Origin of the sequence: Erysipelothrix aquatica, assembly GCF_009828775.2 — a bacterium.
Taxonomy (GTDB): Bacteria; Bacillota_I; Bacilli_A; order Erysipelotrichales; family Erysipelotrichaceae; genus Erysipelothrix; species Erysipelothrix aquatica.
In genome coordinates this window covers 1-57,671 of the sequence record NZ_WTSY02000012.1, presented here as the reverse complement: position 1 = coordinate 57,671, position 57,671 = coordinate 1, and the positions used below count along the sequence as shown (strand labels likewise).

The following is a 57,671-nucleotide window of genomic DNA, read 5'->3' as shown; positions in this document are numbered from 1 at the left end:
ACTGTTCAAAACGGTTCCGTCCAACAACAATATACAGAGCAACAACTCCCTGGGGCTAACGTTCGATTCGTTACAGCGCTAGAAGATGGGGCATTAGAACTAAAAGCTGGCAAGACAGACGCTGTCGCAGTAAGCTGTAAATCCGGTGAAGGATTCCTTGCCAACAATCCAGAACTTAAACTTAGTGATACACTCTTCGCGGTCAGTGATGCTATCGGAACAATGGTTATTATGCCATTGGGTGAGCCAGAATTACTTGAGGCCGTCAATACAAGTATTATCGCAGTAAAAGATGCTGGTTTATATACACAATGGTTAAGTGATGCGAAAGCATTATCTGCACAGGTTGGTGAACTGGGTGCTGCAAAACCAAATGTCTTTACATTATTAGGTGCCTATGGAAATGTCTTCTGGCAAGGAACTTTGGGAACAATTTGGTTATCCTTAATCGTTGTTTTCTTTGGGACAATTGGTGGTGCATTACTTGCCCTCTCTAAAATGTCGAAATTTAAACCGTTACAATGGTTTGCGACCGCCTATATCGAACTGGTCCGTGGAACACCAATTCTCTTACAACTCTACTTATTCGTATTTGGAGGGGCACAGTTCTTCCCTAATGGAATCAGTGATCAAATGTGGGTCATCTTTGCCTTAATCTTCAACTCCAGTGCTTACGTTGCAGAAATCTTCCGTGCTGGAATCCAAGCTGTTGACAAAGGACAATTCGAAGCTGCGAAGAGTTTGGGTCTGTCTGATCGCAACATGATGATTAAAGTAATCATGCCACAAGCTGTAAAAAACATCTTACCCGCACTTGGTAACGAGTTTATCACCATGATCAAAGAAACATCATTGGCATCTATCTTCTTTATTAACAGTTTAATGACATCACAATCCATTGTTTCAGCTGCAACACACATGAAACTTGAAGCATTAATGATTGTTGGGGTTATCTACTTTATTCTGACATTCTCACTTTCAAAAGTTGTTCAATACTTTGAAAAGAAAGGACAAACAAACCATGACTAACGAACTCATCAAAATAAAAAATCTTAAAAAGAACTATGGTAGTCTCGAAGTCCTCAAAGGCATCGACTTCACCATCAATAAGGGTCAAGTTATTTCAATTATCGGACCTTCTGGATCGGGTAAATCAACATTCCTAAGATGCTTGAATCTTCTCGAAGTTCCAACAGATGGAACGATTGAATTTAAAGGACAAGTTTTAAGTGCTAAAGGGAAATCACTGGACAAGATTCGTCAAGAAATTGGAATGGTCTTCCAACACTTCAACGTCTTCCCCAATTTGACGGTACTTGAGAACATAACATTAGCTCCTACACTTGAGAAAGGTATTTCTAAGGCAGATGCTAAAGCACAAGCATTAGAACTCCTAGAGCGCGTTGGATTGGCTGACAAGGCCGATACCTTCCCAACGAAACTATCAGGTGGTCAAAAACAACGGTTAGCGATTGTGCGTGCCTTAGCGATGAATCCTGATGTCATGCTCTTTGACGAACCAACCAGTGCACTTGACCCTGAAATGGTAAAAGATGTTTTGGATGTTATCAATCAATTAGCAGATTCGGGAATGACGATTGTGATCGTGACACACGAAATGAACTTTGCGAAACACATCAGTGATACCGTATTATTCATGGACGACGGTATTATTGAAGAAGCAGGAACACCTTCACAAATTTTCGATAATCCAACAAGTCCTCGTACTCAAGAATTCCTCAGTAAAGTTTTATAGATTCATTAATATTAAGAAAGCAACACATCGACATGTGTTGCTTTTTTTAACATTTAAACGACAGTATCCTTACCATAAACAATGTATAATGGTACTTTCATATAAAGAGACATACAAAAAGGCCGTGCGGCCTTTGTCTGTATTATGTTATTTTATTGAACCAAATACTTGTTGGGTTGGTACAGGATGACTTAAGGCATCTTGCCCATCCAATGTGTAGTCATTTAGATTTACGCGAACGATTTGTGAGTTGTTGTACATCTTAAAGTAATACGTACGAGTATTTGTCATCATACATGTTGTGTATTGCGTATAGTCTAAGGAGTTTCGTTGTGTCACAACGGATCCTTTCATAATATCAACACCACTAAGAATATGGTATGCACTGTTGACGAGATCTTCCTCGCCATAGTTTGGCACGCGTGTTAATTTCGCAAAGAGCGTACGAATGAATCGTGAAGGTGGACTGTAGTCGCCAGGTAAACCAAAGGTACCCGATCCTTGACCAAATGGTTTAAAGGTTTCTTCAAAGAGTTCAACGGGTTCTACTTGTTTTGGATTAACGCCTATGTAGTTACGAATATTGGTTTTATGCCAGTCGTAATCCGGACTGTTAGCCATAACACCCAGTTTGTTTTCATGAATTTTAAGCCCATCTTTTAGCGGTTCTACGATAATGCTGCGTCCTGTTGCATCGGTAAACACCCAGTGCAATGGCGACGCAATCCCTAACATCGGATTGGCATCATTGGTAATATTAATGCGACCAAAAGCATCTATTACTTCTTCAATCGAAGTATACGATGCAAGAATCCAGTTTACAATTTCATGGGACATAAGGTTGAGTGCACCATCTTTTTGATTATTGTAGTGAGCATACCCTTCAAAATACAATACTGCAGCTGCTAGTCCATGCTCATTCAATCCGTCTGCCATAATATGATCACCGATATTTTTTGATAAACCTAAGAATGCGAAATGATTGGTCAATGGTTGATCAAGCAAACCAAATTTCAGTGGATAATCTCGCTGAATTATTGTCATCTCTGGTGAGAGATCATAGGAAAAGTCCATGGTTCGTGCAAGTAAATGCAAATCATCACGACTCTTTAATGAAACGCTTGTACACATAAATAAAGCCCCCTTTTTTAATATTATATAGTTTATGCGAGGAATAATAAAGACCTACAGGTGTAGGTCTTTTAAGGAGATTGTATGTTTTTATTCAACAACTCTATCAAACGCTGATACAAGCGTTGCTAGAAATTGAAAGGCATCAGTGAGGTCGGTATTTAAATCGAGTTTCCATTCCCAGTTAGGAGACCCAATCGTTCCTGGTTCATTGATTCGTGCTTCATTATCAAGTCCCATAAGATCTTGAATCGGCAGTATCGCCCAGTTCGCATTTAGTGAGAGTGTATACGATGCGACTTGTTGCCATAACGACGGGTAATCGTGGCCGAGATCTTTAAGATTTTTGGTAATTTCTTTGTATTTTTTGATGGTGAGTTCGTCTGTCCAACCTGCCATGGTTTGATTATCATGCGTTCCTGTGTAAACAAGAATATTCGAATCAACAAGGGCGTTGGCTTCAAGTTCATGCGGATTGAGATTGAATTGAATTATCTTCATACCCATGAGATCGTAGTCATCACGAAGTTCAAGGACTTCTGGTCGTAAATCACCCAAATCCTCAACCACAAGTTCCAAATTTTCAATTTGACGGTACATAGCATCGAAGAAGTGATTGCGTGGACCAATTTTCCATTCACCAATACGTGCCGTTTCACTTTCTCCCGGAATGATCCAATAGGTATCAAAAGCACGGAAGTGGTCAATTCGAATCACATCAAACATTTCTTGATTCCATCGCAAACGATCTGCCCAAAGCGCATAGTCATTACGCGCCATCGCTTTCCAATCATAAATAGGATTTCCCCACAACTGCCCTTCAGTACTGAAATAGTCCGGCGGGACACCTGCAACCCAAGCTGGTGTCCCATCGCGGTTCAGTAAGAACTGATCACGATGATGATACACCTCAGCAGAGTCATGACCTAAGTAAATCGGAATATCACCAACGACACGAATACCTAAGTCATTCGCATACTTTTTAAGTTCCATCCACTGCATGTAGAATACATATTGAACAAAACGTTCGTATTCGAGCTCAGACTCTGAAACTTCCATGACTTTCCATTCTGTCCATGACGCATTATCGTTCAATTTTTTTAGAGCAATAAACATCACATACTCATCAAGCCACGTTGCCGCTACTTCAAGAAAGTCATTATAAGATGCGTCTTTCTTAAAATGTTGGAATGCATTACGAAGGTATGCTGTTTTCAAAGTGCGAACAGCTCCAAAATTGACGCGCTTGCCAAAAACAGGTTCTTGGTCAAACTCGAGATGCAAAGTTGCATATAACTTCTCGATCGATATATAAATTTCATCGCCTGCAAACGATGAATACGTTTGGTATGGACTGTTTCCATATCCGACAGGATTGAGTGGCAATATTTGCCAAATAGTTGCGTTTGTTTTTGCGAGATTTTGAATCCAAGTATAAGCACTTGATCCAAAGTCACCGATGCCTAGTGTCCCTTCAAAACTGGACACTGGCATCAGGACACCAGCACGTCTTGTCTGTGTCATACTATACCTTCCAAATATCACGATTGTATTCCGAAATCGTACGGTCGCTTGAGAAGAAACCTGCGCGTGCAATATTAATTAATGTCTTCTTAGCCCAGGTCATGCGGTCTTCATAGTCCGCAATCATGGTGTTCTTAGTTGCAATGTAAGCTTCAATGTCAATCAAAGTCATGAACCAGTCTTTACTAATTAGTTCGTGATGCAAGCGATCAAGATTTTCTTTTGTTCCACTTGCAAGCATTAATGGTCCATTGATAAAATCAACAGCCTGTTTAATTTGAGGACTCTTTTCATAATATTCTCTTGATACATAATCAGCTTTCGCATAGTGTTCGATAATTGTATCACTGGATTCACCAAAGATGTAAATATTTTCATCGCCTACAAGCTCGCTGATTTCAACGTTAGCACCATCCATAGTTCCCAGTGTTAAAGCACCATTCAGCATAAATTTCATATTTCCTGTTCCACTTGCTTCTTTAGATGCGAGCGAAATTTGCTCAGAGATATCGCATGCAGGAATCAACATTTCGGCTTTTGATACATTGTAGTTTTCCACAAAGACAATTTGTAAGTATTGACTTACGAGTTCGTCATCCGCAATCACTTTGGATAAAGTGAGTAGTGCATGAATAATATCCTTAGCGATAGTATAGGCAGGTGCGGCTTTCGAACCAAAGAACATTGTAAGTGGACGTGTTGGAACATATCCTGCTTTAATTTCATGGTACATGTGAATTGCGTAGAGTAAATTCATTTGTTGGCGTTTGTATTCATGAAGACGTTTAATTTGAATATCGAAGATAGCATCCGCATTAACGCTAATACCTTCCGTTTTTTCGATATATGCAGCAAGGTCTTCTTTCTTCGTATGTTTGATCGCTAATAATTCTTGAAGGCTTGCTTCATCATCCACAAAACGCTCTAACTTCAGTAATTCCATAGCATCTTGTTTAAATCCATCACCAATACGTGTTTCGATAAATTCAGTTAGTGGTCGGTTGGTATGTTGGAGCCAACGACGGAATGTAATCCCATTAGTCTTATTATTAAAACGGTCAGGATACATATCATAGAATGGTTTAAGTTCACTGTTTTTTAAGATTTCTGTATGTAGGGCTGCAACGCCATTCGTTGATTTACTGAAATGGATTGCGAGTGATGCCATATGTACACGTCCTTCGTGATCAATTACTGCAGTGCGAGCATCATTGCTTCGAGCTGCCGCAAGATCTTGAAGTTGATGTAATAATGGCACTAAACTTGCGTCAACTGCTTCAAAGTATGCGAGTGGCCATTTTTCAAGCGCTTCTGCCAAGATTGTATGGTTGGTGTATGCACAGGTGTTTGAAATAATTTCAACGGCACGATCAAATGCAATACCATCTGCCAACAAGGCTTTTAAAAGTAATACGATGACCATCGATGGGTGTGTATCGTTAATTTGAATGGTTGCATAAGAATCTAAACGGTCAAGATGGTCCTTGTGTTCTTCTAAAATCCACGCAAGTCCCCCTGAAACCATAAAATACTGTTGTGCAAAGCGAAGACGTAAGCCTTCTTCGGTTGAGTCATCTGGATATAAGAATAACGTTAAGTTTTTGTCGACAGCACGCTCATCAAAACGAATTCCTTCGGTAATGATTGAATCATCAATTGACTCAAGATCGAATAAACGAAGCGGTGCTTTTTCACCGTTGTATCCGAGTACGTCAATTTCATACATACGACCCGTTACTGCGACATCGCCAATTTGAACGGGCACTGTAAAATCAGTCTTACGTAACCAACCTGGTTTGTCCAACCATGTATCTTTTTCTTCCGCTTGAAGTCGATTCCGGAACACTTGTCGGAACAGACCGTAGTGGTAGACTAAACCGAGCCCTTGGCCATTTAGTCCTAATGTTGCGATTGAATCCATAAAGCAAGCTGCAAGTCGTCCTAATCCACCATTTCCTAGTGATGGTTCTGGTTCATAATCTTCAACTTCAGAAATATTGCGACCATTCGCTGCTAACACATCGCGAACTTCATCATAGATGCCTAAATTCATTAAGTTATTGGATAATAGTTTTCCAATTAGAAACTCTGCCGACATGTAGTAAACGCTGCGTTCGCCCGTCACAGCTGGTACTTTAGCAATACGATTTTGTGCAATTTCTAGCACAGCTTCATATAATTTATCGACCGACACAGTACGCATATCCGTATCTAATATATGTTCTAATTCTTGTTTTATCATAGGTTTCCTCCGAAAACGTTTTCTAAAAGATGTTAATAATTAGGGCTTTCGCCCTAGTTATTACATGATGACATCATCGTATGATATCGTAGTCAGTTCATAGTCCATTAAGATTTCCTCAGATGGGTTTCCTTGGAGTAAGCGGCTCACTGCATTCATCGCATTTACCGATACCTGGTAGAAATCTTGACGTACTGTATCAATTTTATAGTTAATATACCCTAATAGTGTAATCCCGTCAAATCCGCAAACTGGGCGGAATTCTTCAATTTCCTTCAGACCGTGTACAGCCCCAATGGCAGTAAGGTCTGAAGCACAGATCACAAGATCTGATTTTAGTGCGTGTTGTTTCACTAATTCACGTGCCCGTTTCTCACTAAAGTTTGCATACTGCGCATTCATGGTGACGCCCAATTCATCGCAAGCATTCACAACACCTTGCATCCTTAAGTCTGTAACATAACCATCACGACGTCCAGCCAAATACAAAATACGTGTCGCTTTATGACGTTTGATCATTTTGACTGCAATATCGTATTGGGCCTTTTCATGATCAACCATGACATAACTGGTTCGGGGACCAATGATTGGTGCATCAACCACAACGCTTGGGAACACATCCATGTCTATCAATTCTTTGTACGAGACAGCTTCTTTCGATAATCCATAGTAGATAACTGCGCTCACTCGAAGTGAATTAAAATGCTGAAGAATTTCTTTCGCATTCTTTCCTTCTAGAAGATTAGAAAAGACAGGTATGACTTCAATTTTAAGTTCTTTGGAATGATTCATCGCCCCAAAGAGATACTGCATATTAATTTCATCAATTGCTTGGCGGTGGTTATTGATGAAGATGACCAACGCCACCCTTTTGCCTTGCTTGGATGATAAAGCAGATGCAATGGAGTTTGGCACATAGTTGAGTTCTTCAACTGCTGCAAGTACTTTTGCACGTGTTGCATCACTAATATTATTGTAGTTGTTTAAAACTTTAGAAACAGTTGAAACCCCTACGCCTGCTTTTTTAGCGACATCATTTATACTGGCCATGTGTTGCCTCCCTTACACTGCTTAATTATAGCATTCTAACTGCAAATACGTAGAAAATCACGCTTTTTTCAGCAAGTATCACATATCTTTTGTTTTATTTGTCTCTAACGATAATACTACTCATGCCTTCGATTTGCAATCCATCTGATGATGCTTTTGCAGCTCCTTGAATGGTATCTAGGACGGAATACGATCCTGGCAATATTTGTGATTCCTGCGATAAATTATGAATAACAGTAATGTCGTCATGTTTCATGACGTATAATGTTGCACTGGATGTCACCGCAGTGGGTGAGCTCGTAACCAGTTGTGGATACTTGTTTCGAATTTTAATTGCGTGCGCATAATGATTAAGTAACGATGCTTTGTCCTTTTCTTGATCAGCAACTGACGAATCAAAAGGTACTGTGTAGTCCGCATTTTGTGGTGCTTTCGTTTGACCCGTTGCATCTTTTTGAGACCAGACCATAGGCAAGCGTTTGTTTTCATCAACACCGCTTCCCTTCATCCCAATCTCTTCTCCGTAGTAAACAAACGGATTTCCCGGCATCATCAGGTATAATGATGCAGCCATTTTTTGCTGATCGACATCATTAAAGTATGTTGCTGATCGACCCTGATCATGATTCGATATAAAGGGTGCATCTAAGGCATTTTCATTATTTGCTTTAATTGCTTGATTATATTCTGCAACAAACTGTGCAAGGGATTGACCGTCACCTTTTTTCACACTCTTTGCAATCATACCGTTTGCTTGACTGAGTCCAAAATTAAAGAATGAGTCAATATTTGATGCATACATATCCGTTACAATAGCATTCGGAATCCATGCTTCCGCAACGATGTATGCGTCTTTTGTATGTGTTTTCACTTCAGTATTGAGCCAATCTAAAAATTCATTGTTACGGGCTACATCATCAGCATAGTAATGACTGGTTGCATCGAGACGAAAGCCTTTTATACCCATGTCGAGCCAAAATGCTACGATTTCCGAGATCTCCCGTCGTACTTCTGAACTATCCAAATTTAAATCTGGCATATGCTCAGAGAATACAGATTCATACCAGATACCCGGTGCATATTCACGGTACCCCGTTTGCCACGTATCACTGAAATTATAGTAATCACAGTATTTGTTTGTATCACATGTGTTGGTCTGTTTCGCAGCAACTGCCTGGGTAAACCATGGATGCTCAATAGATGTATGATTGAGTACCAAATCGAGAATCAAGGTCATATTTCGAGATTCCATTGCGGTTAACAAATTCTTCATTGATTCCATATCCCCATACTGAGGATCAATTGTCTTATAATCGGTGACATCATACTTATGATATGACGGTGATGGCATAACTGGCATGAACCATACATTTGAAATCCCCAATGTCTCTTGGATATATGGAAGTTTCTCACGAACACCATCAAGATCACCCATACCGTCACCATTACTGTCATAATACGATGCGACAAATATTTCGTAATAGACTGACGGTACTTCAGGATGAACATACGATGTCTGTGACGATGCACATCCTGAAATCAATAAGACTAAGATTAGAAGTAAACTCAATTTTTTCATTATCCTTTAACAGAGCCTCCGGTAACACCTGTTACATAGTATTTTTGCATAAAGATAAAGAGAATTGTAATTGGAATCGCAATCAATACCGCTGCCGCACAGAAGCGCGTAAAGTATTGATAGATATTCTCACGTTTCAACATCTCAAAGAGTCCAAGAGCAACTGTATAGTTATTGTAGTTATCACGCATGATAAAACTTACAAAGATAAAATCGACCCATGGTGCTAAGAATGATGTTAAGACTGTATAGACAATAATTGGTTTGGAAAGTGGTAATGTAATTTTCCAGAAAATATCGTTACGGGTAGCACCATCAATAATCGCTGATTCATCGATGGCCTTTGGAATCGTATCAAAGAATCCTTTTGAGATATAGTATCCCATCGCTGCTCCACCTGAATAAACAAGTACAAGTGCTGCTAGTGATTGATCCAACCCAATTGCTTTAATAAGATAATAAATTGCGATCATCGCCATAAAGCCAGGGAACATCCCAATAACTAATACCACATTCATCATGGGTTTACGCAATTTGAAGCGTAATCGGGAAAATGCATACGATGTTGCGAGCGTAATAACCGTCGAAATCGCACAGGTAAAGATCGCAACAATCAATGTGTTCATAAACCAACGTGGAAAGTTAAATAATGTCGTATCTGTAAACAGACGTGTATAGTTATCGAATGTCCATGTTTTCGGAATAATATAACTTGTAAATGCTCCGCCTTCTCCACGGAACGATGTCATGACAACCCACGCTACTGGTAGTAACCAGATAAAACTTAGGATTGTTAGGACAGTATGGCCTGCTGCACTTGTTGCACGGCGTTTTGCTTTAATACCTCGGATCATTGGAAATCACTCTCCTTCGATGTAACCCTTCTAAAGACTACTAATGATAAGACTGCACTGATAATGAAGATAATAATACCGACCGTTGATGCAAGAGCGTAGTTTTTGTCTGTAAGCGTTAGCTTATAGAGCCACGTTACTAAGAGGTCAGTTTCACCAGCTTGGTAGTAGTTCAAGGATAATGGACCACCACCTGTTAATAGATAAATTAAGTTGAAGTTATTGAGGTTACCAATGAACTGTGTAATAAGATAGGGTGTCGTAACACTTAACATGTATGGTAACGTAATACTAAAGAATTGGCGGACCGGTCCGGCACCATCAATTCGCGCACTTTCGTACATATCTTGTGGAATGTTCATTAGGATTCCAGATGTGATTAACATTGTATAAGGAACCCCAACCCATAAGTTAACAACAATAACCGTTATCTTGGCCAGCGTACCGTTCGTTAAGAAACGAATCGGCTCGTTGATGATACCCCAGTTCTGAAGCAAGACATTAACAGGACCAAGATCATGTAAAAGTTGACTCATTATCATTAAACTTACAAATTGCGGAATCGCAATCGAAACAATGAAAATTGTTCGCCAGAATTTTTTAATTTTAATGCCTTTGGCGTTGATAAGCATCGCTAACAACATTCCAAAGATATAGTTCAAGAATGTTGCAAAGATTGCCCAAATAAAGGTCCATTTCAATAATGCAAAGAATGTTCCAGAAATGATTTTATTATTATAGAGCATATCCGTAAAGTTTTTGATTCCAACCCATCCGAAGATATTACCTGGTGGTTGGTGATTTTTATCAAAGTTGGTAAATGCAATTAAAATCATAAAAATTAACGGTGCAATTGTGAATGCAAAGGTCAAAATCGTTGGTAACGCTAATATTGTAATGTGGAAGCGTTCGTTCAGAAGTGTTTTAAGTTCTTCTTTGAATGTTGGTAAAGGGTGCCCTTCTTCAATCATTTTTTGATTGTTAATTGCACCTTTAACACTAATAAAGTAAATCAGTAAAAATCCTAAAATGATAAAGATACAAAATACTCCAAATAGAAGCATAAGCATCGAGTTATCACCCTCAGTATAAATATAAATCCCCAATGCTTCGTCAAAGACTTTTCCTTGGACATTAGTTCCTAATGTCACGAGTCCTGCGAGCTGGTTTACACCAAATCGTAGCATATACAACACAAATAAGATTTGTGCCGATAGGTACAGGTATCCTTTTATAAATTGCTTTCTTAAGAAGGCCCCCGAACCCATGATTAAGTATGCGCATCGTGTGGCTGTATCACCCTTAACAAATCCGTTGATATACCTTTTAAACGGTAGAGTTAGTTTCTCCATTTCACGTTCTCCTTAATAAATAAAGGGGCTTACGCCCCTAATTGTTACTCTATTACACCTTCTTGAATTTGTTTGACCATTTGATCTAAGAGTTCTTGCATAGGTGCAGGATTCTTATCTTCAAGTGCAAGGCCGAATGCTTCAGATGGTGTCCAGTAGTTTGAAAGGACACTCTTTTGACTGTGTGCAAATTGTGCTTGTTCTGCTAAAGCGCTTAATGCAACGTTAGCTTGAACTGCTTCACTTTCTGCAGCTTTAATATTTGATGGTCCAAGTTTCAATGTGTTGAAACGTTCTAATTGGCTTTCTTCATTTGTTAAGAAGTCTGCTAAAGCCATTGCTTCAACTGGATGTTTTGTTTTTGTTTTAACACCCATGAGTTTGTAGCCACCGAAGCTTGCCATTTGAACATCTTCACCACCAATGTTGAATGTTGGAAGTTTTGTCGCAGCATAGTTATCACCCAATGTTTTTTCCATTGATTCTGCAACCCATGTTCCAGATACACCAGCAGCAATTGTATCGCCCATACCTGCTTGTAAGACTGTATCATCACCTGTTAAGAATGCTGGTGAAGCTGTGAATGAGCGCATATATTCTCCGACTTGAAGTCCGCGTGCGTTGTTGAAGTCTGTGACTTGTTTGCCATTTTCAACAGCAAGTTTTCCACCAGCTCCTAAGAAGAATGATGCATTATACCAGCCGTTTGAAACGTCCATGAAGATTTTCTTGTTTTTCGCTTCAGCAACTTTGATCATTGAATCTAATGACTTAACATCTTCTTCTGTAAAGACATTTTTGTCATAGTACATGAAGTATCCATTATCTGCAGTCATTGGGTAAGCGTAAAGTTTACCATCGATTGTTGCTGCATCAACTGATCCCGGAACATTGTCTTTAACAATACGTTCTTTATCTTTAGTGATTTCATATAATGCACCTGCTTCAACCAAGTCTGTGATTTGGTCGTTAGCAAATGCGAAGACATCTGCAGCTGCTTCGATATCTTGTGTTACATAATCACGCGCGTCAGGTTCCCCAACAACACCTAATTCAATATTGTATGTCTTGTCCGGATTTAGTTCTTTGAATTTCTCAATGCGTTTTGATAGGAACTCTTGAGAATCTTGGGAACCCCATACTTTCAGATTAATTGTTTCGGATGCTGGCTTGCCTGATGAACATCCTGCTAGTGCTAGTGATACCATAAGTACCGTCATAACTTTAACAAATCGTTTCACTACTTCTTCCTCCTCACGATTTAGGAAATCGTTTTCTTAAACCTATTATAGCAAGACTTTTGCATTTGTAAAGAGGGAAATGTATACGTTTACATTATTCATCTTGGAAGATAACATTATTGGGTGTCACAGATATCGCTCCATGAGTACCTTTGAACACAATTTCATCGCCTACAAAATCTATAGAATAATTTTTGTTTTTTGTTCTAAATTCAATGAATCGCTTCACATTTTCATGATAATCGCGATATGTCTTCACAAATGACCAATCAATCTGATTGACCGCATCTGGTAAATTATAGGAGTTATGATTTCGGTGTTTATTTCGGAAGAAACTTTGACCAATTTGCATGAAAGGAACACCCTTCGATAAAATCACCAATGCATTTAAAACATCGATTGCCTCAACCTGTTTATGATTTAAAACGACTTTATCCGCAAGTGCATAATTATCGTGACATTCAATGTAATTAATACTTAAAGCAGCCTCAGCGAAAAGATTACGACTCCCCAGAATACTTTCTTTGATAAGCGGCGTTAGCCCTGTATCTACATACCCTAAATTACGAGCATCAGTATCGCCTCCTACAAGATTACGGAATTGATCATTAAAATGTCCGATACCTGGCAAGCTCGCAGTATTTTCCATACTCGCTTTAAGACTATCAGGGAGTCCCGATGCCATATGCCAACCTTCTCCGTATAACGTTGTATTCGGAATGGCTTCTTGAATTGCTAGCATGGTGTCAATGTCCATTATGCCCATCAAATCAAAACGGTAACCATCAATTCTAAATGTCTCGACATAGTAGCGACATGCATCGACGATCATTTTTCGAACCATAGGACGCTCTGAGGCAAGCTCATTTCCGCAGAATGTTCCATGATAATGTTCGAAGACATTGTCATAACGGAAGTAATAGTATGGGACCGTTTGATGAAATGCTGATGGTGCGACTTCATAGACATGATTAAAAACAACGTCAACATTAACTCCTATGCCGTGTTTGTGATAACCATTCACCAATGTGGAAAACTCCGAAATGGCACGAAGTGGGTCATTAGGATCAGTACTGTATGATCCTTCCAATGCCATGTACTGCATTGGGTCATAGCCCCAGTTATAGTTTTCCAAGGGATTGAGTTCGTCAACACTTCCGAAATCATTGATAGGCATCAACTGAATATGGCTAACTCCCATATCGAGGATATGTTGCATCCCATAGTCGCCATGAGATTCCAACATGCCAAGGAACTTACCACGATACTTAAATCCAACATTCGGATCCATTGAAAAATCACGCACCTGCGTTTCCAAAATGACCCCAGAGCGAGACTCAATTGGATTCGTTTCAAGATGCATTTGATTGAAATCAACTACCACACTGGCAGAACCATTCGGCATTGAGGCTTTTGCGTAAATATCAGTCGTGATATTGACGTCCCCATTTACATGAACTTCATAGTTATAAATTGTCCCATGAAGATTTTGTGCAATCGTGTGCGTATAAACACCGTTATCTTTGCGGTGCATTAAAATACGGGCATTATCGATGCGTAAGTATACTGCAATTGCCGTTGGAGCAAAAACACTAAAAGTCGTTTCATCTGCTTCAACGGAACTGCCTAAGCGCTCATGCGTTGCATCAAAGGTAGCATCAAACCAAGACGTATGCACAATACCACGGTAGATGATTGGATAAACTGTTCCAAATTGATCCGTCACAACATGGTCAATGCCCAACTCTAAATTTGGTACGATTCCATTTTCAATGAGAACACCTTGATAATATAAATTTATAGGTTCACGCCATGTTAATTTTCCAAGTGTATCATAGAATACTTTCATGATAATTCTCCTTTGTTATATAGACGCTGCATACTTTAGCAGCAACCGGGAACAAGCCAATTCCCTTCTCATTGATCGTAACCACACCTTCAGTGTGTTCCATTAAATCAACAAATTCTTTTCCTGCATGTTGTTTTCCAACGTACATTTTTTTAATACTATTGTAGCGGTTGCTCATGACGACCGCCCCAGGATAGTCGCCATCAAAACTCCAGCCAATAACATGAGTGTCATCAATCATATCGAACTGTTTACCATTAAGTCGATGCGATACGCGCATCATGCGTGCCAATTTGGGAAGATGCGTTTTATAATCAGGATAAAATACACACGGTACACCTTCTGTACGCAGTAGAATCAATGCATACGCATGATAACGAAACCAATGTTTGACATACGACTCTAGCGATTGGCCGACTTGTGTATCGTGATTGTCCACAAACGTCACTGCATACTCGGGTTGTGTTGCAACAAGTGTGCCATTGAATATTTTTCGTAAATCATAGTTATCCCCAAGAAAACTTGCAATATGAAAGTTAAAGTGTAACGGGACATCAAACAATGACATACTGTACTGTGTTTCTTGAAGATAGTTATGAAGTGCTCGCAAATCAGGACTCCAATATTCACCGACGGCATACTTCGGTGCTTCAGACTGCATTTCCTGAAGCCACTCATCATAAAAGTCAAAATCAATATGCTTAACTGCATCAATTCGATAGCCATCCAAACCAAAACGTTTGGTATACCAGTGACCCCAATCTTTTAAATGTTGGCGCACTTCAGGATTCGACACATCAATATCTGCACCCATAAGGTAGTCATAATTTCCAAGCTCAACATCGATGTTCTCTGACCATGATTTACCATCAAAAAGATAAATTTCGGATGTCTTCGAACGATGATCAAAGTCAACTGCTTTGAAATGATGCTTGTTCCATTTAAAATCCGAATACATATTATTACGATTATCGAAATTAAAAACTGTCCATGCTTCAATCTCTGTTTGGTGCTTCATATTTAAGCGATTCGTTGCATGTGATACCGTTGCATTCACACGCTCAACACCATCAGCACCCATTTTATGATTTAAGACAATATCTGCATAGACTTTAATCTCCTGCGCCTGAAGCGCTTTAATTGCTTGCTCATATTCTGAACATGTTCCATACTTGGTCCGAACCGTGTTCTTTTGATTAAACTCACCAAGATCGTATAAATCATAGACTCCATAGCCAACATCATTGATTCCATTTTTAGCTTTATATGCTGGCGGCAACCAAGATTCTGTAATGCCATCTTGCGCATACTGATAAGCATCACATGCAATTTCTGCCCATAGATTTGTTTCTGGTTTCATATACCACTCAAAATTTTGTAATAAAATACGTTTCATGCAAACCTCCGAGAAAACGTTTTCCTCATGTTCATTATATACAACGCGTGTAAAATTGCAACCAAGAAGCCGTTGAATAAATAGACAATAGCATTACCGATTCCCTTTGTGCCATTAGATTGAAAAAAAAGGTCATTCTTTGACCTTTTTCATTAAATACTCGCGTGCTTCAGAAATAAAATAAAGAGAACCCGTTACAATGATGCTCCCTGTCCCTTGATTCTCAAGGGCCGTATCAATCGCTTGTGTATAGGGTGTCATTGTTTGGACATTTTGATTTTCTGCAAGTTCTTGTGCTCGAGCAGCACGGAAAAAATCAAACTCTGTAACAATCACTGTATCAAATGCTTCCGTAAGTTGATGCACCATATTCCCATATTCTTTATCCTTAAGTGCTGCGAAAACAGCAACATGTGGACGTGGTAAAATTTCAGCACTTTGAACCAAACGTTCAATTCCCATTTCATTGTGTGCACCATCAACGTAAACATTGGGCAATACTTCTTCAAAACGTCCTGCCCATGATGCAAGGCGAACACCGCGTTGAAAGACATCAGCCGCTAACTCCGGAATTATGAACCGCGCGATTGACGCCGCTAAGGCAGCATTGCCGACTTGATAACTACCCTGATTCTTAAGTGTATACGTGACATTTTCATGTTCAAAATAATAGGACTTGTCCACGCGCTTGTAGCGAGGAATGCATAACTGTTTCAGTTTTCCATGGTGGTCGTGCACCGTATTAATCATCACATCCAAAGCTTCTCGATCTTGGATTGTTGTGACAAGCTGCACTCCCTCTTTGATAATACCCGCCTTTTCATGTGCAATTGCTGCAATTGTGTCGCCTAATATTCCTTGGTGATCTAAACCAATGTTCGTAATAGCACATATCTCTGGATTGATTACATTGGTTGCATCCAAACGACCGCCTAAACCTACTTCATAGATAACATAATCGACACCTGCATCTAAAAAATAGAGAATTGAAATCAACATATCAATTTCAAACATGCTTAGGTGATGTTCGTCCCATAGTGGATATGTTTGATTGATATAGTTTAAAAAGATATCATCCGCAATTGGTACATTATTGATGCGAATTCGATCATTGTGAACAATGAGATGCGGCGATGTAAATGTTCCCACACGAAACCCTGCTTCTTGCAAGATTGAGCGTGTGTAGTTTGTAGTTGAACCTTTCCCATTGGTTCCTCCAATATGAATGGTCTGCAGCTGATCTTGAGGATTGCCCATACTTTTTAAAAGTTTTCTAAAATGATCGATGCCGTATGTTTGGTTTTTACGTTGCATCAATGCATCTAAAGCTATATGAATATCGTTATACATTGAGACTCCAATCAATTGGCGTTTCGCCAAGTTCTTCTAAATGATGATTTATGGTTGAGAAAGGGCGCGATCCATTAAATCCGCGATAGGCACCCAACGGTGAAGGATGACTGCTTTCAACAAAAATATGATGCTTTTTTATTAGTGCTTTTTTCTCTTGTGCCTTTTTACCCCACAAGACGAAAACAATTGGTTTATCTTGATTTCCAAGCGTTGCGATAACTGTATCCGTAAATGTCTCCCAGCCTTTTTTTTGATGAGATAACGGTTGACTTTCCTCCACCGTCAAAATTGTATTAAGCATGAAAACACCTTGTTTTGCCCACGAGGATAAATCACCGTGCGTGTTAACGATTCCTAAATCTCGTTCTAATTCTTTATACATATTGATGAGACTTTTCGGAAGTGGGATATCTTTATGTACTGAAAAACTAAGACCCATCGCCTGCCCTGGTTGATGGTACGGGTCTTGTCCCAAAATCACAACCTTTACGTCATCACGCGGGGTATCGTCAAATGCAGCAAAAACATCTTGTTCAGGCGGATAGACTGGGACTTTCAGGCGGCGCTCACGAACAAATTGCGCCAGTGAAATAAAGTAAGGTTTTTCAAATTCTTCTTGAAGTAGTTCTTGCCAAGTACTCATAGATACCTCCATTAAAAAAAGAAGCTTACGCTTCTTTTAGTATATCATTTTTCGCAATCCATTCGTCAGCAAGCTTTTGAATTTCTTCTTGAGCTTTTTTGACATCTATTTTTCCATTATAAAGATCACGCAAAGGTTGCATAATATCGACCTCTGAGTACAACGTACGTGCGAGCACATTAGGATTGTTATCCAATGCCATGACAGGCGGAGTATCGCTAGTATTGTAAGCAAAAATTCGTTCTTTCGTATGTCTATCTTCAATCTTCAATTCATCAATATATGTTTTATGATAGACTGGAATTTTTCCTGTGGATGCATTGTGAATTGAGACAGCTTCTGGCGAACGCAGAATTCGAATGACTTCTGCTGTAGCTGAAGGATACTGTACATCTTTTGAAACGACATAACCATCTGTCTCTGCCATCGGTGATAAACGGTGATCTTGATAGGATGGGAATGGTGCATAGACATATTTTTGTCCTGTGCTTTCCTCATATTGTGCAGCCATGTCAAAATCGTTAATAATTGTGAAAAGAGCTCGGTTTTCATAGAACGCTTTTTCATACTGCCATGTTAACTCTTCAGCAACATTCCGTTTAACTGTAGGAACTACTGGTGTTTTCACATCAGAATCTCCATCTGTTGTTGTAGCCTGGTCTGTGTTTGTTTCGGTCGTGTTTTCAGAATCACTTGGTTTATCTGTAGTGGTGCTTGGTTTTTGAGCATCCGCTTCGCCATCTTTTGCATTTGCATGATTATCTTGTTTTGTTTCTGTTGGAATTGGCGCATTGGGATCCGGGAAATCTTTAGCAACTGTTCGATCCCAGACGATATCTCCCATCGCATCAATGAGTTCTAGCCCTTCTCGGAACTCACGTGTATTAAATCCAGGATTGGATCCTTTTTTAGTGAAATTCAATGTCCAACGACCCGCCGTTAACATTGGATAAAAACTTTGTTGATCGGTGAAAGTCAAAGGAAAAATAACATCTACTTGTTCATTCAATGTTTTACTTTGATTCATGATTTTTGTCCATGAATCAAAAACATCCGGGAGTCCTGATGTATCACTGTCTTCGATATTATAGCCAAGTGATTTCATTAAGGTCTCATTGTATGCAAAAGTCGGACCAGAGATACTATTTTGAATAAAATAATAGCCCGTCAAGTTAATGGTATCTTGTATTTGAACAGGGATTTTCGATCCAACGATCGAGTCGAGTTTCCCACCCATATCATGAAATTTATCAAGGAAGTACGCTGCATCATTCTGCTTTGTTACCAAAATATCTGTTTGAAATGGTTCATTCAATTGCTTTGCAGTTAGTGGGGCTGCAACTTCGTACGTGATGGCATCAATATGATTAGGATGTGCCTCATTCCATGTCGCAACGACATATTCACCCAATGCTTCACTTTCGACTTGAATCTTTAATGTTGCATTCTCTTCGATCAAGAAGCGTTCTGTTTCTTTGTCATAACAAACCGATTGTCCATCTAAAGTACATCGGTTCGCAATCACAAAGTACGATGTTGCAAATAAAGCCACAACTAAAACAAGGACAATCCCTATTATTGTGGGTTTATTTTGTTTCATCGTACATCACCAATCTCTCTAATAGTTGTATTTTACGTTTACGCAATGCTGTTAAGTCTGAAGCGCCAATCAGCACCATGAGTTTCCTTAAATCCTCAAGGAAAAGTTCGACTTCATCAAACATTGCATCTGTTTCTAAGTGTGCTGCTTTGAGGAAGTATCCTGAAATACCAACACCATGCGCTCCCAATCGGAGCAGTTTCATGACATCCAAGGGATTCGTTACACCACCTGAGGCTAACATCTGTGCTTGATGGTGATAAGGCTGCGTCATAAGTAAGGATTCAACCGGTGTTAAACCCCAATCCGCAAGATAATCATAACGTTTTCGTTCAGAACGAGCATTTTCAATCATGATGAAATTGGTACCACCGCGACCACTTACATCAACATAGCGTACGCCGCGATCAAGCAATTGACGGACTGTTTCATCACTCATGCCAAAGCCTACTTCTTTAACGATTACAGGAACATCAACACTGCGAATAATTGCCTCAATATGATCCAACCAGTGTGCAAAGTCACGGTCACCTTCATCCATTGTAATTTCTTGCGCAATATTAATGTGGATACCCAAAGCATCTGCTTTAATCATTTGAATCGCACGGATTGCATCGTCGACCGATGCATTCGCATTAATATTACCAATAATAAATCCATCTGGGTTTGTTTCACGAACAATTGAAAAGCTTGGAATTTGTGATGCGTCGTCCAGGGCAACATGCTGCGAACCAACGGCCATTGCAAGACCAAAATGCTTCGCAATCATTGCGAGTTTTTGATTAATTTCGCGTGTTTTATCACTACCACCCGTCATCGCATTAATATAAACCGGATACTCAAAAGCATGGCCAAAATAATGGCTGCTTAAGTCAACATCCGAAAAATTCATATTCGGTAAACTATTGTGGATAAAACGCACTAACTCAAAATCGTTTTTGAAACCGTTTTGTTCCAATGCATGTGCGACGTGATCGTCTTTTCGTTGGGATCGTATACTACTCATAATGTCTAAATACCTCTACATCTAATGATACAATATCATTTTTTTTCCATTCCATGTCTAATTTGATAATTTTTTCATAATTATGGGACTCATAAATTGCGATTCCGCAGTCGCCACCACCAGATCCAGAGATTTTCGCACCTAAGTTTAAGATTTCTGCTTTTTCAATAAGAGCTGTTAGTGCTACCGTTTCAATATCAAGTTGAGTCCATGACGCAACTGCTTGCATCCATTTACGGTAATGATGCATTGATGATCGAATACCTTCATAACTATTTTCTTGCCAAGCATTAATAAATGTATCTACGCACGATTTAGATCCTAACAATAATGCTCGGTACGTCAAAGGATCCTCATCTGCACGTCGATAGTACGTTTTAAGATATGAGACCGTTCTATTGACGGACTGTGTCCAGCCAACATGAATTTTAAAATTATCATCTTGCAACGGTTCAATCTTAAGAAGGGGCCATTCTAGATGGAGAATTTCTGATGAAGACTGATGAGTTTTCAGCCACTGGACATCATAGCGTTCATAGATAATCAGACCACCAAAGACCGCAGCCGCCAAATCACCACCAGAACTCAATTCATGCATCTCAAGTTGTGCTAGTACCGCCATCTTAAATAGTTCTATTTTTGATATCGAAATTTGGTAAAAATCAAGGATCGATGCAATTACCGCAACTATCACAACTCCTGATGAACCAAATCCATACTTCTGATGATTGACTGATTCTAGTTCGCTTTCAATAGTGAGGTGAAACGGTTCTTGAAGTGGATAAAAACGATTGACAGTACGCAATGCTGTAGACACATAACGCATACCTTCAGTATCAGTTAAGAGCGTCTTACCTGATAACTGACCATACTGGCTCACGATTGTAAATTCATCAGCCGCGTAAATTTCCGTAATAATTGTTTTATCAACAGCCATTACAACTGATGGAAATCCTGGTTCCATCACTGCATATTCGCCCATTAAGAACAATTTTCCAGGGAATTTCATAAAACAATTAGACCTGATCCTGACTTACAAACAACTGTTGTAACTGTTGGTGGCAGTGATTCTAAAATTGAATCTACATGAGCTGCAGTTGTCATAATTTTGACGTTTGGTCCTGCGTCCATTGTAAAGTATGCTGGAATTGATTTTTGGAGTTGACGGACCCGATTCATAATTTCTACCGTCATTGGTTCAAAATACCACATATTCACCGCCATTAAAGAGGCATGCATTTTCAATGCATTGGTCTGTGCAATTTCACCGACACGGTCGATATCATGATTTTTGACAGCTTCTTCAAGTTGCACAAGATCTGCTTCTGTTGATGCAACCCATGATTCATAATATGGTGAATCTGCCACGGTTGTGTTCATGGCATCCGTACTCGAAAAAGGTTTTATCTGATCATTTAAGATACAAACAATCATTCTAAAATCAGACCAGGGTTCCATGGCTATTGGTTCGGCAAAACTGTCTTCATCAGAAGTCCCACGATTCCATCGTACGAAATCCCCGTAGACCGATCGTGACGCACTTCCCGATCCCAAACGAGCAAGTCTTGATATTTCCCTATCGTCGAGATTTAAGTCTAAAGTCGCAGCTTTAGCGAGCGCAGCAAAAGCTGACGCACTTGATGCGAGTCCTGCTTCTTTCGGTACATGATTTTCCGATATGATGCGGGCATACTCTTGAATACCGTATCGTTCACGAATTCGGTCCATAAACCAATAAACGCGTTGACTGGTTTTATCATCAACCCATTCTCCATCCAACATGAATTGGTCTTGTCTTAATGAAGCATCGTATTCAACCCGTGTTTCAGTATAAAATTGATCGAGTGTCAATGACAAACTTGAATTATGTGGAATTTTTAACGCATTGTCTTTTTTGCCCCAATACTTAATCAGCGCAATGTTTGTATGTGCACGAACTGTTTTCATATTACACCATTTCCCTTAAGTGATATTGCCATGTCTGAACTGCTCCATGACCTGTTAAGACTGCTGAGATTTCCGAGGCAACTGTTAAATTAGGAGCAAGTGCAATCATGCATCCACCTTGACCACTACCCGTCAATTTAGCACCGACTGCACCAGCACGACGCGCTGCATTAACTAAAGTATCCAAAGTCGGTTCAGACACACCAAAGAGGCGCAATATCTCATGTGCACGGTTCATTGCTTCACCTACACTCGCAATATCATTGAGTTCAAGGCCACGGACAGTTTTCATTGCTAGTTGTGTAAACTCATCCAAATAAGGTTTCATTTTTTCAGGTTCACATTCCAGTTGAGTTCCAAAAGTAGCAACTGCTTCTTTTGTATTTCCTAATACACCTGTATCTGCAACAACCAAGTAACCATCCATGTTCATCGCGATTGAGTCCATGAGTTTATCGCGTTCAAATAACGTTGGTACACCACGTGTAATTGTGTTTGCATCCAAGCCACTTGGATTAAGATGGTGAATTGACTCCGCCACCAAAACAAGTTCTTTCATAATATCTTCTGTAATTTTAATCTCAAAAGCATCGAACAATGCACGGACAATCGATACAGATACTGCCGCACTGGACCCGAGTCCTCGTGAAGCTGGAAGCATTGAATTGATGTTGATATCAATATTCACATTTTCTTTATTTAAATATTTTAAAACAGCATGAATTAAGGCAGTTATTCCTTCTATCGATTCTGGTGCTGTGTTCAATTTGCCTGTATAAAAGACACAATCTATGGTTGATTCAGATTGAGTTATTGTTACTGTTGTTTCAATTTTCGCAGCATAAAAAGGTAAAGCAATTGCTGGTTTACCATAAACAACAGCATGCTCACCAATCAAGATTATTTTTCCTGTTGCGATTCCGATTCCAATTTGATTCATATTTACCATCCGTATCTATTATACATCATTTTATTTACAAATAATCGCTTCACATAAATTCATGAAATTACATAAAGAAAACTCTCTAGCCTAGATGGTTAGAGAGTTAGTGTTAGATACGTTCAATATCTGTGTATGAAATTTCAGTAGGTGTTTCACGTCCAAAGAGAATTGTAAGAACCATCGCTGACTGTGAATCATCATTCATACTGTCAACTGTACCTTCGATTCCGGCAAACGGTCCGGATAAAATTCGAACTGTATCTCCAATTTCGAAATCTACGATAAGTTTTTGATCACTCATACCCATACGTTGTAAGATTGATTCAATTTCTTCTGGCGAAACTGGGAACGGCTTCGCTCCACCACCTGATGATCCGATAAATCCTGTGACACCTGGTGTATTACGTACAACATACCATGCTTCATCAGTCATAATCATTTCAACGAAAAGGTATCCTGGGAAAAGATTGCGCATCTTCTCTACTTTTTTACCATTTTTATATTCAATTTCTTTTTCTTCAGCAACAAGAATGCGGAATAATGAATCCTCAATTCCCATTGACTCAACACGTCGTTCTAAATTTTCCTTAACACGGTTTTCATGACCAGCATAAGTATTAACGACATACCATTGTTTATCTTCCATAGTTTATTATCCACCAATTCCAAGTAATTTTAATGCTTCGATTGACACAATTTCTGTGAATAGGAAATAGACTACAAAGAAAAGAATAAACGAAATCGCAATAACCGTATTGCTTGAAAGTTCTTTTCGGCTTGGCCAATGGATTTTACGAATTTCTTCTTTAATTCCTGCAATTGTAAACCAACTCATAACTAAAACCTCCTATTTAGAATCGCGATGCAATGTATGTTTTCCGCATCGTTTGCAAAACTTTTTAATCTCTAAACGCTCACTTGCGTTTGTATGATTTCGACTTGTTGAGTAGTTTCTTGAGAGACACTCTGTACAAATTAGAATCACTTTTTCTCTTTTGTTTGACATTATAAAAAAACCCACTTTCGTGCTCTATAACTTTATCATAATCGAAACTGAGTGTCAATTTGATACGTTATCTTGATACGATCATTCTTGATTTTATAATTTAAAATGATGATAAAGATTATTCCTTTATCATCATCTTTATTATTTACTGTATTCCGATGACTTATGAACCATCCTACGTACTTTTTGCAAAGTATTATCAATCTGCTTTTTACTAATGTTTAGCAGCTCAGAAATTTCGACATAACCATAACCTGCCTCACGAAGGTTATAAACGGTTCGATCGACTTCACTCAGACCATCTAAGATTCTATTGAGGTCGCTCAGTGCTTCATAGTAGTGTGACATAAATTGCGGATCTTTACGAACATCTTTTTCAATGAGGATATCACTAAGAAAAAGTGACGCATCTTCATTTATTGTCATATCTAAAGAGCGTTTTGAATCTAAAAGTGTGTATGACTTTCCACGACACTTGCGAAGACTGCTTTGAATATGTGAATCGATACAGATGGCTATAAAATGCGCAAGGCCTACATCCATGCTCTCTTTATACATATAAATCGCTTCGATGAAGCCTAATGACGCATTCTGAAATACATCATCGATACCAATACCTTGCGGTGAGTACATTCGCCAATAAACATGAGTGCGTTTCCATATAAGACCTTTGTAATTATTCATTAATGTAGTTAGTGCTTCTGTATGATTCTGTCGAATCATGTAAAGATATTCATAATCTCCAGGCATTAATAACTCCTATCTTATTTTAGTAAGTTTCGACGTCTGACGATTTCAAAGAGAAGGATACCTGTCGCAACAGAGACATTTAAAGAGTTAACAGTACCAAACATTGGGATTGTCGTGAGAATATCACATTCTTTTTTCATGAGTCGAGATATTCCTTTGCCTTCTGAACCTACGACTAATGCGATTGGCATGTCAACATTGAACTGATCATACGATACTGCATCCACTGCATTTTCTGCAGCAACAACCCAATATCCTTGTTGTTTGAGGTACTGAACCGTTTGAACTAAGTTGGTAACCTGTGCCACTGGTACTGTATTAATCGCACCTGTTGATACCTTCGCAACGGTAGCAGTTAAACTCACACTTCGATGTTTACCAATAACAACACCATCCACACCCGCAGCATCTGAACTTCGTAAAATGGCTCCAAGATTGTGTGGGTCTTCCAATTGATCGCAGACAACAATTAACTTATGTTTTGCATTTTCAACAATCGTTTCAATGTCAGCGTAACGATAGTCTTGGATTTCAATGACAGCTCCTTGATGGACGCCTTTTACCATTTTGTCCAAACGGAATTTATCCACAAATTGGACATTGATGTTCTTTTCTTTTGCAATCGCTACAATTTCGGGATAACTCCCTTTATTGAACAAATAGACGTTCTTGGGTTTTTGACCACTCTTTAAGTATGCTGTTACTGTATTTTTTCCAAAGATATATTCTGACATTATAGTTCTACCGTTTCTATGAACGCGTTCCACAATTGGTCCAGTCGTTCAGTTTGTTGTGTTTCATAGAGATATCCCCAAAGTGATTCGAATCCCGTTGCAATGCGATAGGTTGTCACATCTGCATTTTTTGCTATCGATGTACTTTTGGCATTTCGACCACGTTTATACATTACCATTTCTTCTTCGGTTAATGCATCGTTCTCTAAAAGATTTTTCATGAACAGTGCTTGCGATTTTGCACTGACAAATCGTGTTGATAATTCTTGCAGTTGTTTTGTTTTCGTGATTCCTTGCGCAACTAAATGTTGGCGCACTTGAAGCGAAAGAACAGCATCCCCAATAAATGCTAAAACGTTTCCAGAGAGCTGTGACATTAGATTAAACCTCGTTCTATGAGTGCTGCGCGTGCATTATCTGCGGCTTCAAAATCTTTTGCTTGTTTGGCCTCATTCCATTTCGCAAAAAGTCCTTTATCCGATTCTGTAAGGGTAATTCTTGGAATTTTTACTCCAAGGATATTTATCATTTTTTCTACCGTTTGTACATAATCGCTTACCACTTGCGCATCAATTTCCTTCGTTCGTAAGGCTTGATTGAGCGCCTTCACTGCATCAAAGAGAACCATTGTCGCATTCGCCACATTCATGTCATCTTTTAATGCATCTAAAAACGCATCATATAAAGCAACATCATAACTTTCCATTATTTCAACATTAGCAAGTTCCAAGGCGATGTACGCTTTGTTGAGTCCTTGTTCAATTTTTTGAAGTTCTTTCCGCGATTGTTCCACAAGCGCATCAGTTATATTGAGAACGAGTCGATAATGTGTTGATAAGAGTACCCAACGTGTAAGATTAGAACCCAATGTATCAATATACTCTTGCGCCCATTGAACATTCCCCAAAGATTTACTCATTTTAGCACCATCAAGATTCAACATTGCATTATGAACCCAATAGTTCGCTAAATCATGATTATGAATTGCTTTGGATTGTGCTGATTCATTTTCATGGTGTGGGAATTTTAAATCCTGACCACCACCGTGAATATCAATACGCTCTTGCTTAAACTCATCATTAATCATTACGACACACTCAGTATGCCACCCAGGACGTCCTTTTCCCCATGGTGAATCCCATTTGATACCGTCATCATTAGTATACTTCCATAAGGCAAAATCAAGTGGATTTTCTTTATTAGTATTTTCTTCAATTCTCGCACCGACCATTAAATCTTCAATACGTTGCGAGGAGATTTCTCCATAATCTTTAACTTTAGTTACTCGGAAGTAAACATCACCTTTGGCTTCATAAGCAAACCCTTTATCGACAAGCTCTGCGATAAACTCAATAATTCGATCCATCGTTTCAGTTACTTTAGGTGTTGCATCGATTCCTTCTGCATGTAATTCAGTACGAACTTTATTATAGGCATCAATGTAACGTTGTGTAATAACTGTTTCATCTACACCTTCATGTTGTGCTTTTTTAATAATATTATCGTCAACATCTGTAAAGTTCGAAACCATCTTCACATCGTAGCCAATTGCATCAAGAATGCGTCGCAGCAAATCGAAAACAACAATAGGTCTTGCGTTTCCAATATGGGGGTGATTGTACACTGTTGGTCCACAGACATACATCATCACTTTGCCAGGTTCAATCGGGCTAAATGTCTCTATTTTATTATGTTTTGAATTGTATAGTTTCATGGGACCTCCAGTAGTATGTATCGTTATACATTTCTATAGTGTTAAGTATACACCATTGCAGTCTATCTTTCCTACTTTGATTGTATTCTTCTTTTGGATTTATAGGCATAAAAAAGATACAGCAGGCGCTGTATCTTTAAAGGTTAATTGTCTATCAATTAGAATTTTGAAGCAACGTGGTGTGCTGTACGTACTAATTGGTTTGTATATGACATTTCGTTGTCATACCATGCAGCAACTTTAACCAAGTTTACACCACCAAGTGTTGTAACTTTAGTTTGTGTTGCGTCAAATAGTGAACCGTAAGCCATACCGATTACGTCTGATGATACGATTGGATCTTCAGTATATCCGTATGATTCGTTAACTGCTGCTTTCATAGCTGCGTTAATTGCTTCTACTGTTACGTCTTTTTCAACAACAGCAACAAGTTCTGTGATTGAACCTGTGATAACTGGAACACGGTGTGCTCCACCATCTAATTTACCTTGTAACTCAGGGATTACTAAACCGATTGCTTTAGCTGCTCCTGTTGAGTTAGGAATGATGTTTTCTGCTGCTGCACGAGCACGACGTAAATCACCTTTTGGATGAGGACCGTCTAATGTGTTTTGGTCGTTTGTGTAAGCATGAATTGTTGTCATTGTTCCACTTACGATACCAAATTGGTCTTGTAATACTTTAGCCATTGGAGCTAAGCAGTTTGTTGTACATGAAGCACCTGAGATGATTGTTTCTGAACCGTCTAAGATGTCGTGGTTTGTGTTGTAAACAACTGTTTTGATGTTTCCTGTTGCTGGAGCTGAAATGATAACTTTACGTGCTCCTGCTTCAAGGTGAAGTCCAGCTTTTTCTTCAGTTGTGAAGATTCCTGTACTTTCGATAACTACGTCGATTCCTAATTCTTTCCAAGGTAAGTTTTTAGGATCACGTTCGCTAAGAACTTTGATTTCTTTTCCGTCGATTACGAATGCACCGTCTTTAACTTCGATTTCTTTATCGAAACGTCCTTGTGCTGAATCATATTTTAACAAGTGAGCTAATGTTGCTGCATCTGTTAAATCGTTGATTGCTACGATTTCCATATCTTCTGAACCGATCATTAAGCGTGTTGCCAAACGTCCAATACGGCCAAAACCGTTAATTGCTACTTTTACTGCCATAGTCTATAAATCCTCCTTATTGACCTTTATATTATATACCATTGGTATCTATTGTCAATTGTGATACTGCTATCAATCTAGTAAAAATCCCTATTCCATAGTGGCTTTCCGAACGCATTGAAGCCAGAGTATGAACTAATAATTTTTATGTGAAATAGGCGTTCGAATAATTGTTTATCATTTATACGGGCTAAAAGAAAGTGTTTCTTAACTCTTTTCGCATCTGGAATGAGTCGATTAATATGTTCAGAAACAGATGTTTGAAGAATAATCCGTGATTTCCCTCTTGATAGAAATGACAGCATTCTTAACAAGTGCCCACTCTTTTCATAGATACACTCTCGTATTTTCATGAAGCTACCTTTGTTCTCATAGATTGCATAGCCAACAAGAATCCCATTTTCGCTAAATCCAATAATCCCACCACGAATCGAATCTAATTCTTTCTTCATGGCTTCAAAACTTGATACATCACGAATAAAGTATCCAGTAAAATGCTTCATAAAACGATTATATACACTCACTAAATCTTGACTCACGGGATCCAAAACAATTCCCTCAACGCCTAACTCAGGAAGTGATGACGCTTGAATATTGTACTCCATTATTTCTACAACAGGCTCAAAGCCGATGCCTTCATATTTTCGTGCATCGCTCGATTGGAGCAATGTTACCAACTCTTCATGCGATGATGCCGCAACAAGTTCTTCTAAGATTGTTTCATCTTCATCTTCTATATCGATGATATATGAAGCTTTCAACCGTTTACCATGAAGTTCGAGTACTTTGGGCATAATGACTGCATGACCCATTTTGCTGGATTCATTTTGAAACACAAACGTATTATCATGCGTTAAAAAGGATCCGATTGCTATCGAATCCACATTCTCATGGACCTCTCGTTCAAACTTAGCTTTTAGATCGGCAAGATCTGTTGGGTTTGCATGGCGTAACATAGAATACCTCCAAAACGATTAATTTTTATCGTCTACTTCATGTTCGGTAAATTCAACATCAATGACATCACCTTTAGGTCGTTGCGTTGATTGATTTTGATACTGTGAATTGCTTTGGTTGTTTGTATACTGCGTATATTGTTGATTTTGTTGTGGTTGTTTTTCTCGACGGATTACGCCAAAAACTCTCAGAATTGTATAGACTAACCAAATGACTAAAAATATTCCCACTAACTGCGGCAATAGCATCACAAAAACCACCATAATTAGTAATAAAATTAAATAACTCATAATATACCACCTTTCGCACATTATATCATGAAAAAACAGATGTCAGAGTGATTATCGCAACATTCACGCAACCATCACATAATGTAGTCTTTAGCGAGGATTGCATACATCTCGATATCGACATAGTGGCCACGTTCAAACTCATAATCGCGTAATAATCCCTCACGCACAAATCCATTCTTTTCAAGGACACGACGCGAACCAATGTTTAATGGATCAATTACCGCTTGAACACGATTGTAGTAATATTGATTAAAGCAGTGATAAAGCACTGTCTGAATTGCGTCAGTCATGATTCCTTTTCCCCAATATGCTTTATCTAATTGATATCCCATTTCGACCCGGTTATTTTTAGGATCAAATCCAAAAACACCAATGTTACCAATATACATGTCATGTTCATCAGCAATAACCCATCTAAAACCTGTTTTTGTTGCCGAGAGTTCATGAAACCAATCAAGTTCATGATACGCTTGTTCAATACTTGTATATGCTTCCGTTCCATAATATTCCATGACATCTTCATCACAGGATACCTCAAAAAGGCGTTGGGCATCGGACGGCTTTGCTTCTCGTAATGTAAAAATCATTTCGTAATGATGTCTCCTTGTCATGTAATTCTAAAGAAGTCTTAAGCATTGCTTAAGACTTCACCACCTATTGTTCTGATTCTTCTATTTTTCCAGCTAACTCGATCAGCTTTTTAAAGCGATGTTGTAGTCCTGATTTACTAATGGGTTCATTATACTTTTCTTGATAGAGCTCGATAAGCTCATTGAGGCTAGTCTCAGGGTTTTCCATACGTAAATCCCCAACCTGAATGAGGCGTTCTTCAATATGACTGTATCGATTATGTTCGATTAATTTTTGGATTGCATCAATTTGTGCATTCCCGGCTTTTATTGTTTTTACTTCATTCGCAACTTCGCAATTATCAAGACGAGTTAGAGAATTTCTAAAATCTCGTTGAATACGAACATCTTCAAATTCAAGTGTTTTTGAATGTGCTCCTGTTATTTTTAAGAAGTCAGCGATTTGGTCTGCCGCTTTGACATAAACAATGTAGCGTCCGCGACGTTCGGTAACCTTCGCACCTATATCAAACATTTTCATTAAACGCATTATATAGCGAGATAACGCTTCTTCAGCCGTAGAGACTTCTAGATGATAGTTAGCGGTTGTGGGAGCATTAATGCTACCACTCGCTAAGAAGGCTCCTGCTAGATAAGCTTTTGCACAACACTCTTTGAGCGTTATGATCTTAGAAGGTGTTTCTCGCATCCCTTTGGATGAATAGATTCCCACATCTTCTAAAATTTCAATGCCCTTTTCTAAAACTCGCAAGACGTAAACGTTGCTCTTGTTGAGTCGTTGTTTTCGTACCACTGTTAATTCGATTTGAACTTCGTATCGATTCTTAATTATTTGATACATTCGTTTTGCAATCGCTGCATTTTCTGTTTCAATTTGTAATTGCATCTGCTTATTAACAATCAGTAAATTTGAGTTTATATGTAAAAATGCAGACAATAAAGCACGTTCGCAACATGGCTTGAACGGAACGGTAGTTATTTCATGTTTTACTTCACTGCTAAAGGACATCCTAATGCCTCCAAAACTTCTTTGAATCCTTTTTCTACTTTATCATGATCATGACGGATACGATTGTTGTCAAAATGTAATAAATCTTGTTGTAGAACAGGATAGGTATGATTTTGTGTTCTAAAGAGAACCGGGTAACTATTTTCTTCTTCGTAATGTTCCAAGACTTCTTTTGAAATTGGATCTGAAGCTGCTACGACTAGATCAAGTGATGCATCAATGTGCTTGAGAATCGCATTAACATGATCTTCTGCAGTATAGCCATCAGTTTCTCCAGGCTGGCTCATTGCGTTACAGTAATAGACTTTTTTTGCTTTCGTTTTACGAATGGCTTCTTTAATTTCGGGAATGATGAGATTTGGTAGAATCGATGTATATACAGACCCCACACCCATTACTATTACATCCGCTTCCATAATTGCTGCAACAGCATTCTCTGTTGCTTTCACATCCACATCGTAGTAGACGTGATCAATGGTGTTGCTATACTTAGGGATATTGGATTCTCCACGTACAATGGTACCATCTTCCATACGAGCACATAGGGTAATAAAATCCATCGATGCCGGGATAACTTCTCCTTTAACATTGAGAACTTGTGACAGCTGCGTGATGACTTCCATAAAGTTTCCAGACGCAGTTGCAAGCGCAGTGAAAATTAAGTTGCCTAAATTATGCCCAGCCAATGACGATCGTGTTCCTTCATCGAAGCGATAGTTCATAATAACTGAGAGTAACGTTTCTGACTCGGCAAGCGAAAGCATAACGTTTCGAATATCACCCATTGCGGGTAAATTAAATTCTTCGCGCAAACGCCCTGTACTTCCACCATCATCAGCGACAGTTACGATTGCTTTCAAATTAATTCCTTCAACGTTCTTAAGTCCGCGAAGTAGTGCAGATTGCCCTTTTCCACCACCGACAACTACAACATTCATACGGTTTTTTCGTCCTTCACATCACGATGGTTTTTGAAGGATGTGTAGTCTTTACGGTATTGATCATAGAGCCAATTAACAATTGACACAGAACGGTGTTGCCCCCCTGTACAGCCAATCGCAACAGTTAATAAATGTTTGGATTCTTCCACGTATTTATCAAAGGAATAGTCCAAAAATGGTTTCAAATATTCTAAGTACTCTTGAGTTTTGGGATCATCCAATACGTAGTTGTAAACTGCGACATCGTTTCCAGTTTTTTCACGAAGCGATTCTTCCCAATATGGATTGTTTAAGAAACGTACATCGAAAACAAGGTCTGCATCTCGTGGTAAACCTTTACGATACCCAAATGAAATGAAACTAATATTTAGCGTTTGTTTACCTTCAACACTAAAGAAGCGTTGAATTCTTTGTGTTAAATTTTGCGCTGTTAAGAATGTCGTATCTATGATAATACTTGCGAATGATTTAATTTCGGAAAACTCTGTTATCTCCGCATCAAGTCCTTCTTCAAGGCTATTTGCAAGACCTGCCACCACAAGCGGATGGTTACGACGGTTGTATTTGTATCGTAAAAGCAGCTGCTCTTTTGAGGCATCCAGGAAGAGCACCGTTAGTTCGGCATCAATACCTTTTAAACGTTTATAGAATTTAAAGAAATCTTTTGCAGTTACTGATAATGCAACATTTTCATATCCAGGCGTTTTCTTTGCAATAATTTCATCAATAAGATTATCAATCAAAGCAGCAGGGAAGCGGTCTATACAATGATAGCCCATATCTTCTAAGACAGCCATTGCACTGGTTTTTCCTGCACCTGAAAGTCCGGTTACTAATACAATTTTTGGTTTATTTAGATGATTCATATTAACACCTCTTACCTCTATTATAGCAAAAATCTAAGGTTATACCTTAGATTTTAGATTTTGTATATGGTGGAATGCGTTTTGTGCTGTAATCGCACCATCACTTGTTGCAGTGACGATTTGACGTAGATGTTTTTGAATAACATCACCTGCACCAAAGATTCCAGGAATGACAGTCTCCAATTGTTCATTTACAATTAAATACCCTTCTTCATCAACCATACCTTCATGATTTTCTAGGAATCCCGTTGCTGGAATCGCACCAATATATGGAAAGACTCCTTCCGATGCAACATCTAATTCTTCACCGGTTTCAACATCTTTGAATTTGATACCGCCAACTTTTCCTTCATCTGTAACAATATAGTCTACAGGAACGTGTTTACGGATTACATTAATTTTTGGATTATTAAGTACTTGACGTTGATTTGCTTCGTCACCACGGAATACGTCACGACGGATTACAAGGTCAACTTTATTTGCAAATTGTGTTAAGTATACCGATTCCTCAAGCGCGGAGTTACCGCCACCGATAACAACGACATCTTTGTTTTTAAAGAATGCGCCATCACAAACTGCACAGTATGATAACCCTTTTCCTAAGAGACGTTCATCATCAGCAAAACCTAATGTGCGTTCATTGGTTCCGGTAGCAATAATTACAGCATGTGTCTTATACTCAGTGCCACTCGCTTTTACGATTTTCCATTCCCCTTCATCGATGATTTCTGATACTTCACCATAAATGTATTCAGCTCCGTAAGCTGTGGAATGTTCAAACATTTTCATGGATAAGTCTACACCTGAAACATTATCGACTCCAGGATAATTACATACGATATCTGTTTTGATCATTTTTCCACCAGGTGCTTCATATTCTAACATTGCTGTTTTCAAACCAGCACGCCCAGCGTAGACTGCCGCAGTTAATCCCGCAGGTCCTGCTCCAATGATAATTACATCATAGTTATTGTCCATTCATGATCCTCCTTCAAAATTTCTTGAACTTCGCGTAAGTCATCAATCACACGATTTGGATTGGTCTCACGAAGTTCTTTCTCACGCATTTTATCAAATACGTAACCAATTGTAAATGAACCTGCCCGCTGTCCAGCGATGATATCACTTGGGGTATCTCCAATATAGATAACACCACCTTTATCGACATTCATCTGTTCTAGGGCAAGATCGATTCCCGCAGGGTCAGGTTTTTCAGGATTGAAGAGATCGCTTCCCAATACAACTTCGAAGAAATCTTGCATTTCGAGAAGTTCAACGCCAACCATAAGGGATGCCGTTTGTTTATTCGAGACAATTCCCATACGGTAGCCATCATTTTTTAAAGCAGTTAAAACTTCTGTTGCGTGTTCCATTTCGGTGACGTAATCCGCATGCATTGCAATATTTATTTCACGATATTCATCAATAATGGCATCCACGCGATTAGCATCAAAATGCTTCATAAACGTATCTTCTAACGTAGGACCTAAGAATGAACGAACTTCTTCATCACTTAAGTTATAGTCTGGTTTATGGATTTCAAATACTTTTTTAAATGTTTTAATAATAAGTTCTTGTGTGTTTCCAAGTGTTCCATCGAAATCCCAAAGGATAATTGGCTTTGGTTTCCCAATAATTTTTTGGAATCCACCAAGATATCCAAACAAGCCAACAAGCAAGAATATAACAGATATTAATTGTGCGATACGAATATTGAAGAAATATAGACTGTCTGTTCGAAGCCCCTCAATAAAGAATCGTGTAGCACCATACCACATAAGATATGCAAATGTTAGATCACCACGTTTGATACGACTGAAGCGTTTCAAAACGAGCACGATGAGAATCCAACCAACGATATTAGCAACACTTTCATAGAGGAAAGTGGGATGGTGGTAATTCCCATTGATAAACATCATGTCTTTGATAAATGTTGGAAATCCATTAAAGAAGGATTCTGGAACGATACCGCCAAATGCCTCTTGGTTCATGAAGTTTCCCCAACGACCAATTGCTTGTGCAATCAGAACATTAGGTAAAATTAGATCAGCCGCTTGAACAAAATTGATGCGCTTACGCTTCATGTAGAAATAGCAGAAAATTGCGCCGGCAATGAGGCCTCCTTGAATTGCGAGTCCTCCTTCCCAAATTTTAAAAATCATCATTGGATCTTTGAGGTATTGTTTAAAGTCAAAGAATAAGATATACCAGATACGTGCTCCAGCAAATCCACTTAATAGTGTTCCAATAAAGATGTCATCGATATCGTCCGCTTTATAACCCACTTTTAGTAAATTACGTTTACTGATAACGAAAGCAATAATTGCTCCTGTCATGATAAGTACTGCATACCACGTAATCGATACAGGTCCTATTTCTAAAAATATTTTAGTGTTTGGAAAAAATTCAATCATTATTTATGCTCCTCATTTTGTTTTTGAATAAAGTTCATGACGCGGGCATCAAATTCCGCAGCAGTGTCAACGCCTCGTTGTTTCAGAATGAAATCACGCACTGCTGATTCTACCAATACGGCCATGTTTCGACCTTCTCGGACTGGAAATACTAGGTGTGGAATTTGTAACCCAAAGGCATCATAATGAGCATCTTGTTCTATTCCAACGCGTCTGTACTCTTTTGAATCGTCCCACTTTTCAAGTTCGACGACGAAATCAACTTCTTTCGCTTCGAGGTAAGCATGAGTCCCAAACATTTTTGTAATATCAATGATTCCGATTCCTCGAATCTCTAACATTCCGCGTAAAAGTTCAGGTGCTGAGCCAATAATCATATCTTTGACACGACTAATATCAACACGATCATCAGCAACCAATGAGTGACCACGATTGATGAGTTCAAGAGCTAGCTCCGATTTCCCCATTCCACTGCCACCAATAATAAGTACGCCACGACCGTAGACATTCATGAGTCCTCCATGAACATTTGTTGTTGGAGCGAGTTCCTCATCTAAGAATGTCACCATATCAACCATGACATCTGAACTTGCGCGTTCGGTTCGGAATACTGGGAAATTTTTCTCAGTCGCAATTTCAGCTAGGACTTTCGGCAAAGGATTACTACTTGTAATTAAGATAAGCGGTGTTTCTTCCGATGTCAGAAAATCCCATGGTTTGAATTGTTCAGATTCTGGTAAACCTTTAATAAATGCTGTTTCCTTTTTACCGATGATTACGATCCGTTTATTCTCTGCATAATCGAAGAATCCGGATAATTCAAGTCCAGGACGATTCGTATTGGGTACTGTGACCAAACGATTTAATGATGCATCATCTCCGGTTAATTGTGTAAGCTTTAAATGTTCAACAAGTACACGTACTGTTGTTGTTTTTCTTTCTTCCATAACTACCCCTTATCTAATACTTTTTTCAAATACTGTCCTGTATGACTTTCGGCCACTTTAATAATAGCTTCTGGTGTTCCTTTAGCAACAAGTGTTCCTCCGCCGTCACCACCTTCAGGTCCTAAATCAATAACATAGTCTGCATTCTTGATTACATCAAGGTTGTGCTCAATAACGACGACTGTGTCACCATTATCAACGATATGTTGGAGTACACCAATCAGTTTTTCTACATCGTAACTGTGCAATCCTGTTGTTGGTTCATCAAGAACAAACATTGTTTTTCCTGTTGAAGGACGTTGAAGCTCACTCGCAAGTTTTACACGTTGGGCTTCTCCACCTGATAGTGTTGTCGCTGATTGCCCTAACTTAATATAACCAAGTCCTACATCACTCAACGTTTGCAATCCTTTACGAATTTTAGAAATTGCATCAAAGAAAACAACACCTTCATCAATACTCATTTCTAAGACATCATAGATAGTTTTATCTTTGTATCGGACTTGCAGGGTTTCTTCGTTATAGCGGCGTCCATCACATTCTGTACATTTAACATAAACATCTGGTAGGAAGTGCATAGAGATACGTTTGACACCATCACCTTTACAGACTTCACAACGACCTCCTGCTACGTTAAAGGAGAAACGGCCTTTATCATACCCACGCATCTTCGCTTCTTGAGTCTTCGCAAAGAGATCACGAATGTCGTCAAAGACACCTGTATACGTTGCCGGATTTGAACGTGGTGTTCGACCTATCGGGTTTTGATCAATCGTAATTAGCTTATCAATGTTTTCAAGTCCCTTAATACGTTTGTGTTTTCCTGGTTTGATACGTTGACGACCTAATGATTGATAGACTGCTTTGCTTAATACTTCATTAACCAGCGATGATTTACCGCTCCCACTGACCCCGGTCACACTTGTGAGTGTACCGAGTGGGAATTTTATTGTTAGATTCTTTAAGTTATTTTCACTTGCTCCAACAATTTCAATCGCAAGTTTATTTCCTTTACGACGCTTCGTCGGAGTTGGAATTTTACGGCGACCACTTAGATATGCAGCAGTTAATGATGCTTCATTATCAATAATTTCTGATAATGGTCCATTCGCAATAACTTCACCACCGAGTGCTCCAGCACCAGGTCCAATATCAACAATCCAGTCACTTTCTTCCATTGTTTCTTCATCATGCTCGACAACTAAAAGTGTATTCCCTAAATCCCGCATATTTTTCAAGGTTTCAATGAGTCGGGCATTATCGCGTTGGTGAAGTCCAATAGATGGCTCATCCAAAACATAGAGAACACCTGTAAGGCGTGATCCGATTTGCGTTGCAAGACGAATACGCTGCGATTCGCCTCCAGAAAGACTACCTGCAATTCGATCTAATGTTAAGTAATCCAACCCAACATCTTTTAGGAATGACAAGCGCCCTACGATTTCTTGAATTACAAGTTCTGCAATTTCGGCTTTCATCGGTTCAAGTTTCAAATGCTCCATAAAATGAAGTGCGTCACGAATTGAATGATGGGTAAATTCACTAATATTTGTGTTATCTACTTTGACACTCAGTGCACTTTCATTCAAACGAGAACCATGGCACGTTGTACATGTTGATTCACTATGGAATGAACCATACCACTCGCGAGAAGATGTTGAGGTTGTTTCTTGGAAACGACGCTCAATAAGATTCACAACACCTTCAATTACTTCTGTTCTATGGAACACATTCCCAGAACGTGATTCAATGATATACTTCACTGGGACTTGCGATCCATACAGTAAAATATCGAGTTTTGCTTTCGGAATTTTATTGATTGGTGTGTCCGCATTGACCTTCGCAAATTTCATCAGTTGCTCGAATGTTTGCCACTCAATATTTTGACTACCAACAATATTTTTGTAGTAGCGAATGCCACCTTCCATAATCGTTAACGTAGGATCGGGAATGAGATAATCAACATCAACAGATTGAGTAATACCTAATCCGTTACATGTATGACACGCTCCCATCGGAGAGTTAAACGAGAAAAGACGCGGTTCAATCGACGGAACACTGAAGCCACAGACTGGACATGCAAATTTACTAGAAAAAACATGAATTTCCGAACCGACTTTAACATTTACGATTCCATCGCTAATCTTTATTGCTGTTTCGAGTGAGTCGCTCAAGCGGAAGCGACTGTCTTCTTTTTTGATAACACGATCGACAACAATTGAGATTGAATTTTTCTTATTCTTTTCAACTGTATACGGTTCATCAAGTTGAACCATTTCTCCATTAATATATGCGCGGACAAATCCCTCTTTACGCATGGATTCAAGAAGCTCTTTATGCTCTCCCTTTTGATCCTTAACAATTGGCGCTAGGATTTCGAGGCGTGCTTGATCTTCAAAATCCATAATGCGATCAACCATTTGTTTGATTGTTTGCGAGGTAATTTCAATCCCATGGATTGGGCAGTATGGAACACCAACACGGGCATACATAAGACGTAAGTAGTCATAGATTTCAGTTACAGTTCCGACTGTTGAACGCGGGTTATTACTCGTTGTTTTCTGATCAATCGCAATTGCTGGCGACAATCCTTCAATTAGCTCAACATCAGGCTTTTCCATATTCCCCAAGAATTGACGTGCATATGAGCTGAGTGATTCAACATAGCGACGTTGCCCCTCTGCATAAATCGTATCAAAAGCAAGTGAGGTCTTTCCGGAGCCGGATAGACCTGTCATGATTACCAATTTATTACGTGGGATTTCCAAGCTTACATTTTTTAAGTTATTTTCTTTTGCACCTTTAATTACAATTTTATCGTTGTTCATAATACCTCCAAACTTGTATCTCTTATTATATCATGGATTGAGTAGAGATTTGCGTCCTTGCGCAACGCAAGAATTGTATTTCGAATCGCGTGATATTGGCCACGATCATACGTAAAATGTTGGTTATCCGCTACGCGATCAGCAACGATTTCATAAAGTGACAATAGTGTCTCTAACGCCTCCCAAATCAATGCTGCGTCTGATAAATTATAGGTCGTCATAAATCGTGCCCACATATCCTCTTCGATGAATACTTTCAACAAACGATGATTCTTACCAAGACTGATTTTATGATTTGTTTTGTTACCTACCATCCATGTCATCATCTTCAATAACTCGTCGCGCATGATTGATAAGTGATCAATGGCGTACAAAAGCTCCTTCCGCTTCAACCCTTTGGTTACATAAAGCGATAGCCATAAGAATTCATTAACACTGTCTTGATAATCTGAATGTGTTGCTTTTTGAATCCAGTATTTAGAATCATCGGGTTCCTGTAGGTCATATCCCTCCATCATGCCTTCTTTATCCATGATTATTTTCACAAGCGAATCTGATTGCAAATACGTCGCTAAATCTGTGACTGGGACGAACATTAAATCAACACGATCACCATTTTCAAACTGCATCAAAAAAGTAGGCCATGGCTGATCACTTCCCATGTCCGTTGGTACTTGCATAATTAAGCGCTTCGGAAAAAAATCCAACCAACTGCGATCTTTCACAAAGATTGAAACATCTTCAACAATATAAACCACATCATAATCCTGCCAAGCATCAGCGCCTACATTCGTATTCACGCGAGAGCCATTCATTGCTACAACATAGATGTACGGGCTTTGTGCCGCAATATCTTTAACGATATCCATCAATTGTTCATTTTGGTGCATAGTGATTCTCCATTCCCATTTGTTTCATTATACGGTCAATTCATGTTGCTCGCAAAACGAATTGCAATAAATACTGCATGTTTCAAGAATGTTTCACTCAAAAAAAAAGCAACCCGAAGGTTGCTATAGATTTTCTGATTTCATTTCCATGATAACATCACGAAGCTGTGCTGCACGCTCGAAATCGAGAATAGCGGCCGCTTCACGCATTTCTTTCTCAAGACGTTCAATCAACTCAACAATTGCTTTCTTATCACGTTTTCCACTTCTAACTTTGGCAGTTAGAGCAGCAGTTTCTTTTCCAGCAATAATCTCACGAACTGGTTTAATGATAGTAGTTGGTGTAATGCCATGTTTCTCATTATACGCAATTTGAATATCACGACGACGTTGTGTCTCATCAATTGTACGTTGCATTGAGTCAGTTATTTTATCAGCATACATGATAACATGACCATTCGCATTACGCGCTGCACGTCCTACAATTTGGACAAGTGATCGATATGAACGTAAGAAGCCTTCTTTATCTGCATCCAAAATTGTGATTAAACTTACCTCAGGGAGATCAAGTCCTTCACGAAGTAAGTTAATTCCAACGAGAACATCATATTTGCCCAAACGCAAATCACGAAGAATTTCAATACGTTCTAACGTTTTGGTCTCATGATGAATGTATGCTACTTTAATGCCAGTTTCTAATAAGTAACTGGTTAAATCTTCCGCCATTTTTACAGTAAGCGTTGTAATCAACACGCGTTCATTACGATCGCGACGCACTAAAATTTGATCAACAATATCATCAACTTGGCCGCGACTTGGTTTAATTTCTAAGGTCGGATCCAACAATCCTGTTGGTCGAATAATTTGCTCTACAATTTCATGATTAACCTTTTCCATCTCATAGTCGCCCGGTGTTGCAGAGACATAAATTGTTTGATTTTGGACGGTTTCAAATTCTTCAAAGGTCATCGGTCTATTATTCAATGCACTCGGCAAGCGGAACCCGAATTCAACTAAGGTCCGTTTCCTTGATTGGTCACCATTATACATTCCACGAATCTGTGGAAGGGAAACGTGCGACTCATCCACCACAAACAAATAGTCGTCTGGGAAATAGTCGAAGAGCGTGTATGGTCTTTGCTCCGGTGGTCGCCCATCAATATGCATTGAGTAGTTTTCGATACCCGAAGTTATTCCAAACTCACGAAGATTCTCTAAATCATACTTTGTTCTTTGCTCAAGTCGTTGATACTCAACAAGTTTATTTTCCTTTTCAAAATACTCTAGACGCTCTTTTAACTCTTCTTCAATTGCATCTGCTGCAATTTTAATTTGATCCATATCGCGAGCATATTCGTTTGCAGGAAATATATCATAAATCTTATAACCTTGCTTTACATTACCAGTAATGCGATCAACTTCAACAATACGATCAATTTCATCACCAAAGAATTCGACACGCACAACGATATCATCCGTATCCCCACGTACAATTTCTACGACATCGCCACGAACTCGAAAGGTTCCCCGTGATTGCTCAATATCATTCCGAACATATTGGCGCTTAACAAGGTCCATCAACAGTGTTTCGCGCGAAATTTCTTGGCCAACTCGCATGACATAAAGCATTGCCTTATAGTACTCGGGATCGGCAGTAGCATAAATGCTCGCAACTGAAGCAACAATAATCGTATCACGACGTTGTAAGACAGAGTTTTGAGCCGCATGACGCAGCATATCGAGTTCTTGGTTTATCATCGAACTCTTCTCAATATACGTATCCGATCCTGGTAAATATGCTTCTGGTTGATAATAATCAAAGTTTGAAACAAAATACTCAACACGATTATGTGGAAAAAACTCTTTAAACTCCGAATACAGTTGACCCGCCAGTGTCTTATTATGAACAAATACAAGCGTAGGACGGTTCAATTCCTGAATGACCTGTGAAATCGTAAACGTTTTACCAGTACCCGTTGCCCCTAAGAGTACTTGATCTTTCTTACCCGCAAGAATACCTTCAGTTAGTTCCTTAATTGCTTTAATTTGATCGCCCTTTGGTTCAAAACGGGATTCTAGTTCAAATTTATGATCCATGTTTCGCAACCTCCAATGCTTTAATGAGTTGAACGTCATCAACGGCACGATTACCATTCCAAGTGTATAAGACAGAACTATACATCCGTTGTAAAAGCGTTTGGTTTATTGTTCCATCAGTATTTATTGTTTCCGCATTTGCATATGCTAAAATCGCGTCACGTGTAGCACTATCATAGTAACCATCCGTGCGACCATTGTGATATCCAAGATATGTTAGCGCATGTTGAGCATAAGATGCTGCGACACTGACCGTATCATAGGCATATTCTGATGTTCCAATGAGCGGATATGATGCGTAGAATACATCCGGTAACTTAACTTCATGATCCGGTAAAATACCAACATTATTGATACTAATATCACTTGGGCTGCGCCATTCCGCAATTGTGATTTTCAAGTTAGAACTGTCACCATAGATTCGTTGCGTTTGGACTGTCCCTTTTCCATAACTCTTCATACCGACTGTTTTCGCTCCGAGATTTTCGGTTAAAGCTAATGTAAGGACCTCTGAAGCACTCGCAGTCCCCTCATTAATCAAAATCGTAATATCGTCAAACTTATAGTTTGATGCGACTGAATTTTTAACCGTATAAGTTTCTGTTTTACCATTCGTAAAATGTTCTTGATAAACGATTGCCCCTTCATCCAGGAATAGGCGCGCAACATCCTGAATCGCATCCAAATAACCGCCACCGTTATCACGTAAATCGATAACTAAATTTTTGACGCCCTTGGCTTTAAAATCTTTTAAAATCGACTCCGTTACATCAGCAAGACCACGTCCAAATGATTTCATTTCAAGATAGCCAACCCCTGGTTCAATAACTTCACCAAACGCTAATGCTTCAACACGACCCCGAACGATCTCCAAAGTAACAGGTTTGCCCGCTCTTAAGACTTCCATCTTAATCGGTTGTCCTGCTTCACCTTGAATCATTTCTTTAATGGGGATGTCACTTGAAAACGTTGAAACACCGTCCACTTTTGAAATTACATCACCAGCCAAGATTCCACCAGCTTCAGCAGGCGATCCTTTGATAACGTTGGTAACCATATTTGTGTCAGCAGCTTCCATATATGTAACCCCGATACCGACGAAAGACATATTGATCGAATCATTCAATTTCTTCGTTTCTTCATCCGTCATATACACAGTATGCTGGTCACCATTCCGCTGTAACATTCCTTTGATGGCATTTTCAACCAACGTCTTATCAGGATCTTCCATATCATTAACAAAAAACCAACTTGAACGGACATCTGAGTAGACACGCTCAAAAAGAGCAAGTGCCTCTGAGTTCTTACCATTACCTATAAAACTATTTAGAAGCCTATTTCCTTGCCATCCTAGCAAGAATGCAATAACGACCGCTGATGCAGTCGCAATGATAACCTTCTTTTTCTTTTTTTCTCGGTTAATTTCGTCAGGCCATTTATGACGCTCTAGACGAATTTGATGTTTGTTATTTTCTTCTTTATCCACGATTCCACCTCAATGTACTAAGTTTATCACAGCACATAATAAAAATCCCAGTTAAGGGATTTATTTCAAGTATTGTTCAATTTCTGACAGAAACTGATTTCGTGTTTCTTCCATGTGCACTGTCTTGCAATGTAGCCATGTGACATTCTTAATACCCACAGTTCCAAACAGCGCTTCGATCATTGTTTTGTTAATAGGATCGCCAATATGTTCAAAGATTTCTTTACTTATGTTTCCAGTTGTAAAAACTGCAGCTTTATTGATATCCAATTTCCCAACCAAATTATGATTTTCATCCATATCGTAAGTATGTCCTTTTAAAAGCACCTTGTCAAAAAAACCTTTGAGCATAGCCGGTGCGCCATACCACCAAACAGGAAATACAAAGATGACTTCATCACTTGCTTTCAAGCGCTTCATGTAATCTTCAGCTTTCGGATCGTTGTACTCACCTTTGCCAAACAATTTCAAATCTTCTGCGTGAAATGCAGGATCAAACCCGTCTTGATGCAGATCGATGACATCTACATCGTGACCTTTCGCAAGCAATTGAGCTTTCGTTACTTCTAAAACGTGATGATTAAAACTTCCATCCCATGGATGTGTATATACGATTGTTGTTTTCATTTTGAATCCTCCATTGTCTATTTTATCAACCACGCTTATCCACACATGGTATAATGACCTTAAAAGTGGAGGGTTTATATGAAATTAGCTGTTTTCTGTGGTTCGCGCGATACAAGCAATCACAATATTGTGAAAGAAGCAAAGATTTTAGCAAAGACATTGGTATCTAAAGATATAACGATGGTGTATGGTGGTGCGCGATCAGGCATTATGGGGATAATCGCTGATGAGATGATCGCATTGAATGGTAAAGTCATTGGCGTCATGCCCAAGATTTTGGTTGATAAAGAAATTGCGCATCCGGGACTTACAGAACTTGTAATTGTAGACGACATGAGTGTTCGTAAAACGATGATGAACGAGATGTCTGACGCCTTCGTCGCATTTCCTGGAGGTTGTGGCACAATGGATGAAATTTTTGAAGTGATAACATTAAATCAAATTGAATACTTCAACAAACCAGTTGGTTTTGCAAATATTGATGGTTATTATGACGGAATTCATGAATTCTTAAAAACATCCGTAGCCAACACATTTATGTACCCATCACATCTTGAAGCAATTCAATTTGAAGCAACATCAGTAGCAATTGTTGATGCCATAGTAAAAGGTGTATCTCTGAACTAATTTGTTCACTGATACACCTTTTTTTTAAACACCTAAGAATGCTTCTGGGTCAATACGGCACGGTGTTGATCCTTTATATTCACAACGACTGCTTTGACCACGGTCAGAACCACCCAAACCAAATTGAGCAGTACGCCATGTGCTATTCCACATTGACACTCCTTCTGAAACCGAACCGACTCCTAGATCAAATATTTCAATATGGGCGTGTGATCCGATAGAATTTCCTGAGTTTCCGACACCGCCTACTTGTTGACCTTGGCTCACAACGCTACCTGGACCAACCTTAAATGATCCATTCGCCATATGCATGATCAACGCACCATAGACTTTGCCATTTGATTCGAAAATCATTGATAGATGATTTCCAAGACCACTATTGCAACCAAAACTTGAATAAGTATCACATCCACCTTGAGTTACCACAACTACGCCATTACCAACAGCATAAATTGGTTCAAAATAACCAGCTGATAAGTCCACTCCAAGGTGCGTTCCACCCCAGCTGTATCCCCATACTGATTCGGTTTTTCTTCCGGTTGGTACAGGACTTGATAAGCCATTAGTTGGAGGGATTGCATTGATCGCATCGGCAGTTGCTTGGTCAAGTTCGATTGCTGCTTGAACTTGTGCCTCTTGCATTTCAAAGTTAACTTTTTGAATGACTAATTCATCATAAATTTTTTGTACGCCAGCTTGAAGATATACAATATTTTCTTTGTCGACAACGACTAAACTTTTATTAAGTTCGATATTCTCAATTTCAGTTGCGACCGCAGACTTTGTTTCTTCGAGCGCTTGTTTTTGGGTCTTAAAGTTATCAATAAGCGATTCATTATAGCGACGAATACTATTCATTCCTACAACACGACGCATAATATCGGAGAAATCAGTTGCGCCCATAAGGAATTCAATATATCCGTTGACACGCATGTTCATTTGACTCTGAACCATATACGTTTTAATTTCTTCCTCAAGTTTTGCAATCTCAGTTTCACGAGTTTGGATTTCAACTTGGAGTTCTTGAATATGTTGTTCCTTTTGCGCGATTTCAAGTTCTAGTGTTTTTATATTCGCGTCTAATGCAGTAATCTGATTTTCAAACTCTTGAATAAGTCCAAGATTTTCCATCAAATTCGTCTCAATATCTTTAAGTTTATTTGAGATTTCATTTTTTGCTGCTTGATTGTTTTGAGCACGCTCTAACAAGTACGCACGATACTCACGACAAACTTGCGCAGATGACTCCGAATACGAGCTACAAAGTTGATCATACTTTCCAGGATTGGATTCGAAATCATCACGATTACTAGCAAATATCGGGGCAAGTACGCCAAGTAGCATCATTAAAATAATTGAGATAATAATTGTATTTTTTAAGATTCGTTTCATGTTCACCTCATCTATTGATTATGTGCTGTATACATAGCGACCTGGATCTGTTCGACATGGATAGCCTCCACGATAATCACATAGTGATGAATTTCCACCACTTGATCCACCAAGTCCAAATTGAGCAGTTCGATGACCATTATTCCATAGATTTAATCCATCAACGACAGTACCAGGCCCCAAATCGAAAATTTCTATATGGACGTGTGGCCCTGTAGATGTTCCTGAGTTTCCAGTGTAACCAATCACAGTTCCAGCAGGAACAACAGCAAGTTGTCCAACTGCGGTACTTGATAAGTGCATGAATAATGCGCCATATGAACGATCGCCATCTTGGAAAATCATTGAAATATGATTTCCGAGCCCACCGTTACATCCATCAGCATTATTCCCGCAACCACCTTGAGCAACTACAATGACTCCATTACCAATTGCTCTTAATGGTGTGCCAATGTCCGCACCTAAATCATTACCGAGATGCCATCCACCCCATGGGTACTGCCATACACTGGCTGTCAATGACGTACCCGGAACAGGATGATATATGTCGGTAGAACCTTCTCCAGGTCCAGGATCCGGGTTTCCAGGATCTGGGTCTCCAGGATCAACCGGTTTGCCAGGATCTGGTTTTTCAGGCTCTGGTTTTGGTACCAAGACAAGATCGCCAATTTGACTTGCTAAATCGTTACTAATTGTAATTTCACTTTGAACTTGGGCATCCGCCACATCCAAAATGTCTTTTTGTTCAGATAATTTCGCATAGACATACTGAATTTCCGCTTCATATGCTTTTGCGAGTTCACGTTCAGATTCAATTGCCTTTTTATTCAATTCAATCGCAAATTTCTCATTTTCGATTAATGCGCGATCTTCTTGGAGTTTCAATTGTTGTACTTTAAATGCATCAATCATTTTCTCATTTGATCTCTTAATAGCATTCAAACCTTCAACGCGTCGAATGATATCGGAGAAATCAGTTGCTCCCATTAAGAATTCGATGTATCCATTGACACGCATGGTCGATTGACTCTTAACCATGTATGCTTTAATGTCTTCTTCTAATCCTTTAATGTCTTCCAATCGTTGCGCTATTTGAATTTCTATAAGCGCAATTTGAGCCTCATTTTGTACAATTTGGGCCTCTAACGTTTTAATTTGCGTTTCAAGATCCTTTATCTTTCCTTCATACTCACCAAGGATTGATAAATTGCTCTTTAAATCTGTGTCTACTTTTTCACGACGGCTTGCAATTTCAGCACGTTCTGCTTCTTTATTACCAGCACGGCGTTCAAGGAATGAGCGGTACCCATCACAGGTTGTTTTAACACTTTCACTTTCTATTCCGCGACACAGCTCTTGATAGTAAGTGAGGTTATTTTCATATTCATCATCAGACGTAGCATAAACAGATGTTGATACTAAGATCATCATTGATAATACTGTCACTACTTGAATTGTGTTTCGAAATAGTTTTTTCATCGCGTCCACCTTAAGAACTTCCCGACAGAAAAGACACTACCAATTGCTCCAACAGTTGAACCAATTAGTGCCAATACAATAGATATCTGGTATACCATCGGTGTTGGTGATACCAATACAAACATTTTTGAAAATAAGAATCCACCGACTGATTCAAATAAATATTGATACCCGAAGATTGTGATAAGAATTGGAACAAACGAGCCAATTAAACCAATCAACATTCCTTCAATAATAAATGGCCATCTGATGTACCAGTTAGTAGCACCTACGGTACGCATAATACCGATTTCACGACGACGTGAATGAATCGATACACGAATCGTATTTGAAATTAAGAATACTGCAACTACACCCAATGCAATGACGATTGCAAATCCAATATTACGAACTTGCTCCAAACCGTGCACAAAAGTAGATGTCGCATCACCACCGTAAATCGCATCATCAATACCTTCAATTTTCAGTATTTCCTGGGTAATTTGTTTCAAATACTCACCCTTTTCAGCTTGAACTAAAAATGTAAGTGGCATGGGGTTAGACTCACCTCTGAATGATCCGAAGAGTAACTCTGCGTCTTCACCTGAGTTTTTTATAAACATCTCTAGTTCTTCTTCCTTCGAAGAAAAACCTACAGATTTTACATTGGGAATAACCTCAATTGCTTTAGAAATTCGGTCGATGTTTTCTTGACTCTCATAGTTATTATTAACGTGAACAGCGATTTGAACACTCTCTTCAATTTGTTTCGTGATGACACCAAGGTTTGCACTTAACAATAAGAAAAGCGCCATAATTAATAGCGTCACTGTAACAGATGAAATACTTGATAACGACAGCGCAAAGTTACGCACCATTCCCAAGAATCCTTCTTTAATATGTCTTAATACTCTATTCATGACTGATGTATCCTCCAGATGTTAAATCTGCAACAATATGTCCAGCATCTAAGGCAATCGTACGTTTTTTGTTATTATTTACAATATCTACATCATGCGTAACCATAAGTACAGTTGTTTCTTCTTCTCGATTTATACGCTCTAATAACATAATAATCTCATTTGATTTTTCAGGGTCTAAGTTACCCGTTGGTTCATCGGCAATAAGCAATTGAGGCTTATTCGCAATCGCTCTTGCGATAGCAACTCTTTGTTGTTGTCCACCACTTAACTCTTGAGGGAACGCATTCGCTTTTTCACTCAAATCAACCAACCTTAAAACTTCACGAACACGTGATCGAATCTTGGCGTTTGGTGTATTCACTACTTCGAGGGCAAACGCAATATTCTCAAAAACAGTTTTACGTTCTAAGAGTTTGAAATCTTGAAATACGACACCAATTCTTCGTCGATAAATAGGAACTTTGGAATGTCGTAACTTTCCAACGTTATAGTCTCCTACATTAACACTTCCTGAAGTTGGAATTTCTTCACCATCTAGGAGCTTAATTAGTGTGGATTTCCCACTACCAGTAGGACCAATTATGTAGACAAATTCACCTTGGTCTACAGATAGATTGATGTCATATAGTGCATTGACACCATTTTTATATTTTTTTGATACGTCTTTTAGTACTAGCATCTATCTCTCACTCCTTTATTCATTTTAAATTATAGCATACGACTTTTGAAGTTTGCGTGAAACTAGACCGTCCTAAAGCCCTTGCCATGGACTTCCGTTGCATTCGAAACAACTAAGAAGGCTTCCGAATCTATCGAAAGGACCGCCTTTTCAAGGTCATTGTATTGTTTTTTACTGATCACGGTCATGACAATTTCTTTGCGATCTTGCGTATAACCACCACGTGCTGTAATGATTGTTGAGCCACGATCAATATTATTATGAAGATAATCTAAAATCGACTCATACTCATCTGAAATAATCGTAACTTGTCGTGCATCTATCCCACCAATGAGGGATATTTTATCGATTGCTTTTGTTGACGCATAAATGGATATGAATCCCATAAGAACCTGATTCAACGTGTAGCTGTGGAATCCCAAGAGTACTGTAGCTGCATCTACTGCAAAAATATAGACCGACACACGGACTCCCGTATAACGCGATAAAATGAGAGGTGGTATGTCCATCCCTCCTGTACTTGCACCTGTTTTAAATGTTAATCCGAGACCAATACCCATAAAAATACCACCAAACAGTGATGCGATTAGAGGATCAAGTGTTGCATTGAACGGAATTAAACTCAATAAATTAACGAAAAGCGGATATAATATGCTACTTGCCAGTGTTTTTAATGCAAACTTTTTCCCCAAAAATACAAATCCCATTAAGAAAGCGAGCCCGATTATGATGTTCATCATAATTCTCGGCTCCACCCTTAAAATAGGATAAAGGGCGACGGCAACTCCTGCCACACCGCCCGATAAAATATTGTTTGGTAGAATAAAGAATGTAACACCACACGCAAGCACAAAATTTCCGAGCACCAATAAGAGTGCATTTGTTATTTTGTCTTGGTATTGTTTCATCTATACACCTACGTTCATTTTCAAGAATGCTTCAATAAAGTCATCAATTTCACCATCTAAAACATCATCAACTTGGCTTGTTTCATGCTTTGTACGATGATCTTTTACCATTGAATATGGATGCATAACATATGAACGGATCTGTGATCCCCACTCTATAAGTTTTTGCTCCCCTTTGATTGCCGCTAGATTTGCTTGTTGTTGCTCAATTTCACGTTGGTAAAGTTTACTTTTGAGCATCATAAGCGCTTCTTCTCGGTTTTGCAATTGACTTCTACCGGTTTGGCAAGTCACGACTATTCCCGATTCTTTGTGCGTGATACGTACTGCAGAATCGGTTTTATTAACGTGCTGTCCACCTGCTCCAGATGCGCGCATTGTATCGACATCAATATCTTCTGGATTGATCACAATTTCAATACTATTGTCAAATTCTGGCGCGACATCAACCGATGCAAACGATGTATGGCGTCTACCTGACGAATCAAACGGGCTTATTCGCACAAGACGATGCACCCCTTTTTCAGCTTTTAAATAGCCATAAGCTAATGGTCCACTGACTAAGAAAGAAACTGCTTTTAGGCCTGCCTCATCACCATCCAAATAGTTAAGAACCGAGACTTTGTATTTTTTGTCTTGTGCCCAACGTGTATACATACGATACAACATCTCCGCAAAGTCCTGGCTTTCAGTTCCACCAGCACCCGGATGTATCTCTACAATTGCATTTTTTTGATCGTAATCATGACTCAGTAAAATCATTATTGAGAACGAATCTAGTTCCTTCTCAATATCTTTAACTTCTAGTTCAAGCATTTCTTTGAACTCTTCATCGAATTCTTCCTTGAGCAATGCTAATGTATCAAGACCATCATCAATGCGCTTTATTAGTTGATTATATGTTTCAACTATTTTTTTAATTTGGTTTAGTGTCTGAATATGTTGGGCACTTTTTTTATGGTCATCCCAAAACCCTTCAACCACCATCTCTGCTTCTAATGCTTCTACTTTGCTTTGCTTTTGAGCTAAGTCAAAGTGAATCACCGAGCGCTTTCAGTGAATCTAATGATTCTTCTAAAATTTGAGCTATTTCAAATAATTCCAAAATTCATCACCCTTGTCTATTCTTTAAATCTATTGTCTGTATTCAATTTTTACATTGATGCAGAACATTACAATGTCCTGAGCGATTGCTCCTAGCATCTCGTCAAACATTTCAAAGCCTTCATTCACATATGCTTGTAGTGGTTTTTCTTGAGCATAGGAACGTAAATGAATTCCTTCGCGTAACTTGCTCATTGCATCGATATGATCGATCCAAGAACGGTCAATCATGCGAAGTGCCATATCTTTTTCGACACGTGTAAATTGGTCAGATACTTCCGCAATTTTCGCTTCGTAACGACCCCATGCATCGCCAACAATAAATGCTTGAAGTTCATTCACATTCATGGCACTTAAAGATGCTTCATTAACGGCATCAGTAATAAGGCCCAGTTTTTCAAGTGCTTCGACTAAGCCATTGATATCGACTGACTGGTCTTTACTTTCCATATTTCTAAATGAGCCAATTGTATTTGAGATAACACGTTCGAACATTTCAAAAATGATACTATGAACATCATCATTTTCAAGAATGTAGTTACGTTGTTCATACATAATTTCGCGTTGTTGACGTAAAACATCATCGTAATCAAGCAATGTTTTACGAATGTCAAAGTTAATTCCTTCAACACGTTTTTGTGCTGCACTAATTTGTTTTGTTAGAGTTTTATTTTCAACCGCAACATCGCCAAGACGTGATGTGACTGATTCCCAACGTTCACTTCCATAACGAATCATAAGGTCGTCTTCAAATGATACGAAGAAACGAGACATTCCCGGATCTCCCTGACGTCCTGAACGACCACGTAACTGGTTATCAATACGACGTGATTCGTGACGTTCACTACCAATCACCGCTAATCCTCCAAGTGCACGTGATTCGTCATCTAGTTTGATGTCAGTTCCACGACCAGCCATGTTGGTAGCGATTGTTACTGAACCTTTACGTCCTGCGCGTTCAATAATTTGCGCTTCACGAGCATGGTTCTTAGCATTCAAAATTTCATGTTTGATTTTGCGTTGTGTCATCATCATACTTAGATACTCTGATGTTTCAACTGCAACAGTACCCACAAGTACAGGTTGTCCTGTCTCATGAATTTCTTTAACTTGTTGAATAAGTGCTTCAAATTTAGCTTTCTTCGTTCCAAAAATTAAGTCTTCGTTATCCATACGTACTACTGGTCGATTCGTTGGAATGACTAAGACACGCATATTATAGATTTCTAAGAATTCTTCTTCTTCAGTTTTAGCTGTACCAGTCATCCCAGATAATTTGTTGTAAAGACGGAAGAAGTTTTGGTATGTAATCGTAGCAAGTGTAACACTTTCTTGCTTGATAGCGACATTTTCTTTTGCACTTAGTGCTTGATGTAAACCATCCGAATACTCGCGACCCTCCATCAAACGACCTGTAAATTGGTCAACGATTACGATTTGGTTGTCTTGAACAACATACTCAATATCTTTCAACATTGTGTAGTTTGCCTTCAAAGCATTATTGATATGGTGAAGTAATGCTGTGTTGTCTAAATCATAAAGGTTATTTACTTTAAATGTATTTTCTGCTTTTTCAACACCTGACTCCGTAAGCTGTACAGTTTTTGATTTTACATCAACCACATAATCAGCACCTTGTGAAAGTTTCTTAGCAAATTTATCTGCCTGTTCATACAAACGAGCGCCTTCACGAGCACCACCTGAAATAATTAAAGGTGTACGTGATTCATCAATAAGAATCGAGTCAACCTCATCGATTAACGCGAAATTAAGTGGACGTAATACGCGATCCTCGATACGAGTAACCATGTTATCACGTAAATAATCAAATCCTACTTCAGAGTTCGTCGTATACGTAATATCCATTTCATATACTTCTCGTTTTTGAGATGCAGATAATTGACGTAAGTTTGTACCTACAGTAAGTCCTAAGAAGCGGTGAATTTCACCCATCCACTCCGCATCACGAGACGCAAGGTATTCATTAACTGTAATGACATGAACACCTTTGCCATCTAAAGCGTTTAAGTAAGTTGGTAATATTGCCGTTAATGTTTTCCCTTCACCGGTGCGCATTTCAGCGATATCGCCACGATGTAAGATGATACCCCCCATTAATTGAACAATATATGGAAATTCTCCAATTACACGGTATGCGGCTTCACGTGCAACCGCAAAGGATTCAACCAATAAGTCATCCAATGTTTCACCATTGTTGAGGCGTTGTTTAAAGATTTCTGTTTTGTTTTTTAGCTCTTCGTCTGAGAGTGCGCGAATCTCATCTTTCAGCGCATCAATAGCATGAGCAGTCTTTTCTACTTCATTAAGAATTTTGCGGTCTCCGCTAAATAAATTATTAAAAAATCCAGCCATATTTCATGCCTCCATTCATTTTTTATTGTATCATAATCATTATTGATATGAAATCATTAAAAAAGTTGGCAGATGCCAACTTTATCTTTAGATTCTAACGATGTTATGTGCCTGTAAGCCTCGCTCGGTATCCATTAATTCGAACTCGACATCAGTTCCTTCTTCGATAGTCTTGAACCCCTCCATCACAAGGTGTGAATAGTGAAAGAATACATCACTATCTTCTGTTGTTGTGATAAATCCGAATCCTTTGTTCTTATTGAACTTTTTTACTTTTCCTTGCATTTCAAATCCTATACCTTTCTACATCTGACATGTTTGATTATACGTCAGAGCCACTTAAAAGACAAGTGAAATCGCTTACTTTTATTTTTCGAAACGCTTAGAATATGAAATTGAAATCCCCTTAACACTTTTAACATAAGGCTTAACAAGTCTCATACAAGCCTCTAAACTCGACCCTGAACTAATAATATCATCAACAACTACTACATCTTTGTTTACTATTTCTGCGAACGCAACTAGGATAATATTATTAGTGATGTCGGTTCGATCGGATACGTTAGTTTGGTCGTGTAATGCTTTGTTTTCAAAAATAGAGTGCGAGACAATTCCCGCAGAATCAAGAAGATACTCGACATGATGAAAACTTCGTGATATTTGAGAATCTAGACGAGACGGAACTACTACAACCATTTTCCCACGTGTGTATTTCTTTAATTTTTTCTTAATTCGCCACATGATTGGTTGCGCTAATGAACGATCACGGCCATCTTTATATCGCAACAGCAAGACCCGAACCGTAGTTTCGTATTTATAGAAACTGAGCACCTTAAATTCTCCAACATTTAAATTCAATACGTTTGTTGATAGCTGGCATAATCCGCACAAATGCGGACTATCCAAAAAAAAGTCAATTATGCCTTTTCCTGTATCGACTGATTTAAAACACCCCGCGCAGCATCGTTCGCAGTTTTGATTCGATTGACACACGATTGTAACGAAGTTGAATACTCGCGACAGTAGAAAACAACAGTACCTTTTAATGGTTTCATCCCTCTCATTACCCGCCCCGTAATTTGAACAAGTGACGACTCACTAAAAACCCTGTGATGTGCTTCATAAACACAAACATAACAATTTTCGAAAGTCACGCCCCGCTCTAAAATTGTGGTACAAACAATCCAATTTCGCTTTTCCCGAAATGTTGATAAAATACTTTCCTTGTCAACACATTCCGAGGTTATTAACGCACACCGTAAGAGTCGCGATATATACTTTCCTATTTTCATAGTTGGTACGAAAATAAGTACCATTTCCTGTTTCAAATTCATAAGATCTTGAAACAATGTGATTATTGGAAAATATCGACATTTGACAATAGGGACTGGTAGAAGTTTACCACTGGGCCGCAATGGAACAACAATACGATATACATGAGCAATATCATATGTGGCAGATAGATATAAAAACGTTCCTCGACAAGCTAGTTTTGCGAAACGCACAAGTAGGTCATCGTTTACATACGGAAATGCATCCGGCTCATCAAGTATCAGGACATCAAAATACTGAGGATAACGAAATAGTTGATGTGTTGTGCAAACAATCAAATCACCCGACAATTTATCAACACATCCACCAAATACTGCAGTAACATGATAATCATCCAAATATGACTGAATTCGTTCTGCTAGTTCGACCACGACTTCCCGTCTCGGAATTGCCCACCCAACATGCAATCCCTTTTTAAGGAGATATCGTAAAACAGGAATACAGATTTCTGTTTTACCCGCTCCACAAACTGCATCAACAAAGATTGACTGTTTCAAGATACGATCCAAAATCTGATCACTCGCACGTTGCTGTATATTTGTTAGCTTTAAAGAGCGCTTTTTCCTTGCATTTTGATGGGTTAGACTCGATTCTTCTTCGAGATTAAAATATTGCATAAAGCAACATCTCTTACAAAATGTCTCCGAAATCAAGTTTGCGTTATCCTCCAAGCACTTCCAACAGATTCTCATTACATCACCTCTAATAAATACGAAGAGTATAATCGTAATCCTAAAAAAAAGTAACAGTTCAAACTGTTACCATGGTTTTATATCATTTCCGACAACAAAATAGCTTGCTTTCGCATACTGGGCTAATGGGTCATCTGAGTAAGAATCAGAATAAAATGACTCCATTTCAGATAAATCATACAACTCTCGCATACGACGGACTTTTTCAGCAGCATAACAGTTTTCACCATCATGAGCCCCAGTATATTTATCCACCCGACTTGCGATTAAACTTAATCCCAATTCTTCAACAACAATCGGTTCCAAAAGAAACTCAGGAGAAGCAGAGATAATTAAATCATCATCACGACGTTGATCAAAGTACCATTGTTTAATTTTGTGCTTATGCTCTGCCCAGAACTCTAAAACACGTAGATCAATATCCTCAATCTCTTTAAAATACTCATAAAATACAGTTTTCATTTCAGTTTTACTGATTTTACCGCGTTTGTAATCAGCAGCAGCTTTCGTTTGCTTCAACCATAACTTAGATAGCTTCTTATCTTTTCTTAAGTTAAACTTGTAAAAGTCAATTGAACTATCTCCATCATAAATCGTTTTATCCCAATCATATACGTTCATAATAACCCTCTCTTTCACGCTTTTGCTCACGCAACATTAAGTATTTTTCTCTCATTTTAAGGTAGACCTGCGCTGTCTGAAGACTGTCATCAAACCCACGATGACCAATCTTTCGCTCAACGCCAAAATACTCACATAAAGTTTCTAATTTGTGGTTTTTAATATTTTTATTTAACAATCTTGAGATACGGAGTGTATCAATATAGTCATTATGCATGATACCATCCATACAAACACTGTAAGCGTCGTAAATCAAAAAGTAATCAAATTGGACATTATGACCCAAAATAATATCATCACCAATAAATGCAACCACTTTCTCTATCACTTCTTCGATATAAGGAGCGCCTTCAAGCATCTCATCTGTGATGCCCGTTAAGGATACCACAAAAGGAAGGATACTATTTCTTGCCTTAACAAGTGTTGAAAAAGAATCCACTACAACACCACTTCGATAACGGATTGCGCTAATCTCTGTAATGTCATGAAATTTATTACTTCGACCTGTCGTTTCTAAATCGATTACTGTAAAGTTTGTTACAAATTGCAACAAATTTTTGCCTACATATCGCATAACTACCTCTGTTCTAGAGATATTGTAACATAACTATCCCTATACTAAAACTAAGCATAAAAATAACCCCACCAGCAGGGTTATTCCTAAATTCAAATCTCAACCGCACCACCAAGGTGCGGTTGTTTTTGTATAATAAAAGGAGCCCACCCGACTAAAAGGAGCTCCCATATGAAGTATAAGCAATTAAATAAAAAAATAAAAGACCAA

At 38.8% G+C, this 57,671-nt stretch carries 54 protein-coding genes (1 of these 54 running past the window's edge); 3 read left to right on the top strand and 51 right to left on the bottom strand.

Translation table 11 applies throughout. The features are described from left to right. Both GVV20_RS05070 and GVV20_RS05065 read left to right on the top strand, forming a co-directional pair. Positions 1-1,029, top strand: the 3' portion of a protein-coding gene (locus tag GVV20_RS05070) for an ABC transporter substrate-binding protein/permease (RefSeq protein WP_159741044.1). The gene continues 468 nt to the left of window position 1, outside the view; the window shows 1,029 of its 1,497 coding nt (coding positions 469-1,497); its start codon lies off the left edge, out of view; it ends in the stop codon at positions 1,027-1,029. Continuing rightward, positions 1,022-1,756, top strand: a complete 735-nt coding sequence (locus GVV20_RS05065) for an amino acid ABC transporter ATP-binding protein (RefSeq protein WP_159741043.1) — start codon at positions 1,022-1,024, stop codon at positions 1,754-1,756. The genes GVV20_RS05070 and GVV20_RS05065 overlap by 8 nt, the downstream gene beginning before the upstream one ends. Positions 1,757-1,903: 147 nt before the next feature. On the opposite strand, the gene GVV20_RS05060 is transcribed toward GVV20_RS05065, so the two are convergent. The 39 genes from GVV20_RS05060 to GVV20_RS04870 all read right to left on the bottom strand — a co-directional run bounded on the left by GVV20_RS05060 (position 1,904) and on the right by GVV20_RS04870 (position 44,778). Further along, complete coding sequence (locus GVV20_RS05060; protein WP_159741042.1) at positions 1,904-2,887, bottom strand: choloylglycine hydrolase family protein; 984 nt, start codon at positions 2,885-2,887, stop codon at positions 1,904-1,906. A gap of 90 nt (positions 2,888-2,977) precedes the next feature. Continuing rightward, entirely contained in the window at positions 2,978-4,411 is a 1,434-nt protein-coding gene (gene malQ, locus GVV20_RS05055) for a 4-alpha-glucanotransferase (RefSeq protein WP_159741041.1), read from the bottom strand. A 1-nt stretch (position 4,412) separates the two neighbouring features. After that, positions 4,413-6,653 (bottom strand): glycogen/starch/alpha-glucan family phosphorylase, encoded by a 2,241-nt coding sequence (glgP, locus tag GVV20_RS05050; protein WP_159741040.1) that lies wholly within the window; start codon positions 6,651-6,653, stop codon positions 4,413-4,415. Between the two features lie 60 nt (positions 6,654-6,713). Further along, a complete protein-coding gene (locus GVV20_RS05045) occupies positions 6,714-7,703 on the bottom strand; it encodes a LacI family DNA-binding transcriptional regulator (protein WP_159741039.1) in 990 nt (329 codons plus the stop codon). A 94-nt stretch (positions 7,704-7,797) separates the two neighbouring features. After that, the gene (locus GVV20_RS05040) at positions 7,798-9,282 is read right to left on the bottom strand and encodes an alpha-amylase family glycosyl hydrolase (RefSeq protein WP_159741038.1); all 1,485 of its coding nucleotides are present in this window, start codon (positions 9,280-9,282) and stop codon (positions 7,798-7,800) included. After that, positions 9,282-10,136 (bottom strand): sugar ABC transporter permease, encoded by an 855-nt coding sequence (locus GVV20_RS05035; protein WP_201287531.1) that lies wholly within the window; start codon positions 10,134-10,136, stop codon positions 9,282-9,284. Before GVV20_RS05035 ends, GVV20_RS05040 begins: the two co-directional genes overlap by 1 nt. Next, positions 10,133-11,488: a carbohydrate ABC transporter permease gene (locus GVV20_RS05030; protein WP_159812802.1), complete on the bottom strand. Its 1,356-nt coding sequence runs from the start codon at positions 11,486-11,488 to the stop codon at positions 10,133-10,135. Before GVV20_RS05030 ends, GVV20_RS05035 begins: the two co-directional genes overlap by 4 nt. A 44-nt stretch (positions 11,489-11,532) precedes the next feature. After that, entirely contained in the window at positions 11,533-12,729 is a 1,197-nt protein-coding gene (locus tag GVV20_RS05025) for an extracellular solute-binding protein (RefSeq protein WP_159812804.1), read from the bottom strand. A 94-nt stretch (positions 12,730-12,823) separates the two neighbouring features. Then, a complete protein-coding gene (locus GVV20_RS05020) occupies positions 12,824-14,578 on the bottom strand; it encodes an alpha-amylase family glycosyl hydrolase (RefSeq protein WP_159741305.1) in 1,755 nt (584 codons plus the stop codon). Continuing rightward, positions 14,562-15,974, bottom strand: a complete 1,413-nt coding sequence (locus GVV20_RS05015; protein ID WP_159741306.1) for an alpha-amylase — start codon at positions 15,972-15,974, stop codon at positions 14,562-14,564. The genes GVV20_RS05020 and GVV20_RS05015 overlap by 17 nt, the downstream gene beginning before the upstream one ends. Before the next feature lie 132 nt (positions 15,975-16,106). Beyond that, positions 16,107-17,324: a bifunctional folylpolyglutamate synthase/dihydrofolate synthase gene (locus tag GVV20_RS05010; RefSeq protein ID WP_159741307.1), complete on the bottom strand. Its 1,218-nt coding sequence runs from the start codon at positions 17,322-17,324 to the stop codon at positions 16,107-16,109. Next, complete coding sequence (ung, locus tag GVV20_RS05005; protein ID WP_328597878.1) at positions 17,317-17,982, bottom strand: uracil-DNA glycosylase; 666 nt, start codon at positions 17,980-17,982, stop codon at positions 17,317-17,319. Before ung ends, GVV20_RS05010 begins: the two co-directional genes overlap by 8 nt. Before the next feature lie 13 nt (positions 17,983-17,995). Further along, complete coding sequence (locus GVV20_RS05000; protein WP_159741309.1) at positions 17,996-19,570, bottom strand: type 2 periplasmic-binding domain-containing protein; 1,575 nt, start codon at positions 19,568-19,570, stop codon at positions 17,996-17,998. Beyond that, positions 19,557-20,576, bottom strand: coding sequence for a type 2 isopentenyl-diphosphate Delta-isomerase (gene fni / locus GVV20_RS04995; protein WP_236261793.1), 1,020 nt, complete (start codon positions 20,574-20,576; stop codon positions 19,557-19,559). The genes GVV20_RS05000 and fni overlap by 14 nt, the downstream gene beginning before the upstream one ends. Then, positions 20,569-21,585, bottom strand: a complete 1,017-nt coding sequence (locus tag GVV20_RS04990) for a phosphomevalonate kinase (protein ID WP_159741310.1) — start codon at positions 21,583-21,585, stop codon at positions 20,569-20,571. Before GVV20_RS04990 ends, fni begins: the two co-directional genes overlap by 8 nt. Beyond that, a complete protein-coding gene (gene mvaD / locus GVV20_RS04985) occupies positions 21,582-22,523 on the bottom strand; it encodes a diphosphomevalonate decarboxylase (protein ID WP_159741311.1) in 942 nt (313 codons plus the stop codon). Before mvaD ends, GVV20_RS04990 begins: the two co-directional genes overlap by 4 nt. Position 22,524: 1 nt before the next feature. Beyond that, a complete protein-coding gene (gene mvk / locus GVV20_RS04980; RefSeq protein ID WP_159741312.1) occupies positions 22,525-23,463 on the bottom strand; it encodes a mevalonate kinase in 939 nt (312 codons plus the stop codon). A gap of 112 nt (positions 23,464-23,575) precedes the next feature. Beyond that, positions 23,576-24,112: a transcription termination/antitermination protein NusG gene (gene nusG, locus GVV20_RS04975; protein WP_159637702.1), complete on the bottom strand. Its 537-nt coding sequence runs from the start codon at positions 24,110-24,112 to the stop codon at positions 23,576-23,578. Positions 24,113-24,118: 6 nt separating this feature from the next. After that, positions 24,119-24,301, bottom strand: a complete 183-nt coding sequence (gene secE / locus GVV20_RS04970; protein WP_159637704.1) for a preprotein translocase subunit SecE — start codon at positions 24,299-24,301, stop codon at positions 24,119-24,121. Positions 24,302-24,313: 12 nt separating this feature from the next. Then, entirely contained in the window at positions 24,314-24,472 is a 159-nt protein-coding gene (gene rpmG / locus GVV20_RS04965) for a 50S ribosomal protein L33 (protein ID WP_159637706.1), read from the bottom strand. A gap of 141 nt (positions 24,473-24,613) precedes the next feature. Beyond that, on the bottom strand, positions 24,614-25,222 hold the full coding sequence (locus GVV20_RS04960) for a sigma-70 family RNA polymerase sigma factor (protein WP_159741665.1): 609 nt from the start codon (positions 25,220-25,222) through the stop codon (positions 24,614-24,616). Positions 25,223-25,236: 14 nt separating this feature from the next. Continuing rightward, entirely contained in the window at positions 25,237-25,956 is a 720-nt protein-coding gene (gene rlmB / locus GVV20_RS04955; protein WP_159741666.1) for a 23S rRNA (guanosine(2251)-2'-O)-methyltransferase RlmB, read from the bottom strand. Continuing rightward, positions 25,956-26,333: a Mini-ribonuclease 3 gene (locus GVV20_RS04950; protein WP_159649800.1), complete on the bottom strand. Its 378-nt coding sequence runs from the start codon at positions 26,331-26,333 to the stop codon at positions 25,956-25,958. The genes rlmB and GVV20_RS04950 overlap by 1 nt, the downstream gene beginning before the upstream one ends. Then, complete coding sequence (gene cysS, locus GVV20_RS04945; protein WP_159741667.1) at positions 26,333-27,670, bottom strand: cysteine--tRNA ligase; 1,338 nt, start codon at positions 27,668-27,670, stop codon at positions 26,333-26,335. The genes GVV20_RS04950 and cysS overlap by 1 nt, the downstream gene beginning before the upstream one ends. 158 nt (positions 27,671-27,828) lie before the next feature. Then, complete coding sequence (gene gap / locus GVV20_RS04940; protein ID WP_159741740.1) at positions 27,829-28,833, bottom strand: type I glyceraldehyde-3-phosphate dehydrogenase; 1,005 nt, start codon at positions 28,831-28,833, stop codon at positions 27,829-27,831. A 77-nt stretch (positions 28,834-28,910) separates the two neighbouring features. Next, positions 28,911-29,789 carry a GNAT family N-acetyltransferase gene (locus GVV20_RS04935; protein ID WP_159741575.1) on the bottom strand — a complete coding sequence of 293 codons (879 nt, stop codon included), beginning with the start codon at positions 29,787-29,789 and terminating at the stop codon, positions 28,911-28,913. A gap of 18 nt (positions 29,790-29,807) precedes the next feature. Next, positions 29,808-30,080, bottom strand: coding sequence for a DUF4834 family protein (locus GVV20_RS04930; RefSeq protein WP_159637720.1), 273 nt, complete (start codon positions 30,078-30,080; stop codon positions 29,808-29,810). Between the two features lie 74 nt (positions 30,081-30,154). Further along, a complete protein-coding gene (locus GVV20_RS04925) occupies positions 30,155-30,670 on the bottom strand; it encodes a GNAT family N-acetyltransferase (protein ID WP_159741576.1) in 516 nt (171 codons plus the stop codon). Positions 30,671-30,737: 67 nt separating this feature from the next. Continuing rightward, positions 30,738-31,682, bottom strand: a complete 945-nt coding sequence (whiA, locus tag GVV20_RS04920) for a DNA-binding protein WhiA (RefSeq protein WP_159741577.1) — start codon at positions 31,680-31,682, stop codon at positions 30,738-30,740. Then, the gene (locus tag GVV20_RS04915; protein WP_159741578.1) at positions 31,661-32,620 is read right to left on the bottom strand and encodes a gluconeogenesis factor YvcK family protein; all 960 of its coding nucleotides are present in this window, start codon (positions 32,618-32,620) and stop codon (positions 31,661-31,663) included. The genes whiA and GVV20_RS04915 overlap by 22 nt, the downstream gene beginning before the upstream one ends. After that, positions 32,617-33,489 carry an RNase adapter RapZ gene (gene rapZ / locus GVV20_RS04910; protein ID WP_159741579.1) on the bottom strand — a complete coding sequence of 291 codons (873 nt, stop codon included), beginning with the start codon at positions 33,487-33,489 and terminating at the stop codon, positions 32,617-32,619. Before rapZ ends, GVV20_RS04915 begins: the two co-directional genes overlap by 4 nt. A 39-nt stretch (positions 33,490-33,528) precedes the next feature. Further along, complete coding sequence (locus tag GVV20_RS04905) at positions 33,529-34,467, bottom strand: NAD(P)/FAD-dependent oxidoreductase (protein WP_159812806.1); 939 nt, start codon at positions 34,465-34,467, stop codon at positions 33,529-33,531. Beyond that, positions 34,446-35,903, bottom strand: a complete 1,458-nt coding sequence (lgt, locus tag GVV20_RS04900; RefSeq protein WP_159812808.1) for a prolipoprotein diacylglyceryl transferase — start codon at positions 35,901-35,903, stop codon at positions 34,446-34,448. The genes GVV20_RS04905 and lgt overlap by 22 nt, the downstream gene beginning before the upstream one ends. After that, on the bottom strand, positions 35,903-36,850 hold the full coding sequence (gene hprK, locus GVV20_RS04895; RefSeq protein WP_159637734.1) for an HPr(Ser) kinase/phosphatase: 948 nt from the start codon (positions 36,848-36,850) through the stop codon (positions 35,903-35,905). The genes lgt and hprK overlap by 1 nt, the downstream gene beginning before the upstream one ends. A gap of 2 nt (positions 36,851-36,852) precedes the next feature. Beyond that, positions 36,853-39,678, bottom strand: coding sequence for an excinuclease ABC subunit UvrA (uvrA, locus tag GVV20_RS04890; RefSeq protein WP_159741153.1), 2,826 nt, complete (start codon positions 39,676-39,678; stop codon positions 36,853-36,855). Continuing rightward, a complete protein-coding gene (locus GVV20_RS04885) occupies positions 39,675-40,568 on the bottom strand; it encodes an aminoglycoside 6-adenylyltransferase (protein ID WP_159741154.1) in 894 nt (297 codons plus the stop codon). The genes uvrA and GVV20_RS04885 overlap by 4 nt, the downstream gene beginning before the upstream one ends. Before the next feature lie 123 nt (positions 40,569-40,691). Beyond that, on the bottom strand, positions 40,692-42,665 hold the full coding sequence (uvrB, locus tag GVV20_RS04880; protein WP_159741155.1) for an excinuclease ABC subunit UvrB: 1,974 nt from the start codon (positions 42,663-42,665) through the stop codon (positions 40,692-40,694). After that, a complete protein-coding gene (locus GVV20_RS04875) occupies positions 42,655-44,151 on the bottom strand; it encodes a S41 family peptidase (RefSeq protein WP_159741156.1) in 1,497 nt (498 codons plus the stop codon). The genes uvrB and GVV20_RS04875 overlap by 11 nt, the downstream gene beginning before the upstream one ends. 60 nt (positions 44,152-44,211) lie before the next feature. Next, a complete protein-coding gene (locus GVV20_RS04870; protein ID WP_159741157.1) occupies positions 44,212-44,778 on the bottom strand; it encodes an NAD(P)H-dependent oxidoreductase in 567 nt (188 codons plus the stop codon). Positions 44,779-44,856: 78 nt separating this feature from the next. Here GVV20_RS04870 and GVV20_RS04865 point away from each other — a divergent pair, with 78 nt between their 5' ends. Further along, positions 44,857-45,405 carry an LOG family protein gene (locus tag GVV20_RS04865; protein ID WP_159741158.1) on the top strand — a complete coding sequence of 183 codons (549 nt, stop codon included), beginning with the start codon at positions 44,857-44,859 and terminating at the stop codon, positions 45,403-45,405. Between the two features lie 24 nt (positions 45,406-45,429). Here the strand turns inward: GVV20_RS04865 and GVV20_RS04860 are convergent, their stop codons facing one another. The 12 genes from GVV20_RS04860 to GVV20_RS04805 form a co-directional block, all read right to left on the bottom strand. Continuing rightward, positions 45,430-46,797 carry a murein hydrolase activator EnvC family protein gene (locus GVV20_RS04860; RefSeq protein WP_159741159.1) on the bottom strand — a complete coding sequence of 456 codons (1,368 nt, stop codon included), beginning with the start codon at positions 46,795-46,797 and terminating at the stop codon, positions 45,430-45,432. A gap of 18 nt (positions 46,798-46,815) precedes the next feature. After that, on the bottom strand, positions 46,816-48,276 hold the full coding sequence (locus GVV20_RS04855; RefSeq protein WP_159741160.1) for a murein hydrolase activator EnvC family protein: 1,461 nt from the start codon (positions 48,274-48,276) through the stop codon (positions 46,816-46,818). Next, positions 48,273-49,175 carry a permease-like cell division protein FtsX gene (gene ftsX / locus GVV20_RS04850; protein ID WP_159639520.1) on the bottom strand — a complete coding sequence of 301 codons (903 nt, stop codon included), beginning with the start codon at positions 49,173-49,175 and terminating at the stop codon, positions 48,273-48,275. The genes GVV20_RS04855 and ftsX overlap by 4 nt, the downstream gene beginning before the upstream one ends. Beyond that, positions 49,168-49,857 carry a cell division ATP-binding protein FtsE gene (gene ftsE, locus GVV20_RS04845; protein WP_159639521.1) on the bottom strand — a complete coding sequence of 230 codons (690 nt, stop codon included), beginning with the start codon at positions 49,855-49,857 and terminating at the stop codon, positions 49,168-49,170. The genes ftsX and ftsE overlap by 8 nt, the downstream gene beginning before the upstream one ends. A gap of 62 nt (positions 49,858-49,919) precedes the next feature. Further along, the gene (locus tag GVV20_RS04840) at positions 49,920-50,765 is read right to left on the bottom strand and encodes a YitT family protein (RefSeq protein WP_159741628.1); all 846 of its coding nucleotides are present in this window, start codon (positions 50,763-50,765) and stop codon (positions 49,920-49,922) included. Then, positions 50,766-51,870, bottom strand: a protein-coding gene (gene prfB / locus GVV20_RS04835) for a peptide chain release factor 2 (protein WP_201287532.1) whose coding sequence is annotated in 2 segments (ribosomal slippage) — positions 50,766-51,797 and positions 51,799-51,870 — 1,104 coding nt in all. Because the reading frame shifts where the segments join, the coding sequence is not laid out codon by codon here. A 29-nt stretch (positions 51,871-51,899) separates the two neighbouring features. Beyond that, positions 51,900-54,242: a preprotein translocase subunit SecA gene (gene secA, locus GVV20_RS04830; protein ID WP_159812810.1), complete on the bottom strand. Its 2,343-nt coding sequence runs from the start codon at positions 54,240-54,242 to the stop codon at positions 51,900-51,902. Between the two features lie 87 nt (positions 54,243-54,329). After that, positions 54,330-54,527 carry a cold-shock protein gene (locus GVV20_RS04825; protein ID WP_159637761.1) on the bottom strand — a complete coding sequence of 66 codons (198 nt, stop codon included), beginning with the start codon at positions 54,525-54,527 and terminating at the stop codon, positions 54,330-54,332. Positions 54,528-54,608: 81 nt separating this feature from the next. Beyond that, positions 54,609-55,073, bottom strand: coding sequence for a phosphoribosyltransferase family protein (locus GVV20_RS04820; RefSeq protein ID WP_159741676.1), 465 nt, complete (start codon positions 55,071-55,073; stop codon positions 54,609-54,611). Positions 55,074-55,159: 86 nt separating this feature from the next. Then, positions 55,160-56,191, bottom strand: coding sequence for a DEAD/DEAH box helicase (locus tag GVV20_RS04815; protein ID WP_159741675.1), 1,032 nt, complete (start codon positions 56,189-56,191; stop codon positions 55,160-55,162). A 141-nt stretch (positions 56,192-56,332) separates the two neighbouring features. Beyond that, positions 56,333-56,887 carry a haloacid dehalogenase-like hydrolase gene (locus tag GVV20_RS04810; protein WP_159741674.1) on the bottom strand — a complete coding sequence of 185 codons (555 nt, stop codon included), beginning with the start codon at positions 56,885-56,887 and terminating at the stop codon, positions 56,333-56,335. After that, positions 56,874-57,461, bottom strand: a complete 588-nt coding sequence (locus GVV20_RS04805; RefSeq protein WP_159741673.1) for a 3'-5' exonuclease — start codon at positions 57,459-57,461, stop codon at positions 56,874-56,876. The genes GVV20_RS04810 and GVV20_RS04805 overlap by 14 nt, the downstream gene beginning before the upstream one ends. Positions 57,462-57,671: the final 210 nt, after the last annotated feature.

What these genes read in the sequence shown, in the direction of transcription:
- GVV20_RS05015 (WP_159741306.1), bottom strand. Translation starts at nt 15,974, where the DNA reads ATGAAACGTATTTTATTACAAAATTTTGAGTGGTATATGAAACCAGAA.
- rpmG (WP_159637706.1), bottom strand. Translation starts at nt 24,472, where the DNA reads ATGTCAAACAAAAGAGAAAAAGTGATTCTAATTTGTACAGAGTGTCTC.
- malQ (WP_159741041.1), bottom strand. Translation starts at nt 4,411, where the DNA reads ATGACACAGACAAGACGTGCTGGTGTCCTGATGCCAGTGTCCAGTTTT.
- GVV20_RS05010 (WP_159741307.1), bottom strand. Translation starts at nt 17,324, where the DNA reads ATGTATAACGATATTCATATAGCTTTAGATGCATTGATGCAACGTAAA.
- GVV20_RS04885 (WP_159741154.1), bottom strand. Translation starts at nt 40,568, where the DNA reads ATGCACCAAAATGAACAATTGATGGATATCGTTAAAGATATTGCGGCA.
- ung (WP_328597878.1), bottom strand. Translation starts at nt 17,982, where the DNA reads ATGGAGGTATCTATGAGTACTTGGCAAGAACTACTTCAAGAAGAATTT.
- GVV20_RS05065 (WP_159741043.1), top strand. Translation starts at nt 1,022, where the DNA reads ATGACTAACGAACTCATCAAAATAAAAAATCTTAAAAAGAACTATGGT.
- hprK (WP_159637734.1), bottom strand. Translation starts at nt 36,850, where the DNA reads ATGGAAGAAAGAAAAACAACAACAGTACGTGTACTTGTTGAACATTTA.
- ftsX (WP_159639520.1), bottom strand. Translation starts at nt 49,175, where the DNA reads ATGAATAGAGTATTAAGACATATTAAAGAAGGATTCTTGGGAATGGTG.
- GVV20_RS05060 (WP_159741042.1), bottom strand. Translation starts at nt 2,887, where the DNA reads ATGTGTACAAGCGTTTCATTAAAGAGTCGTGATGATTTGCATTTACTT.
- GVV20_RS05040 (WP_159741038.1), bottom strand. Translation starts at nt 9,282, where the DNA reads ATGAAAAAATTGAGTTTACTTCTAATCTTAGTCTTATTGATTTCAGGA.
- GVV20_RS04960 (WP_159741665.1), bottom strand. Translation starts at nt 25,222, where the DNA reads ATGCCTGGAGATTATGAATATCTTTACATGATTCGACAGAATCATACA.
- GVV20_RS04860 (WP_159741159.1), bottom strand. Translation starts at nt 46,797, where the DNA reads ATGAAACGAATCTTAAAAAATACAATTATTATCTCAATTATTTTAATG.
- secA (WP_159812810.1), bottom strand. Translation starts at nt 54,242, where the DNA reads ATGGCTGGATTTTTTAATAATTTATTTAGCGGAGACCGCAAAATTCTT.
- cysS (WP_159741667.1), bottom strand. Translation starts at nt 27,670, where the DNA reads ATGAAACTATACAATTCAAAACATAATAAAATAGAGACATTTAGCCCG.
- rlmB (WP_159741666.1), bottom strand. Translation starts at nt 25,956, where the DNA reads ATGTCAGAATATATCTTTGGAAAAAATACAGTAACAGCATACTTAAAG.
- mvaD (WP_159741311.1), bottom strand. Translation starts at nt 22,523, where the DNA reads ATGAAAACAGTTCGTGCACATACAAACATTGCGCTGATTAAGTATTGG.
- GVV20_RS05020 (WP_159741305.1), bottom strand. Translation starts at nt 14,578, where the DNA reads ATGAAAGTATTCTATGATACACTTGGAAAATTAACATGGCGTGAACCT.
- GVV20_RS04825 (WP_159637761.1), bottom strand. Translation starts at nt 54,527, where the DNA reads ATGCAAGGAAAAGTAAAAAAGTTCAATAAGAACAAAGGATTCGGATTT.
- GVV20_RS04915 (WP_159741578.1), bottom strand. Translation starts at nt 32,620, where the DNA reads ATGAATGTTGTAGTTGTCGGTGGTGGAAAAGGGCAATCTGCACTACTT.
- GVV20_RS04870 (WP_159741157.1), bottom strand. Translation starts at nt 44,778, where the DNA reads ATGAAAACAACAATCGTATATACACATCCATGGGATGGAAGTTTTAAT.
- ftsE (WP_159639521.1), bottom strand. Translation starts at nt 49,857, where the DNA reads ATGCTAGTACTAAAAGACGTATCAAAAAAATATAAAAATGGTGTCAAT.
- GVV20_RS05045 (WP_159741039.1), bottom strand. Translation starts at nt 7,703, where the DNA reads ATGGCCAGTATAAATGATGTCGCTAAAAAAGCAGGCGTAGGGGTTTCA.
- GVV20_RS04930 (WP_159637720.1), bottom strand. Translation starts at nt 30,080, where the DNA reads ATGAGTTATTTAATTTTATTACTAATTATGGTGGTTTTTGTGATGCTA.
- GVV20_RS04925 (WP_159741576.1), bottom strand. Translation starts at nt 30,670, where the DNA reads ATGATTTTTACATTACGAGAAGCAAAGCCGTCCGATGCCCAACGCCTT.
- GVV20_RS04805 (WP_159741673.1), bottom strand. Translation starts at nt 57,461, where the DNA reads ATGCGATATGTAGGCAAAAATTTGTTGCAATTTGTAACAAACTTTACA.
- uvrA (WP_159741153.1), bottom strand. Translation starts at nt 39,678, where the DNA reads ATGAACAACGATAAAATTGTAATTAAAGGTGCAAAAGAAAATAACTTA.
- GVV20_RS04840 (WP_159741628.1), bottom strand. Translation starts at nt 50,765, where the DNA reads ATGAAACAATACCAAGACAAAATAACAAATGCACTCTTATTGGTGCTC.
- lgt (WP_159812808.1), bottom strand. Translation starts at nt 35,903, where the DNA reads ATGATTGAATTTTTTCCAAACACTAAAATATTTTTAGAAATAGGACCT.
- nusG (WP_159637702.1), bottom strand. Translation starts at nt 24,112, where the DNA reads ATGGAAGATAAACAATGGTATGTCGTTAATACTTATGCTGGTCATGAA.
- GVV20_RS04905 (WP_159812806.1), bottom strand. Translation starts at nt 34,467, where the DNA reads ATGGACAATAACTATGATGTAATTATCATTGGAGCAGGACCTGCGGGA.
- GVV20_RS04865 (WP_159741158.1), top strand. Translation starts at nt 44,857, where the DNA reads ATGAAATTAGCTGTTTTCTGTGGTTCGCGCGATACAAGCAATCACAAT.
- whiA (WP_159741577.1), bottom strand. Translation starts at nt 31,682, where the DNA reads ATGTCCTTTAGCAGTGAAGTAAAACATGAAATAACTACCGTTCCGTTC.
- glgP (WP_159741040.1), bottom strand. Translation starts at nt 6,653, where the DNA reads ATGATAAAACAAGAATTAGAACATATATTAGATACGGATATGCGTACT.
- fni (WP_236261793.1), bottom strand. Translation starts at nt 20,576, where the DNA reads ATGAGTAGTATACGATCCCAACGAAAAGACGATCACGTCGCACATGCA.
- rapZ (WP_159741579.1), bottom strand. Translation starts at nt 33,489, where the DNA reads ATGAATCATCTAAATAAACCAAAAATTGTATTAGTAACCGGACTTTCA.
- GVV20_RS04990 (WP_159741310.1), bottom strand. Translation starts at nt 21,585, where the DNA reads ATGAAATTCCCTGGAAAATTGTTCTTAATGGGCGAATATGCAGTGATG.
- GVV20_RS05030 (WP_159812802.1), bottom strand. Translation starts at nt 11,488, where the DNA reads ATGGAGAAACTAACTCTACCGTTTAAAAGGTATATCAACGGATTTGTT.
- GVV20_RS04950 (WP_159649800.1), bottom strand. Translation starts at nt 26,333, where the DNA reads ATGTCACAGCTCTCTGGAAACGTTTTAGCATTTATTGGGGATGCTGTT.
- GVV20_RS04810 (WP_159741674.1), bottom strand. Translation starts at nt 56,887, where the DNA reads ATGAACGTATATGATTGGGATAAAACGATTTATGATGGAGATAGTTCA.
- GVV20_RS04935 (WP_159741575.1), bottom strand. Translation starts at nt 29,789, where the DNA reads ATGTTACGCCATGCAAACCCAACAGATCTTGCCGATCTAAAAGCTAAG.
- uvrB (WP_159741155.1), bottom strand. Translation starts at nt 42,665, where the DNA reads ATGGATCATAAATTTGAACTAGAATCCCGTTTTGAACCAAAGGGCGAT.
- secE (WP_159637704.1), bottom strand. Translation starts at nt 24,301, where the DNA reads ATGAGTTGGTTTACAATTGCAGGAATTAAAGAAGAAATTCGTAAAATC.
- mvk (WP_159741312.1), bottom strand. Translation starts at nt 23,463, where the DNA reads ATGAATCAAATTGGAATCGGAATCGCAACAGGAAAAATAATCTTGATT.
- GVV20_RS05000 (WP_159741309.1), bottom strand. Translation starts at nt 19,570, where the DNA reads ATGAAACAAAATAAACCCACAATAATAGGGATTGTCCTTGTTTTAGTT.
- GVV20_RS04815 (WP_159741675.1), bottom strand. Translation starts at nt 56,191, where the DNA reads ATGCAATATTTTAATCTCGAAGAAGAATCGAGTCTAACCCATCAAAAT.
- GVV20_RS04855 (WP_159741160.1), bottom strand. Translation starts at nt 48,276, where the DNA reads ATGAAAAAACTATTTCGAAACACAATTCAAGTAGTGACAGTATTATCA.
- gap (WP_159741740.1), bottom strand. Translation starts at nt 28,833, where the DNA reads ATGGCAGTAAAAGTAGCAATTAACGGTTTTGGCCGTATTGGACGTTTG.
- GVV20_RS05035 (WP_201287531.1), bottom strand. Translation starts at nt 10,136, where the DNA reads ATGATCCGAGGTATTAAAGCAAAACGCCGTGCAACAAGTGCAGCAGGC.